Annotated in this window: 46 protein-coding genes; 18 read left to right on the plus strand and 28 right to left on the minus strand. The window is 71.1% G+C overall.

The features are described from left to right. Positions 1–127: 127 nt before the first annotated feature. Positions 128–535 carry a RidA family protein gene (locus ACFXPL_RS23175; protein ID WP_384922647.1) on the minus strand — a complete coding sequence of 136 codons (408 nt, stop codon included), beginning with the start codon at positions 533–535 and terminating at the stop codon, positions 128–130. A gap of 147 nt (positions 536–682) precedes the next feature. On the opposite strand from ACFXPL_RS23175, the gene ACFXPL_RS23180 reads away from it, so the two are divergent. Further along, positions 683–1,063: a winged helix-turn-helix transcriptional regulator gene (locus ACFXPL_RS23180; protein WP_384922650.1), complete on the plus strand. Its 381-nt coding sequence runs from the start codon at positions 683–685 to the stop codon at positions 1,061–1,063. Between the two features lie 35 nt (positions 1,064–1,098). Here ACFXPL_RS23180 and ACFXPL_RS23185 read toward each other — a convergent pair whose 3' ends face one another. The 5 genes from ACFXPL_RS23185 to ACFXPL_RS23205 form a co-directional block, all read right to left on the minus strand. Beyond that, positions 1,099–1,347 (minus strand): hypothetical protein, encoded by a 249-nt coding sequence (locus tag ACFXPL_RS23185; protein ID WP_384922653.1) that lies wholly within the window; start codon positions 1,345–1,347, stop codon positions 1,099–1,101. Positions 1,348–1,461: 114 nt separating this feature from the next. Further along, entirely contained in the window at positions 1,462–2,949 is a 1,488-nt protein-coding gene (locus ACFXPL_RS23190) for a PTS ascorbate transporter subunit IIC (RefSeq protein WP_384922656.1), read from the minus strand. Between the two features lie 347 nt (positions 2,950–3,296). Further along, positions 3,297–3,581 carry a PTS sugar transporter subunit IIB gene (locus tag ACFXPL_RS23195; RefSeq protein WP_384922659.1) on the minus strand — a complete coding sequence of 95 codons (285 nt, stop codon included), beginning with the start codon at positions 3,579–3,581 and terminating at the stop codon, positions 3,297–3,299. Then, the gene (locus ACFXPL_RS23200; protein ID WP_384922662.1) at positions 3,578–4,075 is read right to left on the minus strand and encodes a PTS sugar transporter subunit IIA; all 498 of its coding nucleotides are present in this window, start codon (positions 4,073–4,075) and stop codon (positions 3,578–3,580) included. Before ACFXPL_RS23200 ends, ACFXPL_RS23195 begins: the two co-directional genes overlap by 4 nt. A gap of 28 nt (positions 4,076–4,103) precedes the next feature. After that, positions 4,104–4,832: a GntR family transcriptional regulator gene (locus ACFXPL_RS23205; protein WP_384922665.1), complete on the minus strand. Its 729-nt coding sequence runs from the start codon at positions 4,830–4,832 to the stop codon at positions 4,104–4,106. Positions 4,833–5,044: 212 nt separating this feature from the next. Here ACFXPL_RS23205 and ACFXPL_RS23210 point away from each other — a divergent pair, with 212 nt between their 5' ends. Both ACFXPL_RS23210 and ACFXPL_RS23215 read left to right on the plus strand, forming a co-directional pair. After that, positions 5,045–7,213 carry a transketolase family protein gene (locus ACFXPL_RS23210; protein WP_384922668.1) on the plus strand — a complete coding sequence of 723 codons (2,169 nt, stop codon included), beginning with the start codon at positions 5,045–5,047 and terminating at the stop codon, positions 7,211–7,213. Continuing rightward, positions 7,210–7,878 carry an HAD family hydrolase gene (locus ACFXPL_RS23215; protein WP_384922671.1) on the plus strand — a complete coding sequence of 223 codons (669 nt, stop codon included), beginning with the start codon at positions 7,210–7,212 and terminating at the stop codon, positions 7,876–7,878. The genes ACFXPL_RS23210 and ACFXPL_RS23215 overlap by 4 nt, the downstream gene beginning before the upstream one ends. 337 nt (positions 7,879–8,215) lie before the next feature. Here the strand turns inward: ACFXPL_RS23215 and ACFXPL_RS23220 are convergent, their stop codons facing one another. Next, the gene (locus ACFXPL_RS23220; RefSeq protein WP_384922674.1) at positions 8,216–11,554 is read right to left on the minus strand and encodes a BTAD domain-containing putative transcriptional regulator; all 3,339 of its coding nucleotides are present in this window, start codon (positions 11,552–11,554) and stop codon (positions 8,216–8,218) included. 144 nt (positions 11,555–11,698) lie between these two features. Between ACFXPL_RS23220 and ACFXPL_RS23225 the strand changes: the two genes are divergently transcribed. Continuing rightward, positions 11,699–13,879: an ATP-binding protein gene (locus ACFXPL_RS23225; RefSeq protein WP_384922677.1), complete on the plus strand. Its 2,181-nt coding sequence runs from the start codon at positions 11,699–11,701 to the stop codon at positions 13,877–13,879. Here the strand turns inward: ACFXPL_RS23225 and ACFXPL_RS23230 are convergent. After that, positions 13,851–14,426: a hypothetical protein gene (locus tag ACFXPL_RS23230; RefSeq protein ID WP_384922680.1), complete on the minus strand. Its 576-nt coding sequence runs from the start codon at positions 14,424–14,426 to the stop codon at positions 13,851–13,853. The two genes, ACFXPL_RS23225 and ACFXPL_RS23230, sit on opposite strands and share 29 nt — an antisense overlap. Next, entirely contained in the window at positions 14,423–15,679 is a 1,257-nt protein-coding gene (locus tag ACFXPL_RS23235; protein ID WP_384922682.1) for a hypothetical protein, read from the minus strand. The genes ACFXPL_RS23230 and ACFXPL_RS23235 overlap by 4 nt, the downstream gene beginning before the upstream one ends. A gap of 170 nt (positions 15,680–15,849) precedes the next feature. Between ACFXPL_RS23235 and ACFXPL_RS23240 the strand changes: the two genes are divergently transcribed. The 3 genes from ACFXPL_RS23240 (at position 15,850) to ACFXPL_RS23250 (ending at position 19,253) form a co-directional block, all read left to right on the plus strand. After that, complete coding sequence (locus ACFXPL_RS23240) at positions 15,850–16,917, plus strand: PucR family transcriptional regulator (RefSeq protein WP_384922685.1); 1,068 nt, start codon at positions 15,850–15,852, stop codon at positions 16,915–16,917. A 195-nt stretch (positions 16,918–17,112) separates the two neighbouring features. Beyond that, on the plus strand, positions 17,113–17,628 hold the full coding sequence (locus ACFXPL_RS23245; protein WP_384922688.1) for a hypothetical protein: 516 nt from the start codon (positions 17,113–17,115) through the stop codon (positions 17,626–17,628). Positions 17,629–17,771: 143 nt separating this feature from the next. Continuing rightward, positions 17,772–19,253 (plus strand): flotillin family protein, encoded by a 1,482-nt coding sequence (locus ACFXPL_RS23250; RefSeq protein WP_384922691.1) that lies wholly within the window; start codon positions 17,772–17,774, stop codon positions 19,251–19,253. Between the two features lie 129 nt (positions 19,254–19,382). Here the strand turns inward: ACFXPL_RS23250 and cynS are convergent, their stop codons facing one another. Together cynS and ACFXPL_RS23260 are read right to left on the minus strand one after the other, a co-directional pair. Then, a complete protein-coding gene (cynS, locus tag ACFXPL_RS23255; protein WP_384922694.1) occupies positions 19,383–19,826 on the minus strand; it encodes a cyanase in 444 nt (147 codons plus the stop codon). Positions 19,827–20,006: 180 nt separating this feature from the next. Further along, the gene (locus ACFXPL_RS23260; RefSeq protein WP_384922697.1) at positions 20,007–20,180 is read right to left on the minus strand and encodes a CsbD family protein; all 174 of its coding nucleotides are present in this window, start codon (positions 20,178–20,180) and stop codon (positions 20,007–20,009) included. Positions 20,181–20,440: 260 nt separating this feature from the next. On the opposite strand from ACFXPL_RS23260, the gene ACFXPL_RS23265 reads away from it, so the two are divergent. Beyond that, positions 20,441–21,100 carry a hypothetical protein gene (locus tag ACFXPL_RS23265; RefSeq protein ID WP_384922700.1) on the plus strand — a complete coding sequence of 220 codons (660 nt, stop codon included), beginning with the start codon at positions 20,441–20,443 and terminating at the stop codon, positions 21,098–21,100. 26 nt (positions 21,101–21,126) lie between these two features. Here the strand turns inward: ACFXPL_RS23265 and ACFXPL_RS23270 are convergent, their stop codons facing one another. After that, on the minus strand, positions 21,127–21,987 hold the full coding sequence (locus ACFXPL_RS23270; protein ID WP_384922703.1) for a helix-turn-helix domain-containing protein: 861 nt from the start codon (positions 21,985–21,987) through the stop codon (positions 21,127–21,129). An 89-nt stretch (positions 21,988–22,076) separates the two neighbouring features. Further along, a complete protein-coding gene (locus tag ACFXPL_RS23275) occupies positions 22,077–22,934 on the minus strand; it encodes a class I SAM-dependent methyltransferase (protein ID WP_384922706.1) in 858 nt (285 codons plus the stop codon). 294 nt (positions 22,935–23,228) lie between these two features. On the opposite strand from ACFXPL_RS23275, the gene ACFXPL_RS23280 reads away from it, so the two are divergent. Continuing rightward, positions 23,229–24,068 (plus strand): glycosyltransferase family 2 protein, encoded by an 840-nt coding sequence (locus ACFXPL_RS23280; RefSeq protein WP_384922779.1) that lies wholly within the window; start codon positions 23,229–23,231, stop codon positions 24,066–24,068. 268 nt (positions 24,069–24,336) lie between these two features. On the opposite strand, the gene ACFXPL_RS23285 is transcribed toward ACFXPL_RS23280, so the two are convergent. Together ACFXPL_RS23285 and ACFXPL_RS23290 are read right to left on the minus strand one after the other, a co-directional pair. Beyond that, positions 24,337–24,777, minus strand: coding sequence for a hypothetical protein (locus tag ACFXPL_RS23285; RefSeq protein WP_384922709.1), 441 nt, complete (start codon positions 24,775–24,777; stop codon positions 24,337–24,339). Between the two features lie 278 nt (positions 24,778–25,055). Beyond that, entirely contained in the window at positions 25,056–25,466 is a 411-nt protein-coding gene (locus ACFXPL_RS23290; protein WP_384922712.1) for an SRPBCC family protein, read from the minus strand. 218 nt (positions 25,467–25,684) lie between these two features. Here ACFXPL_RS23290 and ACFXPL_RS23295 point away from each other — a divergent pair, with 218 nt between their 5' ends. Beyond that, complete coding sequence (locus ACFXPL_RS23295) at positions 25,685–26,344, plus strand: NADPH-dependent FMN reductase (RefSeq protein WP_384922714.1); 660 nt, start codon at positions 25,685–25,687, stop codon at positions 26,342–26,344. 51 nt (positions 26,345–26,395) lie between these two features. On the opposite strand, the gene ACFXPL_RS23300 is transcribed toward ACFXPL_RS23295, so the two are convergent. The 5 genes from ACFXPL_RS23300 to ACFXPL_RS23320 form a co-directional block, all read right to left on the minus strand. Then, a complete protein-coding gene (locus tag ACFXPL_RS23300) occupies positions 26,396–26,605 on the minus strand; it encodes a hypothetical protein (protein WP_384922717.1) in 210 nt (69 codons plus the stop codon). A 216-nt stretch (positions 26,606–26,821) separates the two neighbouring features. Further along, positions 26,822–28,033: an RNA-guided endonuclease InsQ/TnpB family protein gene (locus tag ACFXPL_RS23305; protein ID WP_384922720.1), complete on the minus strand. Its 1,212-nt coding sequence runs from the start codon at positions 28,031–28,033 to the stop codon at positions 26,822–26,824. Continuing rightward, positions 28,017–28,463, minus strand: coding sequence for an IS200/IS605 family transposase (tnpA, locus tag ACFXPL_RS23310; protein ID WP_384922782.1), 447 nt, complete (start codon positions 28,461–28,463; stop codon positions 28,017–28,019). The genes ACFXPL_RS23305 and tnpA overlap by 17 nt, the downstream gene beginning before the upstream one ends. A 33-nt stretch (positions 28,464–28,496) precedes the next feature. Further along, the gene (locus tag ACFXPL_RS23315) at positions 28,497–29,117 is read right to left on the minus strand and encodes a GNAT family N-acetyltransferase (RefSeq protein ID WP_384922723.1); all 621 of its coding nucleotides are present in this window, start codon (positions 29,115–29,117) and stop codon (positions 28,497–28,499) included. A gap of 17 nt (positions 29,118–29,134) precedes the next feature. Then, the gene (locus tag ACFXPL_RS23320; RefSeq protein WP_384922726.1) at positions 29,135–30,499 is read right to left on the minus strand and encodes a hypothetical protein; all 1,365 of its coding nucleotides are present in this window, start codon (positions 30,497–30,499) and stop codon (positions 29,135–29,137) included. Positions 30,500–30,806: 307 nt separating this feature from the next. Here ACFXPL_RS23320 and ACFXPL_RS23325 point away from each other — a divergent pair, with 307 nt between their 5' ends. The 3 genes from ACFXPL_RS23325 to ACFXPL_RS23335 all read left to right on the plus strand — a co-directional run bounded on the left by ACFXPL_RS23325 (position 30,807) and on the right by ACFXPL_RS23335 (position 32,492). After that, entirely contained in the window at positions 30,807–31,238 is a 432-nt protein-coding gene (locus tag ACFXPL_RS23325) for an ATP-binding protein (protein WP_384922785.1), read from the plus strand. A gap of 655 nt (positions 31,239–31,893) precedes the next feature. Next, positions 31,894–32,016, plus strand: coding sequence for a hypothetical protein (locus ACFXPL_RS23330; RefSeq protein WP_384922729.1), 123 nt, complete (start codon positions 31,894–31,896; stop codon positions 32,014–32,016). A gap of 68 nt (positions 32,017–32,084) precedes the next feature. Next, positions 32,085–32,492: a hypothetical protein gene (locus ACFXPL_RS23335; protein WP_384922732.1), complete on the plus strand. Its 408-nt coding sequence runs from the start codon at positions 32,085–32,087 to the stop codon at positions 32,490–32,492. Between the two features lie 4 nt (positions 32,493–32,496). On the opposite strand, the gene ACFXPL_RS23340 is transcribed toward ACFXPL_RS23335, so the two are convergent. Continuing rightward, positions 32,497–33,324: a helix-turn-helix domain-containing protein gene (locus tag ACFXPL_RS23340; protein ID WP_384922735.1), complete on the minus strand. Its 828-nt coding sequence runs from the start codon at positions 33,322–33,324 to the stop codon at positions 32,497–32,499. Between the two features lie 208 nt (positions 33,325–33,532). Between ACFXPL_RS23340 and ACFXPL_RS23345 the strand changes: the two genes are divergently transcribed. Together ACFXPL_RS23345 and ACFXPL_RS23350 are read left to right on the plus strand one after the other, a co-directional pair. Beyond that, a complete protein-coding gene (locus ACFXPL_RS23345) occupies positions 33,533–34,258 on the plus strand; it encodes an alpha/beta hydrolase (protein ID WP_384922738.1) in 726 nt (241 codons plus the stop codon). Between the two features lie 94 nt (positions 34,259–34,352). Further along, on the plus strand, positions 34,353–35,342 hold the full coding sequence (locus ACFXPL_RS23350; RefSeq protein ID WP_384922741.1) for an ABC transporter substrate-binding protein: 990 nt from the start codon (positions 34,353–34,355) through the stop codon (positions 35,340–35,342). A gap of 298 nt (positions 35,343–35,640) precedes the next feature. Here the strand turns inward: ACFXPL_RS23350 and ACFXPL_RS23355 are convergent, their stop codons facing one another. The 4 genes from ACFXPL_RS23355 to ACFXPL_RS23370 form a co-directional block, all read right to left on the minus strand. Continuing rightward, complete coding sequence (locus tag ACFXPL_RS23355; protein WP_384922744.1) at positions 35,641–37,128, minus strand: lysine N(6)-hydroxylase/L-ornithine N(5)-oxygenase family protein; 1,488 nt, start codon at positions 37,126–37,128, stop codon at positions 35,641–35,643. An 85-nt stretch (positions 37,129–37,213) separates the two neighbouring features. After that, positions 37,214–38,986 (minus strand): pyridoxal phosphate-dependent decarboxylase family protein, encoded by a 1,773-nt coding sequence (locus tag ACFXPL_RS23360; RefSeq protein ID WP_384922747.1) that lies wholly within the window; start codon positions 38,984–38,986, stop codon positions 37,214–37,216. Further along, positions 38,983–40,518, minus strand: a complete 1,536-nt coding sequence (locus tag ACFXPL_RS23365) for a diaminobutyrate--2-oxoglutarate transaminase family protein (RefSeq protein ID WP_384922750.1) — start codon at positions 40,516–40,518, stop codon at positions 38,983–38,985. Before ACFXPL_RS23365 ends, ACFXPL_RS23360 begins: the two co-directional genes overlap by 4 nt. Positions 40,519–41,089: 571 nt before the next feature. Then, a complete protein-coding gene (locus ACFXPL_RS23370) occupies positions 41,090–42,136 on the minus strand; it encodes an alpha/beta hydrolase (protein ID WP_384922753.1) in 1,047 nt (348 codons plus the stop codon). Between the two features lie 421 nt (positions 42,137–42,557). On the opposite strand from ACFXPL_RS23370, the gene ACFXPL_RS23375 reads away from it, so the two are divergent. The 3 genes from ACFXPL_RS23375 to ACFXPL_RS23385 are packed head-to-tail and all read left to right on the plus strand — an operon-like array spanning position 42,558 to position 47,724. Continuing rightward, positions 42,558–43,640, plus strand: coding sequence for an LLM class flavin-dependent oxidoreductase (locus tag ACFXPL_RS23375; protein WP_384922755.1), 1,083 nt, complete (start codon positions 42,558–42,560; stop codon positions 43,638–43,640). Positions 43,641–43,642: 2 nt separating this feature from the next. Then, positions 43,643–44,395 carry an FMN reductase gene (locus tag ACFXPL_RS23380; RefSeq protein ID WP_384922758.1) on the plus strand — a complete coding sequence of 251 codons (753 nt, stop codon included), beginning with the start codon at positions 43,643–43,645 and terminating at the stop codon, positions 44,393–44,395. A 50-nt stretch (positions 44,396–44,445) separates the two neighbouring features. After that, positions 44,446–47,724: an ATP-binding protein gene (locus ACFXPL_RS23385; RefSeq protein WP_384922761.1), complete on the plus strand. Its 3,279-nt coding sequence runs from the start codon at positions 44,446–44,448 to the stop codon at positions 47,722–47,724. Positions 47,725–47,826: 102 nt separating this feature from the next. Here the strand turns inward: ACFXPL_RS23385 and ACFXPL_RS23390 are convergent, their stop codons facing one another. The 3 genes from ACFXPL_RS23390 to ACFXPL_RS23400 are packed head-to-tail and all read right to left on the minus strand — an operon-like array spanning position 47,827 to position 50,453. Beyond that, positions 47,827–48,696: an ABC transporter permease gene (locus ACFXPL_RS23390; RefSeq protein WP_384922764.1), complete on the minus strand. Its 870-nt coding sequence runs from the start codon at positions 48,694–48,696 to the stop codon at positions 47,827–47,829. Continuing rightward, entirely contained in the window at positions 48,693–49,820 is a 1,128-nt protein-coding gene (locus tag ACFXPL_RS23395; RefSeq protein ID WP_384922767.1) for an ATP-binding cassette domain-containing protein, read from the minus strand. Before ACFXPL_RS23395 ends, ACFXPL_RS23390 begins: the two co-directional genes overlap by 4 nt. Before the next feature lie 21 nt (positions 49,821–49,841). After that, a complete protein-coding gene (locus ACFXPL_RS23400; RefSeq protein ID WP_384922770.1) occupies positions 49,842–50,453 on the minus strand; it encodes an NADPH-dependent FMN reductase in 612 nt (203 codons plus the stop codon). Positions 50,454–50,794 lie beyond the last annotated feature (341 nt).

The following is a 50,794-nucleotide window of genomic DNA, read 5'->3' on the forward strand; positions in this document are numbered from 1 at the left end:
CCCCGACCCGGTTTGTGGGGGCGGCCCGGGAGCACCGGGAGACGCGGTCGCTTTAGTAAGGGCCACAGCTTTGGCGGGCCCGGCGTTACGCTTCGGGCCGGCCCCTCCACAGGTGGAGACCGCCCGCTCAGTCGAGGACCGCCGTGGCCTCGACCTCCACCAGGTGGCCGGGTACGTCCAGGGCCGTGACGCCCAGCAGCGTGCCCGGCGCCATCGGGGTGACCCCCAGCTTCGCCGCCGCCCGCGCGATGCCCTCCAGAATCCGGGGCATCTTGTCAGGGGTCCAGTCGACGACGTACACGGTCAGCTTCGCCACGTCGTCGAAGGAACCGCCGGCCCCGGCCAGGGCGGTGCCGACGTTGAGGTAGCACTGCTCGACCTGCGCGGCGAGGTCGCCTTCGCCGACCGTGACCCCCTCGGCGTCCCAGGCGACCTGCCCGGCGATGAAGACCAGCTTCGAACCGGTCGCGATCGCCACCTGCCGGTAGACGTCGGTCTCCGGCAGTCCTTCGGGGTTCACCAGGGTGATGGCCATGCCGCCCGCCTCCTCGTCCCGGCCAAGGTGTCGCGACCACGAAGGTGTCCCGACCACGACATCCTTGGTCACTTGTGGTTACTCAGGAACCGTAGGAGAGTCTGCGCTGACATGGAAGAACGCACTTTTCGGTAACAGGGGAACCTGATGGTGACCAAGCAGTTCAGCGGCTCGCCCGACGACGCGGACCTCAGGCGCGCGGACTCACTGGCGCGGGAGATCTTCTCCGACATCGCCAACAAGTGGGCGCTCCTGATCATCGAAGCGCTGGGGGAACGCACCCTGCGCTTCAGCGAGGTGCGCGACGAGGTCGAGGGCATCAGCCACAAGATGCTCACCCAGAACCTGCGCATGATGGAGCACAACGGCCTGGTCGAGCGGACGGTGCACCCCACCGTGCCGCCGCGCGTCGAGTACACCCTCACCGAGCCGGGCCGGGCCCTGCGGGCGACGGTCGACGCGATGTGCGACTGGACCCACCGGTACCTCGGGCACATCGAGGCCTCTCGCGGCGAGTCCGAAGCCTGACGGGTGCCGCCGGCCCACTTCCTTTTCTCTTCTTCTCAGATCCTCGCCAGCCGGGCCGCGAGCGCGCGCAGCCCGTCCAGCCGGTGTGCGTCGTACGCGAACGAGAGGCGGTGCCCCTTGCGCGGAATGATCGTCACCCGGGGGCGGACACCGTCGCTGAACTCCAGCCGGGGCTCCTGCCAGATGTGGTAGCGGTGGGTCTCGGAGAGACCGAACACCTCCAGCACACTGCCGTCGAAGACGAGCAAGGCGTTGTCGTTCGCTTGCGCTTCGTACCAGAGCATGGACGGGAGGCTAGACGAGCGGCGGCCGGTCCTGACAAGCGGGGTCCGCCCCTCCCGGGATTCCGGGAGGGGCGGACGCGGGACGGACTCAGGACAGACACACCGACACCGGCATCAACGCACCGGCTGCTGCGCCGCCTCCGTCGTACCGGTACCGGTACCGGTACCGGTACCGGTACCCGTGCCCGTACCCGTGCCCTCGTCCGTGCCCTCGTCCGAATCCGAATCCGAATCCGAATCCGCCTTCGCCGCCTTCGCGGCTTCCCGGCGGCCGGTCAGCGCGCTGCCGACGAAGACCGCCACCAGCGAGGCGAGGATCAGCACGATCACCGCGGCGTGACCCCACCCCACGGCGCTGCCGAGCAGGAAGCCGGAGACGCCGAAGTCCGCGTCGGAGAAGGTGGAGTTGGCCAGGCCGACGTCGCCCAGGAAGGGCAGGACGAGGAGCGGCAGGAAGGTGATCATCAGGCCGTTGGTCATGGCGCCGAGCACCGCGCCGCGCCGGCCGCCGGTCGCGTTGCCGATGACGCCGGAGGCGGCGCCCGTCATGAAGTGCGCGACGATGCCGGGGATGATGATCGTCCCGCCGACCGCGACCAGCACGCCCATGCCGATCAGGCCGCCGACGAAGCTGGCGAGGAAGCCGATCAGCACGGCGTTCGGGGCGAAGGTGAAGACGATCGGGACGTCGAGCGCGGGCTTGGCGTTGGGGACCAGCTTCTCCGAGATGCCCTTGAACGCGGGGATGATCTCGGCGAGTACGACCCGGACACCGGCCAGGATGATGAAGACACCGGCGGAGAACTTCCCGGCCTGCATGACCGCCCAGAGCAGGAACCACTGGCCGCCGCTCAGCTTGTCCTCGACGTACCCGGCGCCCGCGATCAGCGTCACGAGCAGGTAGATGACGCCCATCGACACGGCGATGACGACGGTGGTGTCGCGCAGGAAGCCGAGGTTCTTGGGGATCTTCAGGTCCTCGGTCGACTTCCTGGTGTCACCGAGGTACTTGCCGACCAGACCGCTGGTGGCGATACCGAAGTTACCGGTGTGACCGAGTGCGACGTTGTCCTGCTTGGTGACCCGCCGCATCCACGGCTGCACCAGCGCGGGCGAGAGGGTGGTGACGATGCCTTGGGCGAGGGCGCCCCAGAGCACGGCCTGCCAGGCGCTGAAGCCGTTGGCGATGAGGATCACGGCGATCATCGCGGAGAGGTAGAGCGCGACGTGCCCGGACATGTAGATGAACTTGAACCGGGTGAAGCGCGCCAGCAGGACGTTGACGACCATGCCGAAGAAGAAGATCAGCGCGGCCTGCGAGCCGTAGTCGGTGAGGACCTTGCCGACGATGGCCTCGTTGTTCGGTACGACGCCCTGGACGCCGAAGGCGTGCTGGAACATGTCGCCGAAGGGGGTGAGGGCGTCCGAGACGACACCGGCACCCGCCGCCAGCACGAGGAATCCGACGAACGCCTTGATCGTGCCCTTGAGTGTGTCGGAGAGGGACTTGCGCTGGAGTACGAGCCCCAGCAGAGCGATCAGCCCGATGATGACGGATGGCTCACGGAAGATGTCGAGCAGGGTGTTCAGAACGCTGTTCATGGCGGAAACGCCTCTCCACGGGCACGGCGGAGCCGAGGTCGGTGTGGTGGGTCACTGTGATCGCTGTGGTGGTCCACAAGGGGGGTGGCACACAACGGGGCAGGACGTCGGCGGTGGGTCTCCGCCGCACCGGACGCATGGCGCATGGCGCGTGTCACATGACGTGACGTACATGACGTGACGTGTCGCGCATGGCGCATGGTCCGGTCGAGGACGTTCCTGGGACGGTGGTGCGGTTCGGGGGGGACTTACGGGGTCGTGCGGGGCGTTACGAGGTCGTACGGGCTCGTGCGTTGGGGTTGCGCGGCCGCGCCCGACGGTTCGGAGGGGTCCGGACGCAGGGGCGGTCAGAGCAGCCCGTGCCGCCCGGCCGCGGACTTGACCGCGTCGCGCAGTTCGTCCTTGTCGATGATGCTGTTGAGCACCACGACATCGCCGAGCCCCTGCGCGGCATCCTCCAGGTCCTTCGCGACGAAGAACACATCGGCGCTCTCAGGTCCGGCCGAGCTGATGTCGGTGTGTTCCACCGTGACATCCGGGAGCTGGAGCTCCCGCACGATGTCCTCGATGTTCATCCGCACCATGAAACTGCTGCCGAGCCCGGTGCTGCACATGGCCAGGAACTTCGTCATTTCGAAGCACGCTCCTCGAATCGAGTGATCAGCTTGGTGACATCGGCCGCGGAACGTGCGTCGCGCAGTGCTTCGCGGGTCTCCGTGTCCGACAGGATCCGGGCCAGTGACGCCATGGCCCGGCTGTGCGCGGCGGTGTCGGCCGCCGCGAAACAGAAGTAGAGGTCGACCGCGTGCTCCGGCAGGTCCAGCAGCGGGGCCGGCCGCTCGGTGAGCCGCAGCATCGAGATCGCGGTCCGCACGGCACCGGCCTCGGGCCGGGCGTGGGCCAGGGCGATCCCGTACCCGAGGTTGATGTACGTACCGCCCGCGGCGATCGAGTCGATCATGGCGTCGACATAACCGGGGGTGATGTCACCCGCGGTGAGAAGGGGTTCCGCGACCTGGGTGACGGCCTGGCGCCAGTCCAGGACCTCACTGGAGAAACGTATCTTCTCCTCGGTCAGCAGTTCGCTGAGCATGTGCAGCACACTCCGTACGTTTGACTCGGCCACCCGGCGCCGCGTCCTGGCGCCGGGACGCTCACTCGGCGTCGGCGATGATGTCGAAGGACAGCTCCGCCGTCTCCGGCAGGAACTTCGACGTCCCGTGGATCACGGGTTTCCTGTTGAGGTCGAACACCCGTGAGGTCGCGAGCAGCAGGGGCGACCCGTCCTCGACCTCCAGCAGCTCCGCCTCGCGCCGGTCACACGTGTGCAGCCCGACGACGATCTCGTTGCGCGCGAGCAGTACGTCGTGGTGCGCCCGCAGGTAGGCGTAGAGCGAGGTGGTGGTGAAGTCCGCGGTCAGGACGTCCGCGAACCGTTCCTCCTCCACGTACGACTCCGCGAGGTGGTGCACCACGCCGTTCACCCGGCGCAGCCGCTCCAACCGTACGACCGACGCGGCCGGGCTGATGTCCAGCGCCGCGCCGAGCCGGGCGCCCGCGCGCGCCCGTTTCTGGACGAGCACCTCGGAGGTGACCGTGTGACCCTGCCTGCTCATCTGCGTGAAGAAGCCGGTGACCTCGCTGACGAACCGCTCGCGGTGCTTCAGCGCGTACCGCGGCCGGGTGACGAAGGTGCCCCGGCCGTGCTCACGGATGAGGTGTCCGTCGTTGACCAGTTCCTCGACCGCGCGGCGCAGTGTGATGCGGCTCACCGCGTACTCCTCGCAGAGCGCGGCCTCCGGGGGGAGTTGTCCGCCCACGGGAAGACCGCTCACCCGGCGCAGCAGGTGATCCCGCACCTGCGCGTACTTGTGCTCGGCCATCCGTGGTCTCCTCATCGAGTCCCTCTGTCGTCAAGACGTCATAATGACCAGAACCCCAGAAGACGTCAATAGGCAATTTTCCCGTCACACGCAGGACGTCCGGACGGACCTTGATCAGCTCTGATCAGCTCCGACGGCCCCAGGGGCCCGTCAGCAGGGGTGGGTTACGTTGTCCGAAGTCATCATGACGACATGATCTCCAAGGAGCTGACGTGACCGCCCCCTCCCCCGCCCCCTCCGTACCTTCCCCCGCCGCCCCCGTGTTCGGCGAGGCGGACCGCCGGGCCGTGGCCGTGGCCCGCGCCCTCGCCATGGACGCCGTGGAGGCCGCCGGTTCGGGCCACCCCGGCACCGCGCTCGCCCTCGCGCCCGTCGCGCACCTGCTCTTCCAGCGGCACATACGCCACGACCCGGCGGACGCCGCGTGGGAGGGCCGGGACCGGTTCGTCCTGTCCTGCGGGCACGCGAGCATCCTTCAGTACACGCAGCTCCATCTCACCGGCTACGGACTGGAGTTGGCCGACCTCCGGCGCTTCCGGCAGCTCGGCTCGCTGACCCCGGGCCACCCCGAACTCGGCCACACCACCGGTGTCGAGATGACGACGGGCCCGCTCGGTCAGGGCGTGGCCACCGCCGTGGGCATGGCGATGGCACTCAAGCGCGACGAGTCCCGGCTGACGGGCACGGGCGCCGGCGCGCCGGGGGACGAGGTCGCGGCCGACGAGGTCCCGGACCGCAGGGTCTGGGTCCTGTGCTCCGACGGCGACCTCCAGGAGGGCATCTCGTACGAGGCGGGCGCGCTCGCCGGACGGCACCGCCTGGACAACCTCGTCGTCGTCTGGGACGACAACAGCATCCAGATCGAGGGCACCACCGACCTGGCGACCCGTGAGGACACGGCCGCGCGCTTCGCCGCGCAGGGCTGGTTCGTCCAGCGCGTGGAGCTCGGCGCGGACGGGGACATCGACACCGACGCCCTCGACGCCGCGCTCACCGCCGCCTCGGCCGGCGGGGCGCACGGCGGCCGGCCCAGCCTGATCGTGCTGACGTCGCAGATCGCCTGGCCCGCGCCGCACGCCACCAACACCCCCGCCTCGCACGGCGCCCCGCTCGGCGCCGCCGAAGTCGCCGCCACGAAGGCGCTGTTGGGCGTGGCGCAGGAGCCGTTCACCGTACCGGCGGACGTCCTGGAACACACCAGGGGCGCCCTCGCGCGGGGCGCGGCGCTGCACCACGCCTGGGACAAGGCGCTGGAGCAGTGGGCCCTGGCCCACCCCGAGCGCGCCGCCGCCCGCGCCCACGCGATCCGCCCGCTCGACCCGGCCGACACCGCCGCCGCGCTGCCCGCCTTCACCCCCGGCACCGCGATCGCACCGCGCGACGCGTCCGGCACGGTCATCCAGGCGCTGGCGGAGCGCTTCCCGCGACTCTGGGGCGGCAGCGCCGACCTGGGCGACTCGAACCGTACGACGATCAAGTCCGGCGGCTCCTTCCTCCCCGCGAACGAGCAGGATCAGGAGGGGACTTCGGGCTCCTCCGGGCTCTCCGGGCTCTCCGGGCTCTCCGGGCTCTCCGGGCGCAACATCCACTGGGGTGTACGGGAGCACGCGATGGCCGCCGCGCTGAACGGCATCGCTCTCATCGGCTACGACACCCCCTTCGCCGGAACCTTCCTGGTGTTCAGCGACTACGAACGCCCCTCGCTGCGCCTCGCCTCCCTCATGCGGCTGCCGGTCGTCCACGTCTGGTCGCACGACTCCGTGGCACTCGGCGCCGACGGCCCCACGCACCAGCCGATCGAACACCTCGCCTCGCTGCGCGCCATGCCCGGCCTCTCCGTGGTCCGCCCGGCCGACGCCACCGAGACCGCCGCCGCCTGGCACGCCGCGCTCGGCCGCCGGGGCCCGGTCGGCCTCGTCCTGGCCCGCCAGGGGCTGCCGGTGCTGGACACGGACCCGGCAGCGGTACGGGAGGGCGTCGCACGCGGCGCGTACGTGGTGGCCGACGCGCCCGGTACCCCGGACGTCCTGCTGCTGGCGAGCGGCAGCGAGGTGGCGCTCGCGCTGGAGGCACGGGAGGAGCTGGCCGGCCGGAACATCGGCGCCCGGGTGGTCTCCGTACCGTGCAAGGACTGGTTCACGGAGCAGGACGCCGCGTACCGGGATGCCGTCCTGCCGCCCGCCGTACGCGCCCGCGTGGTGGTCGAGGCGGCGACCGTCTTCGGCTGGCACGACCTGATCGGGGACGCCGGACGGGCCGTCACCATCGAGGGGTTCGGCATTTCGGCGTCCGCGTCGGACGCGATGGCGGCGCTGGGCATGACGCGCGAGGCGGTCGTCACGGCGGCCGTCGAATCCCTCGACGCGGCGGGGTCCCGTTGATCCCGGCGCGGGACACCGGCCTCGTCGTCTTCGACTGTGACGGCGTCCTGGTCGACACCGAGCGCATCGGCCCCGCCATCGTCGCCGAACTGGCGTCGGAGGCGGGGTGGCCGCTCACCGCCGACGAGGTGCGCGACCGCTTCCTGGGCCGCCCCGAACCGTACCTCTACGAACAGATCCGGGCCCACGCCCGTACCCCCCTGGGCCCGGAGTGGCTGGACCTCTACCGCACGCGCGTCCGCGACGCGTTCACGGCCCGCCCGTTCACCATGCCCGGTGTACGGGAGCTGCTGGACGCGCTCGACGCCCGGCAACTCCCCTACTGCGTCGCGTCAAGCGGCGGCCACGACCGCATCGAGCACTCGCTCACGGTCACGGGCCTGTGGAATCGTTTCGCCGGGCGCGTCTTCAGCGCCGACGACGTCCCCCACGGCAAGCCCGCCCCGGACCTCTTCCTCCACGCCGCCCGCACCCTGGCCGTCCCCCCGGCCGCCTGCCTGGTCGTCGAGGACAGCCCGGCCGGCGTCACCGCGGCCCTGGCAGCGGGAATGCCGGTCATCGGCTACGCCGGAGGCCCCACTCCACGCGAGGCTCTGGCCCATGCGAGCCACGGGGTGGTCGACGACCTCCGCGTGCTGGTGAGTGGGGGTGGGAACGACCTGTAGATCGGCCGGTCCGGCCCCCTGGCAGGCGCCGGAGGGCGCGAAGATCATGATGGGGCGCCTGTAGGCAGTGACGGCCGTCGCGGCCGTCACTGCGCCGGGCTTTCCGGCGGTTATCCCGGTGGGCCGTTCGGCTGCCACCGAATCCGTCGCTCCTGCCATTCCGAGTCCCAGCTCGGCGGTGACAACGAGTGCACCCATCGCGACGGTAAAAAGCATGTGCTTCATGCTGGATTTTGCCCTTTTCTTTCGCGTCGACACGTAAGAACAAGGACATGTTACATACAGACGATCATGAAACACAAGCTCGATTTAATGAATCCGGCATCGATCCGATTACTTATTGACCGACCTCTTTGGTCGGCTTTGCATCCAGCAGCCGCTCCACTTCGAGGAGTCGGCCCCGGATTCGGCTCCCGTCCTCAGGATCGACGCCACGGACAGCATTAAGCAAATGCACGAGTTGCGCCCGCGCGTTCGGTCCGTCGCCCGCCGCGAGCCACACCTCCGCCAGGACCTTTCGGGCACCGACTTCTTCATCGAGGTCATGCGTCCTGACGGCCGTGGCGACGGCCTCCTCCAGGCGTTCCGCCGCCGCGCCGAACCGACCGCACGCGAAGTCGACCTGCGCGAGCCGGCGTAGAACCTGCGCTACCTGGTGCGACGCACCGATCGCCCGGGCTGTCTCCAGTGCGTCCAGGTAACACCCGGACGCCTTTTCGCCGTCACCGGCCCTGCGGTACACCTCACCCACACCGATCAGGGTGTCGGCCTGACTTTTCCTGTCACCGAGCGCGATGAATTCCATCAGGGACTCCCGATACAGCGAGAGAGCGCTTTCTGATTCTCCCGACTCCATGAGCAGATCCGCGAGGCTTCCCCGAGCAGTCGCCCGGTCATATCGATTCCCGGTGGATTCCAGCACGGAAATAGCTTCCTCGTAGGATCGACGAGCAGCCCCCCGATCCCCCGTACGTATTTGTAAGTCGCCCAAATTATTCAGGGTCTTGCCGACCGACACGCGATCTCCCGCGGCCGCGAACGACTCAAGAGCATTCTTGAAATGTCCCAGCGCCCGATCATACTGAAGCAGATACAGGAGGGATACGGCAACATTGTTGTACGCGCGCGCTTTGTCCCACATGTCACCCGATACGGACTTGATGGCGAAGGAGTCCTGGAAGTGGACCAAGGCCGCCCGATTCTCCCCCATGTGCCAGCTCAGCACCCCCTGAATCCGAAGAATTTCCGCCTCCGCATCGCGGTCCCCCGTCGCCCGCGCGATGTCCAGTGCCCGCCGACCGGTCTCCCCGGCTTCCGCATAGCCTCCGATGTTGGCCTGGGTGGCACCGAGACAGAGCAGGGCCCGGCAGAGAGCGCGCCGGTCGGTCGTGCCGGTCCAGTGGGCGACAGCGTGCTCAAGAACGGCGGCGGCGTCCTGCCAGTGACACTCGGCGTCCAGGAAACCCGCCATGCTGTAGGCCAGTTGAGCGGCACGTTCCGGATGGCCATGCGTACGCGCACACTTCTCGGCCGCCAGCAGATTGCCACGTTCGGCGGCGAACCAGGACCTCGCCGCGTCCACGTCGGCATGGCCACCCGCTTCGACCGGGGCGCCTGTTCGGCCGGTGGTCCGCAGGCGACGTGGATACAGCAGGCGATCAGCGCGATCAGCAGCTTGCGCATAGAAGTCGATCACACGGCACCGGGCGCTCTCGCAATCCCGCTCGCTGTCCTCGGATATCGCCAGACCGCGGGCATACTCTGCCAATAGATCATGAAACCGATATCTGTCCGGTTCGGGCTCCCTCAGCAAATGGCACGCCAACAGGTCTTCGATCAATCGCTCGGCCACCGCTTCCGGAAGGCCCAGAAGCGCTGCGGCCACATCCACGGTGAGGTCGGCACCCGGATGCAGCCCCAGGCGGCGGAACGCGACGCGCTGCGACCCGGTGAGCGTGCGGTACGAGAGATCGAACGCCAGCCTCAGGCTCTGATCGGCATCCCGGATTTCAGCAAGGCGCCCCGAAGGCCTGGCCAGCCGCTCGGCGAGGGTGGCGAGGGTCCAGGAGGGGCGGGCGCGGTAGCGGTTGGCGACCAGTTCGATCGCGAGAGGCAAATATCCACATATGCCCACAATCCGGTCCACCTGTTCGGGGTCCCGCGTACGGTCCTCCCCGGCGAACCGCCGGAAGAGCGCGATCGCGTCGGCGGCCGGCAGCACGTCCAGGTGGACCGGCAGCGCGTACGGAAGACCCGCGAGATGGCGGCGGCTGGTGATGATCGTCAGGGAGGCCGATCCTCCGGGCAGTAGCGGCCTGACCTGTGCCGCGCTGGCCGCGTCGTCGAGGACGACGACCGCTCGGCGTTCGGCCAGCATGGTCCGCCAGAGCGCCGTGCGGCCCTCCAGTTCCACGGGGATCTCGTCGGCGGGCGCGCCGAGCAGCCGTAGCAGTGTGGCCAGAGCCTCGGCGGGGCTCAACGGCTCCTGGGCCGGGGAGTGGGCCCGTAGATCGAGGTAGAGCTGCGCCGCCGGAAACCGTCCGGCGAGATGGCGCGCCATATGTACGGCGATGGCCGTTTTACCAACCCCCGCCATTCCGCTGACCGTCTCCAGCGTGATGACCGATGCGTCCGTCCCCGCGGTGTCGATCACGGCGCTCAGGGCCCGCAACTCCGGCCCCCGGCCGACCAGCGGTGACTGATGCGGCAGATTCCTGGGCGGCAACGGCTGCGGCTGCGGCTGCGGCAACGGCTGCGACGGCAACGACGACGGCGCCGAGCCCGGGCCGGTCGGAGCGGACGACGTGGACGACGTGGACGACGACGAACGGAGCGTCGAAGGGGCCCGGTCGGTCCGCGCCCCGGTGGGGTGTCCCGAGGTGTGTGCGTTTCCCGGCGCGCCCAGCACGCTCCGTACCAGCTCCCCCGGCGCCACCCGTTCCAGGATCCCCCGGTGGATCCGGTTCAGCTCCACCCCGGGACGCGAGCCGTACTCCGACACCAGGAGCCGCCGGATCCGCTCGTGGACCCGTAACGCCTCCGTGTATCTGCCACAGCCGTACCGCGCCAGCATGAGCTGGGCCGCGATCGCCTCGTCCCCCGGGTGCTGGTCGGCCAGTGCGGGCAGTTCGTCGGCCAGGTCCGTGAAGCGGCCCGTTCTCAGGCCGGCGGCGCTGCGGGAGACCGTTGCCGCGAGGCGGCGCTCCGCCAGGGTTCTCCGCACGCTCACGGCCCACTCGCCCGGCAGCCCGGCCAGCGCCTCGCCCTGCCAGAGCTGTTCCGCGCCGGTGAGCAGGGCCAGCGCCTGTTCGTCGTCCCCATCGGTGACCAACGTGGCGGCTCGCGTGACCAGTTGCTGGAAGCGGAACCAGTCGACGTGCTGGCTATCCACCTCCAGTACGTACGTGTGGGCACGGCTGTCGATGTGCGGAGCGCCCGGCTCGTCGCCCGCCCGGCGCAGATGCCGGCGCAGCCTTGAAACGTACGTATGTGTGTTCGCGCGCGCGTGTACGGGCGGTGTGGTGTCCCACAGCCGCCCCATGAGCGTGTCGATGGAGACGGGACGCCCCACGTCCAGCGCGAGCGCGGCCAGCACCGCCCGTTCCTTGTCCGATCCCAGCTCCAGCCGCTGCCCGTCCAGCCGGAGTCCCACAGGCCCGAGCAAGTGGAAATCCACCAGCGCCCCCCGCTGGTTCGTCCAATTTCACCCGAGCATGGCACGAAGGGAGGTCGCCCGCCAGACAGCCTCCGTGCGCCTTGCATCGATCGGGTGGGGGTCTGGGTAGGAGCAACAGCACGCGAGCGACGGGGGGCGAGCGGGATGGACGCGGCGCGCGAGGAAGGCCGGGGCAACACCATCGGCGGGGATGCGCGGTTGTACGGGCCGACGGTGCAGGCCGGTTCCGTACAGGGCGGGATCCATCTGCATGCGGCAGCCGTGGACGACGTACCTGCGCCGAGGCCCCGGCAACTGCTACCCGTGCCCTCGCACTTCACCGGCCGGAGCGACGACCTGGCCGCCCTCGACGCCCTGCGCGCGGACGACGGGGACCGGCCCCTGATCGTGGTCACCGGGCCGGCGGGGATCGGCAAGACGACCCTGGTGTCGCGCTGGCTCCGCGAACTCCAGCCCGATTTTCCCGACGGCCAGTTGTACGCCGACCTGCGCGGCCACTCGGTCGGTGACCCGGTACGGCCCGGCGAGATCCTGGGGCACTTCCTCCGGGCGCTCGGCGCCAGGTCGGTCCCCGCCGACCTGGCGGAGTTGGCCTCGCTCTGGCGGTCACGCTCCGCCGGGCTGCGGATCGCCGTGGTGCTCGACAACGCGCTGACCGCGGCCCAGGTGAAACCTCTACTCACCGGCGGTCCCGGCACCCTCGTCGTGGTGACCAGCCGCCGCCGGCTGACCGGGCTCCGGCTCGACGGGGCCCGGTTCCATCCGCTCGGGGTGCTCGGGGCGGCGGCGGGCGTGGAGTTGCTGTCGCAGGGCATCGGCGCGGACCGGGTTGCCGACGAACTGCCCTCCGCGCGCCAGGTGGTGGCCCTCTGCGCCGGGCTGCCCCTCGCCCTCTGTCTCGCCTCCGCACGGCTGGCGTCGCGGCCCAGACAGCCGCTGAGGACGCTCGCCCACGCACTCGCCCACGAAGCGGGCCGCCTGGCCGCGATCGACGCCGCAGGAGAAGGGGAAGCCACCGTGCGCAAGGCCCTGGACGTGTCGTACGCGGTGCTGAGCGCGGAGTCCGCGCTGCTCTACCGGCGGCTCGGCGTGCTGCCCGTGCGCACCTTCGACGCCTGGACGGCCGCCGCGGTCTGCGCCGAGTCACTGGAGTGGGCGGAGCGGCGGCTGGACGAACTGATCGAGGCCAATCTCGTCGAGGACATCGGACCGGACACCTGCCGCTTCCACGACCTGGTCCGTATCCATGCCCGGGACCGCGCACTCGCGGACGACACCGGCGCTGCCCGCGAGGAGGCGCTGCGCCGGGTCTGCGACTGGTATCTGCGTACGGCGACGGAGGCCCAGAAGCGGCTGACACCTGCCCAGTTCACCTTGCGGAGCGCCTACGGCCCCGGGCCAGGGCCAGGGCCGGGGCCGGGGCCGGGGCCGGGGCCGGAACGGGAGCCGCTGCCGTACGCCGACGACGTCGGTGCGCTCGGCTGGCTGGACGCCCACCGGATGGATCTCATGGCCGCGGTACGGACCTCGGCGGAGCGTGGCTGGTACGCGACGTCCTGGCAACTGGTCGACGCCCTCTGGCCGTTGTTCCTCCGATTACGCCACTACGACCTGTGGATCGAGGCCCACGAGATCGGCCGGGACGCCGCCCGGCGCGCCGGTGACCGGGACGGCGAGCGGCAGATGCTCAACTCGGGGGCGATCGGTCTGAGCGCCGCCGGGCGGACCGACGACGCGGCCGAGTGGTACACGGCCTCGCTGCGGGCGGCGCGTGAGGCGGGCGACGTACGGGACGAGGGGCAGGCCCTCCTGGGCCTCGGCTCCTGCCACCGGGAGGCGGAACGTCCGGCCGAGGCCGCCTCGTACCTGCATTGCGCCATCGAGGTATGGGAGGGGTGTGGCTATCCGCGTGGCGCGGCGCTGGCGCGGATCGTGCTCGGCGAACTCGCCCTCGCGGACGCCGACCACGCGGGCGCTCTCGCCCTCTTCGGCCAGGCCCGCGAAGGCCTGCTCGCCGTGCACGACCCGCACGACGCTGCCCGCGCCCTCGCCTTCCTGGGGCGCGCCCGCGCCGCCGGAGGCGCGTACGCGGCGGGCGTGGCCGAACTGGACAAGGCGCTCGCCGTGTTCACCTCCTCAGGGGCTGCGCACTGGCAGGCACGCACGCTGGAAATGCTCGGCGACAGCGCCCTGGAGCACGACGTGACCGCAGGCACCGGCGGGACCGGCGATCACCACACCAGAGCGCTCGCGCTGTACGAGACCACCAGCCCTGCCGACGCCCACAGACTCCGGCTCAGCCTCCGTTCACGGGGGACGGGCTGAGTCGCCGCTCACGCAGGTCTCTCAGCTCACGCAGCGAGTGGCCCGCCACCAGCCAGCCGTGCAGGCAGGACGGGACCAGCGACCACCGGGGAGGTGCAGGGCGGGAAGCCGTCCCGTACGGGAGGAGGACGACACACCGCTCGCCGTCGCCCCCGGCCGCCATCCAGCCGCCGCCGGAGAGCGGCGCCGCGATCAACCGGGCGCCGGGGTGGGCGGCCCTGGTCTCCGCGAGCCATCGCAGGGCGCCGGCGAGCGGCCGCGACCGGCCCGTCTGGAGTACGTCGGCGCACTCCAGACGGCGCGGATCCCGGCAGGCGTCGGCGTCGACGGCCAGATGCTCGTCGAGAGGCGCGGCGCACCACCCCTCCCCGGCGCAGGCGGGAGCGATACGGGCGACGAGTGCCCGGTCGGGCAGAGCGAGGACCGTACCGCCCACCGGGCTCCACTGCGCCGTACCTCCCGCCGGCATCGGCATCGGTCCCCAGGGCTCCGTACCGCCCGGTCCGGCCCAGTCGACGGCCACGAAGTGCGCGACGAAGCCCGTCATGCCGACACCTCCCGCCGAACCGTTCCCCAGGCGTCCGGCAGGCTCGGATCCGGCAGCGGGACCGTGACCGGCTCGTGCGCCGGCTGTCCGAGGCCCAGGACCTGGTACATCAGGCGCCGCATGTTCCGGTTGAAGCGGCCGGGCTCCGAGGTGATGCGCGCGGAGATCGCCGCGTGTTCGTCCCGCCGGTACTCGGCCGCCGCGTAGTCGAGCTGGCCGACGAGCGGGTGGGCCGGGGACAGCGCGGGAGCGGTGACCGCGAGCGCGGCGGCCGGGGACGCCGGATTGATCTCCGGCTCGGGCGAGGAGGCCAGCAGCACCGGGGCTCCCGTGAGCGTCGCGTACACGGTCACCGAGCCGTGGTCCCCTATGACGTGATCTGCGGCGATCAGCACGCTGCGCCAGTCCGCCTCGGGCGGCACGAGCCCGATCCCGTGCTGGACGCACCACGCCAGCCACGCCCTGACCTGCCAGGGCCCGTGTCCGGACCAGACGTTGGGGTGGACGAGGACGGCCGTACGGTAGCGCGCGGACGGCAGTTCCGTGATCAGCCGCGGCAGCAGCGTCTCGAACCCGCCGAACGCCGACCGGGGCCCCCACGTCGAGACGGCGACCACCAGCTTCTGCTTCTTGCCGATACCGAGCGCACGGCGGTACGCGGCCCGCAGTGGCAGGCTCGCCGTGATCCGGTCGTGCACGGGGTCGCCCACGACCTGGGCGACCGGCAGCGCCTCGGGGCAGTGCCGGGCCAGTTCGCGCAGGTCGTCGTGGTGCGGTACGACGACGGCGGCCGGCATCACCCCGCCGGGGACCAGGTCGCGCCGCCGGAGCCCGGCCACCCCCGCGTCAGGACCGCCGGTCAGCCGCTTCACGTAATTGGCGCCGTGCGGCAGCGTGATCAGCGGGGCGCGCACCTGCTCCACGCCGCGTGGCCCCGCCGTGAGGGCGAGGTCGAACGTCGTCCTCGTGGCCTCGTCCCACGGCAGCAGCGGGCTCCCGAGCCGTCCGAGGAACTGCGGCACCTCGCCCCCGAAGGCGTGCGGCGGCGCCGTGAAGACCACCTGGACGCGGAAGTCCGACTCCAGCAGCGACAGGACGTCGAGCAGGCGCTTCGCGTACGTGACGGTGTGCGCCACGGCCAGGACCTTCTTGCGCTCGACCAGGGTCAGCCACTGACGGTTCTCCACCGGCACCGGCACCGGCGCGGTCGCCGGTACAGGCAGCGGCGCGGCGGACGTACCCAACACAGACATGATTCCCCCGTAGTACGTGTGAGTGAGTGTGCTCGTGCTCCCCTGTGCGTGTGCTCCCCCTCCATGCCCCGCCCCGCGGACGGAAGCCTTGACGGACCCTTGAGGAATCCTTGCTAGAAAGGCGGGGGCCGGTTCCGGTCCCTCAAGTCGTCGACAGGCCAGGAGCAGGCGTGACAGGGCACGGGATACCCGACGAGTACATGGAGGGGTACGCCCGCATCCTGGTGGCCGTCGCCGCCACCGGACGCAGGCTCAGCCGGGAGGAGTTGCTCGCCCGGCGTGAGCTGGGGGAACAGGCGGCCGAGGCCGGGTTCGCCCTGCGGGCTCTGGTCGGGGCGCATCTGTCGGCGGCGCGGGCGCACTGGCCCGTCGGCGGGGCGGACAGCGGCACCGCGGACCGGGTGCTCGCCGCCGTCGAGCAGGCCGTGGACGCGTTCGCCGAGGGGTACGAGCGGGCGCAGCGCCTCGCCGTACGGCAGGAGGCCGCCGCGCGCCGGGAGTTCATCGACGACCTGCTGTACGGGCGCAGCGATCTGGGACGGCTGGCGGAGCGCGCCGAGCGGTTCGGGCTGCGGCTGTCGTACGAGCACGCCGTGGCGGTCGCGGAGGGGTGGGTCGCGTACGACGAGGAGGACGCCGTTCCGCGCTCCGTGGAGCAGGCCCTGATCGGGCGGTTCGGGGACCGCAGCGTGCTGCTCACGACCAAGGCGGGGCGGCTGGTGTGCATCGCGCCCGGTGACCAGGGCGAGGTGCTGACGTACTTCGCCAAGCAGGCGTTCGCGGCGACGGACGGCGGCCGGGTCGCCGTCGGCCGGCCGCAGCCGGGGGTGGGCGGGGTGGTGCAGTCGTACGAGGAGGCGCTGAGCGTGCTCGACCTCGCCGAACGGCTCGATCTGGACGGTCCCGTGCTGCGCGCCGCCGATCTGCTGGTCTATCCGGTCCTGAACCGCGACCGGCAGGCCATGACGGACCTGGTGCTCCACACGCTCGGCCCGCTGGAGGCGGCGCGCGGCGGCGCCGGGCCGCTCCTCGAAACGCTGTCCGTCTACTTCGACGCGGGGTGTGTGGCGGCGGAGGCGGCGCGGCGGCTGTCGTTGAGCGTACGGGCGCTGACGTACCGCCTGGAGCGGATCCACCGGCTCACCGGCGCCGACCCGGGCGATCCGATGCACCGTTATGCCTTGCAGACGGCCGTGATCGGGGCCAGGCTCATGGACTGGCCGGCCAAAACCTTCTGAGACGGTCCGGGAACCGAACGGTGATCCGCCCGGGACCTTCGTGGCTTCCGCGCGGCCACCGGGATGCCGTCGGCACGGCTACCGGCATCAAGAACGCGTTAAGACTGCCGGAAACCGGCAATGTCGAGTTCCGGTCAAACATGCGACGATAGAGCTCTGGCCGAGGACATCGCGCCAGTGGGGGAGGTTGATCCGATGACCTTGTTTCTTGGTATCGGCATCGCGGGGATCGTGCTGCTCGTCCTGTCTCTCATCTTCGACGGGGTGCTCGAAGGGCTCTTCGACGGGGTCGGGGTCCTGGACGGACTCTTCGACGGTCTGCTGTCCCTGCCCGTGATCGCCGGATTCGTGTCGATGCTCGGCTTCGGCGGCGCACTCGTCCTCGGCACCACTCAACTCGGTACCGGCCCGGCTGTCGCTGTGGGGGCGGCGGCCGGTGTCGGTGCCGGCTGGCTGACCTGGAAGTTCAGCAAGGCGCTGATGCGCGACCAGACGTCCGTCACTCCGCGCGGCGCCGACCTCGTGGGCTCGTCGGGCACGGTGGTCACGGCGATTCCGGCCACCGGGTACGGCGAGGTGCTGCTGCGGCTCGGCGGGCAGCCGGTGAAGTTCTCCGCCAAGTGCGCGGAGCCGGTGGCGTACGGCACGGAGATCTGGGTGGAGGCGACGCTCTCGGCGAGTTCCGTCTCCGTACGCCCGGTCCAACGCTGACCGACGGGGTACGGCGCTGGGCGGCGCCGTACCGGGTCACCGGCACACTCCCCACGCCCATTACATCGCACGGCACATGACGCACCACCGCCGTGCGAACCGTTCCGATCTGCCGTCCCCCGGGAGGCAAGGGAGAGAGCCCCATGAGTCCAGTCGTCATCGCCGTGCTGGGGATCGTCGTACTCGTCGTTCTGCTGGCCCTGGTCGTCATCACGCGCTACAAGGTCGCGGGCCCCAGCGAGGCGTTCATCGTCACCGGCCGGCGCGGCAAGAAGTCGACCGATCCCGACACAGGCCGGATCTCCATCGACAACAGCGGCCAGAAGGTCGTGGTGGGCGGTGGCGTCTTCGTCGTCCCGTTCGTCCAGCAGAAGTTCACCCTCGACCTGTCCAGCCGCCACATCCCGATCGCGGTACGCGGCGCGGTCACCCTGCGCGGGGTGAAGGCCAACCTCGAAGGCGTCGCCATCGTCAAGGTCGGCGGCACGGAGGACTCCATCCGGGCCGCGGCCCAGCGCTTCCTCCAGCAGCAGGGCGGCATCGTCGGCTTCACCCAGGAAGTCCTCTCGGGTGCCCTGCGCTCCATCGTCGGCCGGATGTCGGTCGAGGACATCATCCGCGACCGCGCGGCCTTCGCCGGTCAGGTCGCGGAGGAGGCGGAGGCCAGCCTGTCCGGGCAGGGCCTGGTGCTGGACGCCTTCCAGATCCAGGACATCACGACCGAGGGCTCGTACCTGGAGGACCTCGGCCGCCCCGAGGCCGCCCGCGCCAAGCAGGAGGCCGACATCGCGGAGGCCGTCTCGCGGCGCGCGGCCGAACAGGCGCGGCTGAAGGCCGAGGAAGAGATCGCGATCGCCCAGCGGACCTTCCAGCTCAAGCAGGCCGAGATCAAGGCCGAGACGGACGAGGCCGTGGCGCGGGCCGCGGCGGCGGGCCCGCTGGCCCAGGCCGCGCGCGAGCAGGACGTGCTGATGGAGCAGGAGAAGGTGGCCGAGCGCCAGGCCGCGCTGACCGACCGCGAGCTGGACACGAAGGTCCGTAAGCCCGCCGACGCCGCCCGCTACCAGGCCGAGCAGGAGGCGGAGGCCCGCCGTATCGCCCTGGTCAAGCAGGCCGAGGCGGACGCCGAGCGCTCCCGTCTCACCGGTGAGGGCGAGAAGGCGCACCGCGCCGCGCTCGCCGCCGCCGTACGGATCGAGGGTGAGTCGGAGGCCGCCGCGATCGCCGCGAAGGGGTCGGCCGAGGCGGAGGCCATGCACAAGAAGGCGGACGCGTTCGCGCGGTACGGCGACGCGGCCGTCCTCCAGATGCTCGTCGAGGTGCTGCCGACGGTGGTGGCGAAGGCGTCCGAGCCGCTGAGCGCGGTGGACAAGATGACGGTCATCTCCACCGACGGCGCGGGCCAGCTCGCCCGTACGGTCGCGGACAACGTCGCCCAGGGCGTCGAACTCCTCAGCTCCACCACGGGCGTCGACCTCGCGGAGCTGCTGAAGGGCATGACGGCCGGCAAGTCCCTGACGACGGCCCCGGCGGCGACCACGTCCGGCGCTGCCGCGTCCGGCACGGCCGCGGGCGCGGAGGCCAACGGGACGGCGCAGGGCGGCCGTATCGAGGTCACGGACTGACCTTCCGTCCTTCTCCACCGAGTTCCACCCAGCTCCACCGGGGAAGGGGCCCGGTCGGCACACAGCCGACCGGGCCCCTTTCCTTTCGTCTGTCGCGTGTCGCCCGTCGCCTGCCGGCTCGCCTGCCACTCACCACTGGTAGGGCAGGTACTTCCCGTCGAGCGTGATGACCACCCGGTCACCCGCCGGGTCGGGCACGCGCTTCACGTCCAGCCGGAAGTTGATGGCGCTCATGATGCCGTCACCGCACTCCTCGTGGATCAGCTCCTTGATGGTCGGCCCGTACACCTGGATGACCTCGTAGAGCCGGTAGACGGTCGGATCGACCGGTACCGCCGAGTCGAGCGCGCCACGCGTCGGCTGGAGCCGGAACGCCTGCACGGCGTCCTTGCCGAGATCGAGGAGCGACGCGGCGGCCTCGGCCTGCTCCGTACTCATCGGGTGCTGCCCGAGCAGCGCGGCGGTGGTCCAGGCCACGGGCCGGCCGACCGCTTCGGCGAGCTGCGCCCAGGTCAGACCGAGTTCGGCCTTGGCGCCACGGACTGCTTCCGCTGCTTGCTGTTTGGTGAGCATGGGGAGAAACGTAGGAGTGCGTACGTGCGCACGCAACGGGGCCGGAGGCCCGCCAAGGCCTGAACTGCCTGAAAGGGCGATGGCCCGGCCGTACAGGTCACCGGAGTGCCGTACGGCCGGGCCACCGCCCGAGGTCTCTGCACACACGGCCGCCTCTGCCGGAGGGGCCGGGCCACGCGCTCATCGCTTGAACGCGTCCTTGGTCTTCTCGCCCGCTTCGCGGACGTCGCCCTTGGCGCGCTCGGCCCTGCCCTCGGCGGTCAGCCGCTCGTTGCCGACCGCTCGACCGACGGTTTCCTTGATCGCACCCTTGACCTGATCGGTCTTCGCGGAGGTCTTCTTGCCGGCGGTCATGTCGCGCTCCCTGAAGTGTCGAAATCGCTGACGCCAGCCCGTCTGCCCGAGCACTTCGGGGACAAACCCGCCTCTCGTCCACGATCATCCGTTCGAGCGAGCTGCCATCTCTGCGTGCCACCTCTTCGTGCCACCTCTTCATGCCACCTCTTCGCGCTCTTCGTGCTCTTCGTGACCGAACGCGTTTACGCCCTCCCGTCTCGGTAACAATCCGTAGCAATGAGGCTGGTAGCTCAGCAGCTCTGCGAAAGGCGGGACCCATGTCTGTGACCACACTCGCTCTCCTGGTGGTGCCGGTGGCGATCATCACCGCGCTGCTGCTCGCCCGCCCGGTGTCGAACCGGGCGGCCGGCGAGGGCGGCCTCCAGAAGGACTTACGACACCGCTTCGGCCCCGAGTACGACCGGGTGACCGCACACCACCACGGCGACCCGAAGGCGGCCGAGCGGGAACTGGCGGCGCGGCTGCGGCACTTCCACGCGCTGCGCCTCAAGGAGCTTCCCGAGCCGGAGCGCGCGCAGTACCGGGCGCAGTGGGCCGGCCTCCAGGAGCAGTTCGTCGACTGCCCCGGCGCGGTCGCGGCGAAGGCGAACCTCCTGCTGAACCGGCTCGCGGTCGACCGGGGTTTCCCCGCCGAGTCCCGCGCCCGCCAGTTCGAGGCGCTGTCCGTGCACCACCCGGAGCAGGTGGAGGGCGCGCGACTACTGGACGCCGCGGCGCGACAGGCCGGCACGGGTACAGGCGCGGGTACGGATCCCGGTACGAGCCCGGGTATGAGCCCGGGTTCGGGTACGGAGGCGGGGGACGCCGAGACGATGCGGCACGCCATGATCGCGGGCCGCGCCCTCTTCGACGTACTGATCGCGCCCCAGGCGCACCCGTCCCCGTCACCGCACGCCGCGCACCGTACGTCCTTCTGAACGCGTGGTGAGCCGGCCCCGCCGGCTCACAGCTCCTTGCGGAAGTCGGAGAGGATCCGCATGGTCCGCCGCGCCGGTTCCGCGTGCGCGGCCATGCGGTCCATCGCCTCCTTGTGCTCAGACACCTCGCGGCGGCCGTCGAGGTAGAGGGCGCCCGTCAGGTACTCGACGTAGACCATGTCGGGCATCTCGGGGACGGCGAAGCGGAAGACGACGAAGGGGCTGTACGTGCCGGGGTGGTGTCCGGCGGCGAACTCGGCCAACTGGATTGTCACGTTCGGCAGTTCGGCCGCCTCCAGCAGCCGGTCGATCTGTGCCCGCATCGCGGCGGGCGACCCGACGCGGCGCCGTAGCACCGTCTCGTCCAGAATCGCCCAGAAGACGGGCGCGCCGGGCCTGGTCAGCAGCGTCTGTCTCTCCATGCGGAGCGCGACATGGCGGTCGATCCGGTTCGGATCGCTCCGCCCGACCTCGCCGTTGGTCAGGATCGTCCGGGCGTACTCCTCGGTCTGGAGCAGGCCCGGTACGAAGTGCGGCTCGTAGCACCGGATGGTCCTGGCGGCCTCTTCGAGGCTGACGTGGCCGCCGAACCAGCCCGGCAGTATGTCGTGGAAGCGCTGCCACCAGCCCGGCCGGTTGGCCTCCTCGGCGAGGTGGAGGAAGGTCGCCACCTCCTCGTCGGACACGCCGTACGCCGACAGCAGGATCTGCACGTACGGGATCTTGAGCCCGACCTCGGCCATCTCCATCCGGCGGATGGTGGCCGGCGCGACGCGCAGCAGCCTGGCGGCCTGGTCCCGGCCCAGACCGGCTCGCTCGCGGAGCGCCTGGAGCTGCTTGCTGAGGACGAGTTGTCCGATCGTCGGGGCGGACCGCGGCTCGCTCATGCCCCACCCCCCAGCTCCGACATGCGGGCAGTGTGCCACAGGAAAGTGATCGCGGACACAGTCGCACCGGATATGACACCGGTCTGTGGTCAGCCCGTGGAAACGGTGAATTTCCCGGGGTCTTCGGGCTGATCCCGGGGCTGGACCGGGGACTGATCTCCGGGCCGCTTGCGGGCAGCGATCAGCTCGTGGAGGTACGTCTTGGTGACGCGCCCGCCGTACCGGCCGTCGATCAGGGCACGGAGCTCCGACAGCAGCCCCTCGCGCGCGCCGGGCTCCAGGGCACGGTGCCCCGAGTAGGTCAGCAGCACGTCGACGTACGCGTCGGCGGAGTATGTGATCTCCCGCGTCCAGCGCGCCACGGACACCGGCCCGAACAGGTCGGAGCCGGCCAGCTCACCCGTGTCGGTCGTGACCAGCGCCGAGCGGCGCAGCCGCAGGCCGGGCGGGGTCGCCGGGTCCCAGCGCTCGTAGCACTGCTGGGCGTCCGCGAAGAAGGCGTCGTCGCTCCGGGTGGTCTCCGAGGCGACGTGGTGGGTGGTGACCAGCGCCAGCAGGCCGCCGGCGCGCAGCGCGTCCGCCGCCCTGGCCAGCCGTACCGCGGGGTCGAGCCAGTGGAAGGCGGTCGCGACGACCATCAGGTCGTACGGCTCCGGGGGCGGCGCCCACGTCTCGAACGGTGCGACCACGACCTCGGTGTCCGGGAACGGCCGCAGGTTGCGCGACGCCACTGCCGCGAGGGACGCGCCCACCTCCACGGCGGTGATCCGGCAGCCGTACCGGGCCAGCGGAACGGTCAACTGCCCGGTGCCCGGCCCCACTTCCAGGACCCGCCGGCCGGGCCCGAGGCGCGCCCGCGCGGCCAGCTCCTCGACCAGCGGGGCCGGGTAGGCGGGACGCGCCCGGTCGTACAGTTCGGCGTCCTCGTCGAATGTGTCCCGTAACACAGCGCCTCGTCTCCTGCTCGATGCCACCAGGTACGACGCCGTGCGGTGCGGCGCGGGGCGTCAAGGTGAACCTTCGGGGTCCGCAGGAATATCTTCGGGTGTCCAGGGGATGGAGACCGCCGGTTAGCATCGACGGACTGCCTTTCCGCTGTCTGTCGCCGCCTGTTGCTGTCTGCCGCTGTTCTTTGCCGTTCCCCGCTGTTCCCGCTGTCTTCCGCTGTTTTCCGCTGCCCTTCGAGTTGCTGGAGTGATCTGGACGTGTCCCGACCGCGTGTGGGTGTGGCCGTACTGACCATGGGCACCCGGCCCGTCGAGCTGCGTGCTCTGCTGGACTCCGTGGCCAAGCAGCAGGAGGCCGCCACCCGGATCGTCGTCGTCGGCAACGGCTCCCCGCTGCCCGAGCTGCCCGAGGGCGTCATCGGGGTCGAGCTGCCGGAGAACCTCGGCGTCTCCGGCGGGCGCAATGTCGCCATGGAGAAGCTTCGCGAGGCCGGTGACGTGGACATCCTCGTCGACCTGGACGACGACGGGCTGCTCATCGAGGCCGATGTGATCACCCGCATCGCCGACCTGTACGAGGCACGGCCCCGGCTCGGCATCGTCAGCTTCCGGATCGCGGACGAGACCGGCTTCACCGCGCGGCGGCACATCCCCCGGCTGCGCGCGAAGGACCCGATGCGCGGCGGCGAGGTGACCACCTTCCTCGGCGGCGGGCACGCGCTGTCCATGGCGATGCTGGCGGAGACCGGCGGCTGGCCTGACGCGTTCTTCTTCACCCACGAGGAGACCGACCTCGCGTGGCGCGCGCTGGACGCGGGCTGGACGATCCTCTACGAGCCGGAACTGGTCCTCCAGCACCCGCGTACCTCCCCCGCCCGGCACGCCGAGTACTACCGGATGACCGCCCGCAACCGCGTCTGGCTGGCCCGCCGCCACCTCCCCGCGATCCTCGTCCCGCTCTACCTCGGTACGTGGATCCTGCTCACGGTGGCGCGTACGCGGTCGGTGAGCGGACTGCGCGCCTGGTTCGGCGGATTCTCCGAGGGCGTACGCACGGCGTGCGGGACGCGCCGGCCGATCCGATGGCGAACGGTACGGCGCATGACGGCGCTGGGCCGCCCGCCGGTGATCTGACCCTCGACTCACGCACGGTGACGACGGAGGAGTTCCCTCGGGTGTCCCTGGCTCCCTACCGGCCGCGGACTCCCGGCCTCGTCCGGGACGCCCCCGTACGGGCCGGCCGGCCGGGCAGCCCCGGCCGCCGGCACACCGCGTACGGTCTCGGCCACACCGGCGGCGTCGACGGCCCGCCCCGGTCGCACCCGGCCGAAGACTCACCGCCTCGAAGACTCACCGCTCCGGTCACATGCGGCCGAAGACTCACCGCTCCGGAGACTCGCTGCTACTGGACGGGCGGGCAGATGCCGGTCTTGTCGCCGATGGTGTTGATCTCGGCGTTGGACCGCGAGTCACCCGCGTAGTCGAGCTGGTCCGTGCAGCTCTCCCCGTCGTTCTTCTGCGTACCCGAGGCCGCGCCGCCCTCCTCCGGGTCCGGGCAGTTGCCGGTGTCCTCACCGACGGAGTTGATCTCGGCGTTCGACCGCGAGTCACCCGCGTAATCGAACTGGTCCGTGCACTTCACACCGTCCTTCTTCGGCGTACCCGCCGCCGCGCCGTCGGTGGAGCCGTTCGACGACTGGGTGGAGTTCTTGGCGCTGTCCGGTGACACGGTGCTGGAGACGGAGGTGCCGGAGTCCGATCCGCCTGCGGGGTTGCAGGCGGTGAGCGACAGGCCGACGGCCACAGCGGCAAGGGTGAGCACCGAGATCTTCCGAACGCGCATAACTTCCTCCGAATGTGCCCCTGCTCCTGGTGAGCGGGCGTCCTGTCCTTCCGGACGTGAGCACCGCCCGTTCCCGTTGCACACCAAGAGGCCTTAAGACACGCCTGTGACACAGAAGCAAACAGGCCGTGATCTACGGCCCGCCACTCGGGCAGGTCGCGGGGAGACTGGACGACCAGGCCATCTGCCTGCGCAAAGGCACCCGCGCGGGCGGCCCACCGACCTCGTCCACCGTGCTCTCCCGCCCGGTGCCTGTCCGGAATGCAAACGGTGCCGGGCTAACCGGACTCCATCAGATCCTTGAGCCGCGTCAGGTCGGCGGCGACCATGTCGGCGTCACGCTCGAACTCGGCTTCGCTCACCTCGGGCTGCCGGCGCAGGGTGAACACCACCTCGCTCCCCGCCCCGTCGGCGATCACGCGGACCGGGTTGTGAACGGTCTCCCCGGAGGGCAGCGTGACGTCGTGGTCGAGCACACCCAGCTCGTTACGGGGCACGAAGGCCACCACCACCCGCCCCATGGGGGAGGATTCCGCGACCCATTGATCGTCGATCTTCTCGATGGAGCCGCCCAGCCCCCGGGCCCACGCGGGCAGGTTGGCCGGGTCCGACGCGTAGGCGTAGACCTCGTCAACGGTGCGGTCGATGTGGACGCCGAGGTGGCGTGATTCCTTACCGGTGCTGATCATGGCGGCGATGGTAGTGGGCCACCGCCACCGCCCTCTTGAACGAATCGGACACGCCTGCCCCCGGACCGAGCGTGCCGGGACCGAGCGTGCCCCGACCCGCCGACGGGCCTCGGCCCCGGTCGTACCGCTCGGACGCCGCAGAGTGTCGTCCGGTGCGGCGGGCCGGGCTGGGGAAAACTGGCTGCCGGGGACAACCGCACGGCGAAAGAGACCACAGCATGACCAAGGACGCTCAGCCGGCTCCCGTTCGGGTCCTGGTGTTCGGCGCCGCGCTGCGCGCCGGGTCCACCAACGCGCAGCTCGCCTCCCTGGTGTCGAACCTGATCACCGAGACCGGTGCCGAGGTCGACCTGGCCAGGATGCGGGACTTCGACATGCCGCTGTACGACGGGGATGTGGAGGAATCCGAAGGGCTGCCCGCCGGCGCCCTGGCCCTGTGCGAAAGGATCAAACACTGCGACGCGTTCGTGATCTCGTCGCCCGAGTACAACGCCTCCGTTCCAGGACTGCTGAAGAACGCCATCGACTGGGTCTCCCGAGTACGGCCGCAGCCGTTCAAGACCAAGCACGCACTGCTGGTCTCGTCCTCCCCGTCGATGATCGGCGGCAACCGCGGTCTGTGGGCCCTGCGGGTTCCGCTGGAACACCTCGGGACACGGGTCTACCCCGACATGTTCAGCCTGCCCCGCGCCTACGAGGCCTTCACCGAGGAAGGCCTCCTCGCCCACCCCGGCTCCCACGAACGGCTCGCCGACACCATCTGCGGGTTCATGCGGCTGGTACAGGCCGACGTGGAGTTCGTGTGCCTCCAGCGCCGCTGGTACGAGTTCCCCGGCGACCGCACCGACGCCCAGGTCACCCACCGGAGCGAGGACTGACCCACGTTCACCGGCCGCCCTTCGGAGCTGACACGGCCCGGGGCCCCACCCTCACTCGGTGAGGGCGTCGGCCATGGTGTCGAGGTCGGCGAGCAGGGCGGCGAGGCGCCACTGGGGAATGGCTTCGATCATGCGTTCCTCGATGGCGTACACGGCCGTGCGGGCCGCGTGCAGGCGCCGCTGTCCGGCGGGCGTGAGGAGTACGGGCAGGGCGCGGCCGTGGTCGGTGGCGTCCGCCCGGGTGATGAGGCCGGCCTCCACACGGACCCCGGGATCACCGCGGCGCGCCGGGTGGAGCGCGGCGGAACACCGGCCGCACGCTCCCGGATCGTCCGGGGCAGCCCTTGGCCGCAGCCCCCGCCCAGTCGTGACGGAGACCCGGCTACGCGTGAGTGGCGGCCGGCCACTCCTCGCGGAGGATCCCGTACGTGGTGACTCCTCCCCCCGGATAAATCCGGGGGGCTTCTCCTGTCGTGGCTAGGCCACGTCGGGAAGGACCAGCCCGGCCCTGACAGCGACGTTGAGTGCGCCGACCTGATCGGCGTTGGCGGTGTGACCGCACTGGGTGCACTCGAACTTCTCTTGTGTGGTGCGGTTCTCGCCGGACACGTGCCCGCAGGTGGGGCAGGTGCGGGAGGTGTTGCGGGGGTCCACCGGGATCAGCTTGCGACCGGCGCTTTCAGCCTTGTGCGCGAGGATGCCCAGGAACACCCCCCAACCCGCGTCGTGGATGCTCTTGTTCAGGCCGGCCTTCGCGGCGGCTCCATTCGGGAGGAACGCGCCGGGATTCCCGGTGTCAGGTTTGGGTTTGGGGGCGCGGACCATGTTCGCGATGCTCAGGCGCTCGTGAGCGATGACGTCGTAGGTGCGGACCATCGCCAGCGCGGTCTTGTGCGCGTGGTCGGTGCGCCGGCGGCGTACCTTGCGGTGCAGAGCGGCGACCTTCTCGACCGCCCGGCGGTGCCGGGCGGTGCGGTTCTCCCGCTTGCGGCGCGGGAACGCCTTGAGTGCGCGCTGAGCGTCGGCGAGGGCTTCGGCATGGTGCCGTCCGTGCCTCGGACTGGGCTGGTGCTCACCCTCGGAGGTGGTGAGAAAGTGGGCTACGCCCATGTCGATGCCGGTCACGGCGCCGGTCGCCGGGAGCGGTTCGGCGGGGACTTCGTCGCAGGCGAGGATGACATACCACTGCCGCCCCTCGCGCTTGACCGCGACGGTCTTGACCCGGCCACGCACCGGCCGATGCCGGTGGACGCGGACGTGCCCGACACCTTGCAGCCGGACGCGGGTGACCGGGGCGTGCGGGGTGGAGTCCCAGCGGCAGCCATCCCCGTCCTTGGGGAAGTCGACCGTGTCGAACCAGTTCACCCCGCGAAAACGCGGATAACCGGGATTTTCCCCGGCCTTGACCCGCCGGAAGAAGGCCTGCATCGCCTTGTCCAGGCGGCGCAGGGTGGCCTGCTGCGAGGAGAACGACCAGCGGCCCTGACGCTCCGGGTCAAACGCCCGGATCTCCTTGAGCTGTGCGGACTGGCCGCCGTACCTGATGCTCGTCTTCGAGCTGTGCCGGTAGGCGTCGCGGCGTTCCTGTAAGGCTGCGTTGTAGAGAGAGCAGTGATCCCGCAGCATCTCGGACAGGGCCTGTGCCTGGCGGACGGTGGGGCGCAGGAGGAACTTATACGCGCGGTGCACGCTCGGCTTCCTCCTTCTGCTTCTTCGTCCAGGGGCGTTCCCACTGGGTGTTGATGTACTTCTCCACCGTGTCCGCGCTGACCGCGCCGACCGAGGCGACGAAGAACGACGACGACCACAGGGTGGGCATCTGAGACTTCAGGTGCGGGAACTCGGAACGCAGCACGCGTGAGGTGAAGCCCTTGAACTGGTTCGCGACGTAGGACGCGGACGCCTTGGGCTCGTGCTTGACGAACAGGTGCACGTGGTCGGGCATCACCTCAAGAGCGATGATCTCCCAGCCCTTTTCTGCGGCCTTGGCCTCGATCAGCTCGCGCAGCCGGACCGCGACCCGGCCGCCGAGAACCCGGCGGCGGTACTTGGGGCACCACACCACGTGCAGCCCCAAGTCGTACACGCCACCGGAATACCGGCGAACCTTCCGCGTCACAGTCACGACGATCACTATACACGTGACGAGCATCTAGTCGGCGAGGGTCAACAGTGCGGATCCGTGCACGCAGTTGATGTCAGAGCAGCCCTGAGAAGCGATTCCCCCCACGCGTAAACGCGCGGGTCCCCTCGCTAGATAGCTGATGGAGTCCCGCCAGGCGCCCCGTACGTGAACATGCCCGCGAATGCGGCCTTCCTCGGTCATCCCTGAGGCCAGGAGCGTCTTCGCCGCGGCATCATTGAGCGGGGACCGGGCCGCCCAGACCCGGTGGAGGTCCAGATCGGTGAACGCAAGGGCGAGCAGCAGTTGTACGGCTTCCCTCCCGTAACCGCGTCTCCAGACATCGGTGCGCAGAGCGCCACCGATCGTGGCCGCGCGCTGCTGGTGCGGATCGAGGGCCAAGCGGACGAACCCGACCAGTTCGCCGTCGCCCTTATCCGTGAGAGCCAGGGCGTATTCGTCACGCGGCACGGTGGTCGCCGACGCCATGGACCGGGCGACGATGCCGTCGACCTCGTCACGTGAGCGCGGGCTGAAGCTCAGGTGGGTGGTGGCTTCGGAGCTGCCGTAGATGGAATGGACGGCGTCCACGTCTTCGGCAGTGAGTTCGCGGAGCGCCAAGCGGGAGCTGTGACGATCGACCGGATACATACTCGGGACCCTCTCCGTCAGCGAGGTAGAAAAAGCGGTCGGTGGCGACTGAATGCTGCAATCCTCTCGCATAGTTCGCGAGCCGTGACCGCATTGCGCAACGGCCCCTTGTGGAGTGAGGTCCCAAGACGCTGGAGAGAACCGACGATGCCTGCGTTGCGCTGGTTCGGCGGAAGATCGAGTACGGGGCGGACGGCTTCTGCTGCCCCTTCCAGGTCTCCCGCGTACAGGCGGGCAAGGGCCAGGTTGGACTGGCATCCGGCCTCGGCGGCAAACGCCCAGTGCGGATTGTTGGTGTCGCTCAGTTCTCGTACCGCGTCCTCTGCACTCCTGACGAGGCCTGCGTCGCTGTCGGAAAGCACGAGACTCGCCTCGATACCGAAGAACGTCTGCCTGACCTGCGGGAAGAAGAAGTTTCCACCGAGATCGTCCAGGTCGTCCGGCCGTGTGCCTTGCCGCATCGCCTCGGCACGGCGAATTGCCGCGTGAACGGTCTCAGCATCGCCCAACAGAGCAGCAGCGCGTGCTTCCTGGGCAGCGAGCCACACGATGACGCTACCGCGCAGGTCGCCGCTGATCTCAATGCCCTGACGCGCATAGTGCAGCGCGTCCCCCGGCCGGTTCGCCCAGTACGAGATGGAGGACTGGAGTCCCTTTACCCAAGCCCTCATGGTTTGATGTTCGGCCTGGTCCGCGCATACGGAAGCAGTACGAGCCTGCATCATGGCCGACTGCGGGTCACCGAGGTCATGGCTGGCCTTGGCCAGCATGCCGGACTGAAGTGCGGCGAGGAAGTACAGGTCTCGTGTCTGCGACGGCTTGGCGCGACCGCTTTCCAGCAGCCGGAACGTCGTATCTTGGATGTAGGTCAAATCATCCAGGACTGTTCCCACTGGAACACGCAGGTGAATCATGGCGATACGGCGCACCTCCTCCTGGACATAGTCCAGAGTCTCCTCACCCACCGTTTGCCGCTCCGCTCTCATGGCAAATTCGATTGCGCGCCGTGCAGCCATGACCGCATGCCTTCCCGTCTCGTGTAAATCTGCGCCAGAATCGGCGTTGACACCAGTGTCAGAAACGCTGGAATCACTACCCATAACGGCCCCTACGGGAGCAGATTCCTCGGCAGACGCTTCAGAGAGAAGCTCTCGGATCGGCCTCATGAAGAGGTGGGCCAGGATTCGACGCGCCTCGTTCTGAGGAGTCACTCGTCCCGAATACCAGCGCTCGAAGGTTCTGTCCGAAACCGTATGCGTCGCGAGAGAAGGATCTCGAACCTGTTCTGCCAGACACTGCGCAGCCCGTTGGTATTGGTCAATGAAGGTGCGGTAGTCCTTCCAGCCCATTTCGTCGATCAAAGACCGGAGGAGCGTGGTCACCGAGTCCCCCTCTGCTGTCCAATGTGATGTAACGACGCTACGCCCAAGCGGCCCGCAACTGGGGCGGTTAACTCGACCCTTGGCGACTTTGTCGGAGATCTGTCGTCACTCTGTCGAGAGTTTGGCCGATATGCCGTAAGCCCGCGCGGAAATGACGTGCATCTGACGGTAGATCTGCCCTTGCCGTGTCGTCACGATCAGAGCCACGCCACTCTGCGCACCCAACAGGATACGCAACGTGACGCACCTGTCTTGCGCGGCAGTGGCGTCCAGGACCCATATCTATGAGGGGATTTGCATGGTGACCATGCTCCCGAAGCGGTACGAACCGGTTGGCTGTCGTCCCCCGGCAGGGCCTCCACCGCAGCTCTTACTCGTCGGCGCGCCGGAGTCGGTCCGGGCGGCCCGTCGCTACGTGCGTGAGTTCGTGGCGTACCACCTGCCGGATACGGGTGAGACGTGTGTGGACGATCTCCAGCTCGTGGTCTCGGAGTTGGTGACGAACGCCGTGCGGTACGGGACCGAGCCCGGGGACTCGGTGCTGGTGGTGCTCGCGGTCACGGACACGTGCGTGCGGGTGGAGGTGCGGGATCCGGTGCGGCGGCGGCCTCGGTTCCGGGTCGCGTCCCAGGAGCGTGACCGGGGCCGGGGCCTGTTGATCGTGGAGGCGTTGGCGGAGTGCTGGGGTGTGGCCGATCGGCCGTTCGGGAAGGCCGTGTGGGCCGAGGTGGCCCGGTGAACGGGCCGGTCGGCGGCCAACCGGGCGCCGCCGGTGCGGGGTTCGGGGCGGGGGGTGTCGTGTCGGCGTGGCCCGGCCGCGCGTCCGTCGGCCCGGTGGCGTGGCTGACGGTCGGGCACTCCGCGCCGCAGCGCCCCGGGGAGGCTTCCGGGGGCGACGCCTCCGTGCCCGTGCCGTATGCCGGTGCCCGTGACCGGCTGCCGGTGACCGGCCGGTGGTTCGGGGTGTGGTGGTCGTGTTCGGGGGCCGGCCTCCCCGGTGTCCTCCGGCCCTGCGTACCCAATGGCCCGCCCTGCGGGACTCCTGGCACACACCTCCCACCCGGGACGCCGTCGACACGGGCATACGGCGCGGTGTCGTCGGCGGGCGGGGTCGTGGGCCGCGCCACCGGCATGCGGGGCGCCTGGTGACGTGCCGGCGCCGGCGTTCTCCGCTGCCGCTCCTACTCGGGTCCGCCGCGCTGGTCGTGTTCGTGCTGAGCCTGGTCGGCGATCACTTCGACCGGTAGCCCCGGCCCGGCCCGCATGCCTTCCGCTGTGCCCCTCGAACCCCCGTTCCGGCCGGTACTCCCGGCGAAGGAACAACCGGCCGGAACGGGACAGGGCCCGGACAAGCCGGGCCCGGCAGCTGCACCCAACGGCACAGGAGGCCCACCGTGCGACACCCCACCGGCCCGGTCAAGCACGGCGGAGACGACACCGACAACGGCGGCGACGACAACCAGGGCGGCACCCCCTCCGGCGGCTGCGGCGACGGCGACGGCTGCGGACGCCGGTAACAGGAGAACCGGCACGACACGGCGGCCCCGGACCCACCCCGGCCGGGGCCGCCCCCAAGGAGCCCCCCATGCCACCCCACCACCACGCCTACCTCTGGCTCGGCCACGGCGACGTCCTCGTCAAGCCCGGCGACGCCCACCGGCGTCCCGGCCACCCCGAATTCCCCACCGCCCCCGTCATGCCCCTCGAAACCGCCGACTGGCTCCTCAAGGCGTCCGCCCATGTCCGGGCGACCTTTGCCCGGCCCGCCGAAGCAGCCACCTGGTACGTCGATCAGCTTCAGCGGCACATCGGCATCCTCGCGGGCACGTACGCGCCCACACCCCACCCCGGCGAGATCACCCGGCGGCTCACCGCCCGCGAAGACCTCGTCGGCGGCTGGTGGGCCACCGGCGGGCGCTTCCTCCACCTCGGCCTCATCGCCTGCGGACCGCACCCGCTCCGCCCCCGCCACCCCTGCCCCGCGCCGGGGTGAGCGATTACGGGCGACGGAGCGCGGCGGAGGCGAGGAGCGCCAGCTTTTCGGCCGTGTCGCTGCCGGGGTCCGGGTGGTAGATGACGAGGACCTGGCCTGCCGTACCGCCGATGGCCAGCCGTTCCCGGTTCAGGCTCAGGGCGCCGGCCTGGGGGTGGGCGAGGTGTTTGGGGGCGCCTTCGCACGCCTCTACGTCGTGGCGGGCCCAGAGCCGGCGGAAGCGGGGGCTGGCCAGGGAGAGTTCGCCGACGAGTTCGAGGAAACGGGGGTCGTCCGTGGCGGTGCCGACGGATTCGCGGAAGCCGGCGACCATGCCCGCCGCAGCGCTCTCCCAGTCCGGGTAGAGGGCCTGCTCGGCGGGGTCGAGGAAGACGTCCCGCAGCCGGTTGGCCCCCGCCGCGAGGCGCGGTGACAGCGCGGTCGCCAGGGCATTGGCGGCGAGGACGTCGAAGTGGCGGCCCTCGACCAGGGCGGGCAGCGGGAGCGCGGTGAGAAGTTGGGCGATGCCCGGAGGGACGGTCTCCGGCCGGGGCCGGCCCCGGTGGCGTCGGGGCCGTCCGGCGCCGAGGCGGAGCAGGTGCGCCGTCGCGTCGTCGTCGAGGCGCAGCGCGCGGGCGAGGGATTCGAGGACCTGTACGGAGGGGTTGCGGTCGCGGCCCTGTTCCAGGCGCAGGTAGTAGTCGGCGCTGATGCCCGCGAGCAGCGCGACCTCTTCCCGCCGCAGGCCGGGCACGCGCCGTACCCCCACGGCGTGGAGGCCGGCCTGCTCGGGCGTGACGAGTTCGCGGCGTGCCCGCACGTACTCACCCAGCGGGTTCGGTCCGTCGGTCATCGCTCCACGGTAGTCCGCCCGCCGCGCGCGTGCCTGGTCCTGTCACCCCCAGGATCGCGGGGGCTCTGGCCGGCCCGGAGCCCCGGGGGCAGCGTGGCCGGTGGCCCACCAAGGCCGGAACCTTCCGCCCCCGTCCGACTCGGACCGGCGCGGACGAGTACAGCGAGCACAGCGAGTACAGCGAGCACAGCACGTAAGGAGCGGAACCATGTCGACGTATCTGCTGGTACACGGTGCCTGGCACAGCGGGGAGTGCTGGGAGCGGGTGGTCCCGTCGCTGGAGTCGGCCGGGCACCGGGTCTTCGCGCCGTCCCTCACCGGTTACGGGGACAAGGCGCACCTGGCCGGCCGCGAGACCGGGCTCTACACGCACGTCGACGACATCGTCGGGCTGATCACCGGGGAAGACCTCACCGAGGTGGTGCTGGTGGGTCACAGCTACGCCGGGCTGGTCATCTCGTCCGTGGCGAACCAGGTCCCGGACCGGATCGCGCGGCTGGTCCACCTCGACGCGATGGTCCCGGAGGACGGCGAGAGCGCGGCCGATGTCCAACCCATGACCCGGACCCTGATCGACCTCGCCCTACGGTCCGAAAGCGGCTGGCGGATTCCGCCGCCGCCGGAAATGCCGCCGCCCTCGGGGCTGTTCGGGGTCACGGACCCGGCGGACATCGCCTGGCTGCGTACGATGCTGTCGGATCAGCCGGTGCGCTGCCTCCAGCAGCCGGTCCGCCTGGACAACCCGGCGATGAACGCGATCCCACGGGCGCACATCCACTGCACGGTCGGCGTCCCTGAGGGCATCGTCCGCCGCCCCGTCCCCGCGATTCAGCCCAACGGCACCCCGGCCCAGGTGTGGGAGCTGGCGACCGGTCACGACTGCATGATCACCGTGCCGGCCGAACTCGCGGACCTCCTGCTCAAGCTCGGCTGATCCGGAACCCGGGCCACCGGCCATGACCGTACGTTAGGTTTGCCTTACTCGGTCCGGGGCAGGATCCGGGCTGCCGTCAGGGAGGCCCGCCGCCGTGTCCAGAATCCTCACCCGCCGTATCACCGTGGCCGCCGCCGTCACCGCGCTCGCCGTCACGCTCACCTCCTGCGGCGGCGACGAGCCGGCCGGCCGGGACAAGGGCCAGGGCGCGGGCAGCGCGTCCGGCGGCGCCACGCACACCGTCCCGACCGTCATGGGCGACGTGAAGGTGAAGGACGCGCCCCAGCGGGTCGTCGTGCTGGACACCGACGCGCTCGACTCGGCCGTCACCCTCGGGGTGACCCCGGTCGGGGCCACCACCGTCGTCGACAAGGCGCCCTTCTCCACCTACCTGCCCGCCGGCCGGCTCAAGGACGTCAAGCCCGTCGGGCTGATCGCGCAGCCCAACCTCGAAGCGATCAACGCCCTGAAGCCGGACCTGATCCTGAGCAGCAAGGTCCGCGACGAGAAGAACTACCAGGCGCTCTCCGCGATCGCCCCCACCGTCTTCTCCGACACCACCGGCCCCTCCTGGCGGAAGAACTTCGAGCTGCACGCCGACGCGCTCGGCAAGAAGAACGAGGCGAAGAAGGTCGTCTCGGAGTACGAGGAACACGTCACCCGGGTGACCGAGGCGCTCGGCGGGCCCGCGAAGGCCAAGCGGCTCAAGGTCGGTTTCGTACGGTTCGTCGAGGGCGCGGACACCCGGCTCTACCTCAACGACACCTTCGTCGGCTCCCTCTTCAAGGACCTCCAGGTCGGCCGCCCCGCCAACCAGGACAAGGACGGCTTCTCCCTCGACGTCAGCCCGGAGCAGATCGACAAGGCCAACGCGGACGTCATCTTCTACTCCGCCTACGGGGACGCGAAGAAGTCCAAGGAGACCGACACCACGGCGGGGCCGCTCTGGAAGAACCTGGTCGCGGTGAAGAAGGGGACGGCCTTCAAGGTCGACGACAACGTGTGGATGCTCGGCATCGGTTACACCGGCGCCGGACGGATCCTGGACGCCGTCGAGAAGAGTTACGGGTCCGCCGCCCGGTAGGCCGCCTGGTAGGCCGCCCCGGTAGAGGGAGACGGACGTCAGCCCGCGTCCCGCGCCGTGACCGGCGGGTTGACGACCGTGCCGTGGAAGCCGGGGCCCCGAGCCGTTCGCGGTTGAGGGCGGCCCGTCCGAACGACGGGGCGGGCGGCCCGAACGTCGCGAAACGCTCGGCCAGTTCGGGGAGGCGCGCCTGGTAGCGCTCAGCCTCCGGCACGGGGACGGGGGCGGGTACGAACAGCTCCTCGTACGCGAACTCCTCCACGGCGTTGGACGGCAGCCGCCGCCCCGCCCGCGCCGGTCAGGGGCTCCCCTCGGGGGCGGGGGCCGGCGCCTCCGGGGCGCCGAAGGTCGTCCACGCCGCACGCTCCGGGACCCGTAGCACCGTCCGCCCCGCCACCGCGTTGAGGATCGTCGCCGCCCGCCACGCGCCCAGGGTCAGATCGGGGGCGCCGACGCCGTGCGTGTGCAGTTCGGCGTTCTGGACGTACAGCGCACCGGAGATCCGCCGGTCCAGTGCGACGCGGTAGTCGCCGTCGACGCGGTAGCGGCCCCGCTCGTCCCAGTCCACCAGCTTGGCCAGGCCGTCCAGGAATCCGGGGCGCGCCGCCGCGTACCCGGTGGCCGAGACGACCGCCGACGTGCGCACCTCGAACAGCTCGTCCTGCTCGGTGTGGCGGCACGTCAGTACGTAGGCGTCGCCCCGGCGCTCCATCCCCTCGACCGCCACGCCCGGATGGAGCGCGGCGCGCGGCTCCGTGCCGCCGATCGTCCGCTCGTACAGCTCGTCGTGTATCTCGCCCAGCGTCTCCTCGCTGACGCCCTTGTAGAGCTGCCACTGCTCCCGTACGAGCCGCTCGCGGCGCGCTTCGGGCAGGGCGCGGAAGTAGCGGATGTAGTCGGGCGTGAAGTGCTCCAGGCCGATCTTGGAGTACTCCATGGGCGCGAACGCGGGCGTACGCGCCAGCCAGCGCACGTACGGGCCGCCCGCGCCGCCGCCGTCCTGGTGGCGCAGCAGGTCGAGGACGACCTCGGCGCCGGACTGGCCCGCCCCGAGGACCGTGACGTCGTCGAGGCCGGCCAGCCGGGTCCGGTGGGTGCGGTAGTCCGCGCTGTGCAGCACCCGGCGGTCCCTGCTGTGGCCGTCGCCGCCGCTGTCCCTGTCACGGTCACGGTCGCTGTCGCTGTCGCTGTCGCTGTCGCTGTCGAGGTACGGGCGCAGGGGGTCCGGGACGACCGGGTCCGTCCCGACCCCCAGGACGACCTGCCGCGCCCGTACGGACGAGACGGTGCCGTCGGCCGAGCGGTGGGTCACGAGGAAGGCGTCGGCGCTCTCGTCCCAGGTCAGGTCGGTGACGCGGGCGTCGAAGCGGCAGGACGGCAGGTTCTCGGTGACCCAGCGGCAGTAGTGGTCGTACTCGCGGCGGGGTATGTGGAAGCGCTCCGAGAAGAAGAACGGGAACATCCGGTCGTGTTCGCGGAGGTAGTTGAGGTACGACCAGCGGCTGGTCGGATCCGCCATGGTCACCAGGTCGGCGAGGAAGGGAACCTGAAGGATCGTTCCTTCCAGCAGCAGCCCCGGGTGCCAGGAGAACGCGGGTTTGGCGTCGAGGAAGAGCGTGCGCGGACCGTCCCCGGGGACACCGTCCGCGAGGGCGGCCAGCGAGAGGTTGAACGGGCCGATCCCGACCCCGACGAGGTCGTACACATCGCCGTGCGCCTCACCGGGCACGTCGCCGGGCACGCCGTCGGCGTCGCTGATGCCGTGGCCGTCGTGGGGGATCGTCACTGCTGGGCCTCCGCAAGGGGGTGAGGGGGAACGGGAGTTACGGACGGGACGCGGACCGGCGCCTCGCCGGCCCCCGGTGATGGCCTCACCTCATCACACCCGCCTCACCCGTCCCTTCCGTCACTTTCATCGCTTCCATCCCCTCCGCCTCTTCCTCATCTCCTGCCTCTTCCGCCTGTCCGGCGGCCACGACCGCCGCCAGCAGCCGGGCCACGTCGTCGGCCGTGGCGTACGGGTTGAGCAGGGTGAGCTTGAGGCGTACGCGTCCTGGCCCCTCGCCCGGCAGCTCCGTACGGCCGACGACGGCGCGGCCCTCGCGGAGCAGCCTGCGCCGCAGCCGGGCGTTGATGTCGTCGCTCCTGGCCCCGCCCGCTGCCCCGTCCCCGGGCGCGCCCCGCGGCACGTAGCGGAACAGGAAGGCGGTGAGCACCGGTTCGGAGTGCAGCTCCAGCCGAGGGTGTTCCCGTACGCCGCGCGCGCCCGCGACCGCCAGGTCCCGGCAGGCGTCGACCAGTCGGCCGAGCCCGTCCCGGCCCAGGGTCCGCAGGGTGACCGCGATCTTGAAGGCGTCGGCGCGCCGGGTCGTACGGAGCGACAGGCCGAGCAGGCTCGGGTATCCGGCCTCCTCGTCGTCCACCGGGTTGAGATAGACCGCCCGGCGCGCGAGCGAGGCGTACGTCTCCGACGCGCGGACCAGGAAGATCCCGGCCGCGGCCGGCTGCCAGCCGAGCTTGTGCCAGTCCAGGGAGACGGAGTCGGCGAGCGCGAGGCCGTCCAGCAGCGGCGCGAGCCGGTCGGAGAGCAGGGCGCCGCCGCCGTACGCCGCGTCGACATGCAGCCAGGCACCGTGCGCGGCGGCGAGGGCGGCGCAGGCGCGCAGCGGATCCACGGCGCCGGTGTCGGTGGTGCCGGCGGTGGCCACGACGGCGACGGGGAGTTCGCCGCGCCCCGCACATCCGTCGAGGACTTCGGCCAACGCCTGTGGATCCATGCGGAGTTCGTGGTCGACGGGGACGGAGAGCACCGCGTCCTCGCCGAGCCCGAGGAGGGCGGCGGCGCGCTGTACGGAGAAGTGCGCGGCGGCGGAGGCGAGGATGCGCGGCCGGCCCGCGGGGCCGCTCGCGGCCACACCGGAGAGTTCGACCTGCCGGCCGGTCGCGGCGCCGAGGACCCGGTCCCTGGCGAGCATCAGGCCCATCAGATTCGACTCCGTACCGCCGGAGGTGAGCACCCCCGCGGCGCGCGTGTCGTCGTACCCGACGAGCCGGGCCATCTCCTGGAGGAGCAGGGTCTCCAGGGTGGTCGCGGCGGGCGCCTGGTCCCAGGAGTCCTGGGAGGGGTTGAGCGCGGAGACGGCGAGGTCGGCGGCGACGGCGACCGCGAGGGGCGGGCAGTGCAGATGCGCGGCGCAGGCGGGGTCGGCGGGGTCGGCGCTGCCGTGGGCGAGGAGTTCGGTGAGCCGGGCGAGCACGGTGGCGGCGCCGACGGATTCGGAGACGCCGCCGGGGCCGGAGATGCTGCCGGGGCCGGTGGCGCTGCCCGTACCCGTGCCTGTACCCGTACTGGTGCCGGTGCCCCTTCCCGTACCGCTCGCGAGTGCTTCCGCGACCGAGGCGGCGATGTCCTCGGGGCGGCCGGGGGCGACGGGGCCGTCGCGGCGTTTGGCGCCCTCGGTGAGCGCGGCGAGGACGGTCGCGACCAGCGGCTCCAGGGCGTGGGGGCCACCGGCACCGCCGGAGAGCGGCGCCGGGACGTCCTCCACGTTCGCGGGGCCGCCCTCCGCATCCGCAGGGGCGGCCGGCGGCCGGGCCTGCCGCGGGATCGGCGCCACGCCTTGTGTCCGGGTTTCCGTCGTCATGCCTGCCGTCCCTGAGCCTCGTGCCGTCCTTGAGCCGTCCGCCGTCCCTGAGCCTCGTGCCGTCCCTGAGCCGCGTCCTTCGAAACCTCCGCGATCGCGTCCGCCAGCCGGTCCACCACCGCCTCCGCCTGCTCGTCCGTGACGATCAGTGGCGGCAGCAACCGTACGGTCGCGTCGAACCGCCCGCCCAGCTCCACGATCAGCCCCCGGTCGAGACAGGCCGCCCGTACCCGCACGGCCAGTTCCGCGTCGACGGGACGGGCCCCGCAGGAGTCCGAGGGGCCCTCCGGGTCGACGAGTTCGACGCCGATCATCAGGCCGCGCCCCCGCACGTCGCCGATCGCCGGGAGTTCCGCGCGCAGACCGTCGAGCCGCGCCGTCATCCGGGCGCCGACGGTCGCCGCGCGCTCGCTCAGGCCCTCGGCGCTCACGAACCGCAGCGTCGCCGCGCCCGCCGCCATGGCCAGGGTGTTGCCGCGGAAGGTGCCGGTGTGGGCGCCGGGCAGCCAGCCGTCGTACTTCTCGTCGTACACGATCACGGCCATCGGCAGCCCGCCGCCGATCGCCTTCGACAGGACCAGCACGTCCGGGGTGATCCCGCTGTGCTCGACGGCCCAGAAGGCCCCCGTACGCCCGACGCCCGTCTGCACCTCGTCCACGATCAGCGGAATCTCGCGCTCCCGCGTGAGCCGCCGCATCGCGCGCAGCCAGGAGTCCGGCGCCGGCACCGCGCCGCCCTCCCCCTGCACCACCTCGACGATCATCGCGGCGGGCGGCACGACACCGCCCGCCGGATCGTCGAGCAGCCGCTGCGCGTACGTGACGGCGAGTGCGGCCCCGCGCTCGCCGCCGACACCGAACGGGCAGCGGTACGCGTACGGGTACGGCAGCCGCGTCACCTCGGCCCCGCCGCCCGCGACCCGCTCCTTGACGGCGACGCTGCCGGTCACGCCCAGGGCACCCGCCGTCATGCCGTGGTACGCGCCGGTGAACGCGAGCAGTCCGCTCCGCCCGGTCGCGGTCTGCGTCAGTTTCAGGGCCGCCTCGACCGCGTCCGTACCGGCGGGTCCGCAGAAGTGGACCCGGGCGCGGTCCGCGAAGCCGCTCGGCAGGGTGGCGAAGAGCGCGTCCGTGAAGTCGTCCTTCTCCGGGGTCGCCAGGTCGAGGACGTGCAGCGGCGCCCCGCTGTCCATCGTGCGGCGGACGGCCTCCAGCGTGACGGGGTGGTTGTGGCCGAGGGCGAGCGTGCCCGCGCCGGAGAGGCAGTCGAGGTAACGGCGGCCGTCCGTCCCCTCGATGGTCATGCCCGAGGCGCGCGCGGGGACGATCGGGAACGAGCGGGCGTAGGTGCGCGCCGAGGACTCCCGGGCGCGCTGGCGCCGCAGAATGCCGTCGGCCGCCGCGGTCGCGCCTGCGGCGGCGGCCTGGACGGGCAGGGTGGCAGAGGGCGCCGTGGAAGGGGGCGTGGCGGAGGGGGTCGTGGCGGAGGGGGGCACGGCGGGAGCGGGCACGATGGAGGGGGGCACAGTCATGACACGACTCCGGAGATGCGAGGAAGGACGAACTCCCGGTCGTACGAGCCCGCGTAGGGGAGAACGATCAAACCCCGTGCGCGTACCCGGTCGTTCAGGACATCACGCGGAAGGGTGTCGCCGGGAGGGGGTCGGAGCGGGACGGGCACGGCTGGCACTACCTCGGGGTGGGGGGTGCTGCGGAAGGGGCGCATGCCCAACAGCTTGCACCGCAAAGGTTTTGCTGAGGAGTCGTCAGGGACGCGACTTCCACCGGGTGGTTAGGCGAGCCTAACCTAATACCACCCTTCGGGGAGACGCCAATCGGCGCCGAACACGTCGGCACCCGGGCCGCGTACCGACCCGGGCATGGCGCCACGCCACCTCCGACGTCCACTCCTCGGCGATGCGCCGGGTGACGCGCCGTCCTGGCACACAGGACCCCCAGCCCGGACCTCCGTCACGGGCGAAGGCGACCCAGGCCGCGTGCCGGCAGGGCGGTGACGGGCCTGGCGTCCGGGACTGGTGTCGGTGCTGGCCCTGACCCTGGTGCTGGTGTCGGTGCTGGCCCTGGTGCTGGTGTCGGTCCTGGTCAGGGGGCGGGGACCGGTCCTCGCATATGTGCGCTGATCCACTGGATCAGACCGGCGTCGACCATGTTCGGCACGTACGTGCGCGCGTTGTGACCACCACCCTGGATCACGCTGAGCCGGGTCCTGATCGGCCCTCGGGTGTACGTCCGGACGAAGTCCTCGACCTTCGGCCTGGTCCGGGCGTCCGAGCCGACCGTCCCCACCTGGAACGCGATATAGACGTCAGGGCCCTTCGCCCTGATCAGCTCCGGGGCGAGGACCGTCGGGTCGTTCTCCCTCTCCTGCTGTTCGTGCCCGGCCCACAGCCGGGAGTCCGGCACGAGGTCCGGGCCCGAGACGAGGGCCGCCTTGAACTGGTGCGGTTTCTGGAGGACGGACTTCAGCCCGGCGAATCCACCCGTGGACGAGCCCATGATCGCCCAGCCGTCGCGTGACTTCAGGGTGCGGAAGTTCGCCCTGACCAGGTCGGGGACGTCCTCGGTCAGCCACGTTCCCATCTTCGGCTGCCCGGGGATGTCGCTGGCGTCCCAGTAGAGCCCACCGGCGTCGGGGCGGGGGTTGAGCACCGGCATGGCCAGGATGAAGGGCAGACTCCTGCCCTCCTTGGACCACGCGGCGATGCTCGCCTCCAGCTTCAGATCCGTACCCATCCAGTAGTTGACGGGGTAACCGGCACCCCCGGGCAGCGCGATCATGACCGGGAACCCGCTCTTCGCGTACCGCGGCTCCCGGTACTGCGGCGGCGCCCAGACCCAGACCCGCCCCGTGAATCCGGATTTCTTCCCCTTCAGCGTGGTGACGGCGATCTTGGACCCGTCCTCGGGAACGGTGGCGGCCACGGTGAACGCGGCGGCCGGCCCGGTCGGCATCAGCACCTCGGACGCCCCGGCGGCCACCGGCTGCCGCCCACCGTCACCCCCGGTGGCGGGTGTGGGGGGCGCGTCCCCGCCCTGGGCGAAGCCGATCGGGTCGCCGGTGTCGGAGGAGTCCCCGAGGCCACCGAACACAGGACAGACGCCCGCCCCCAGCACAAGGGCCACCGCCACCCCGAGGACCCACCTCTTACGAGGCCCCGGCCTGCCGGGCCCCCTCTTACCGGGCGCTTCCCTGCCGGGCGCTTCCCTGCCGGGCTCTTTCCTGCCGGGCTCTTTCCTACCGGGCCCCTTCTTACGGGGCTCCTCCCCTGTCCCCTCCTTGTGGCGGGCGTGCGGCATCGGCGTTCTCCTAGGGGCGTGCCTGGCTGTTCCACCCATGGGGAGGGGCATCACCGATCCCAAGGTTCCAGATTGGTACGACAAATCTACTTAAAGTGACTTCACGCGGCAGGGCGAAGGCTCCCGCCGCGAGTCCGGAATAGATTCCGCGCCCGGTGCCGTTGTACGCTTCAGTGGGCGAAGTTGAAGCTTCAACCATTTCGATGGAGCCGGATCAGAGGCCAGTCCACCCAAGAGGCGAGAGGTGAGCTCGATGCAGTTCGGGATCTTCACAGTCGGCGATGTCACGACCGACCCGACGACCGGACGTACGCCGACCGAGCACGAGCGGATCAAGGCGATGGTCACCATCGCGCGGAAGGCCGAGGAGGTGGGGCTGGACGTCTTCGCGACGGGCGAGCACCACAACCCGCCGTTCGTGCCCTCCTCGCCCACCACGATGCTCGGCTACATCGCGGCCACCACCGAGCGCCTCATCCTCTCCACCTCCACCACCCTCATCACCACCAACGACCCGGTGAAGATCGCCGAGGACTTCGCGATGCTCCAGCACCTGGCCGGCGGGCGCGTCGACCTGATGATGGGGCGGGGGAACACCGGGCCCGTCTATCCCTGGTTCGGGGAGGACATCCGGCAGGGCATCCCGCTCGCCGTCGAGAAGTACGCCCTGCTCCACAAGTTGTGGCGCGAGGACGTCGTGGACTGGGAGGGCAAGTTCCGTACACCGCTCCAGGGCTTCACCTCGACGCCCCGGCCGCTGGACGGGGTTCCGCCGTTCGTCTGGCACGGGTCGATCCGGTCGCCCGAGATCGCCGAGCAGGCCGCCTTCTACGGAGACGGCTTCTTCGCCAACAACATCTTCTGGCCCAAGGGGCACTTCCAGAAGCTGATCAACCTGTACCGCAAGCGGTACGCGCACTACGGCCACGGCACCCCCGAGCAGGCGATCGTCGGCCTCGGCGGCCAGGTGTTCATGCGGAAGAACTCGCAGGACGCGGTACGGGAGTTCCGCCCGTACTTCGACAACGCGCCGGTGTACGGGCACGGGCCCTCCCTGGAGGAGTTCACCGAGCAGACCCCGCTGACCGTGGGCAGCCCGCAGGAGGTCATCGAGAAGACGCTGTCCTTCCGCGAGACCTTCGGTGACTACCAGCGCCAGCTCTTCCTGATGGACCACGCGGGGCTGCCGCTGAAGACGGTGCTGGAGCAGCTCGACCTGCTGGGCGAGGAGGTCGTCCCCGTACTGCGCAAGGAGTTCGCGAACCGGCGGCCGGCCGGGGTCCCGGCGGGGCCGCTCCACCCGGCCGTCGCCGCGACCGGGAAGAAGGAGGTCTGACCATGGTCACCGTGCCGTCCGTCAACGCCGTCCCCTCGGCCGGCTCCGCCGGCTCCGTGGAACCGCTGAAGCTGGTCGTCGTGTCGGCCGGTCTCGGCAAGCCGTCGTCGACGCGCCTGCTGGCCGACCGGCTGGCGGAGGCGTCCGTGAAGGCGCTCGCCGCCGAGGACCGCAAGGCGGAGGTCGAGATCGTCGAGCTGCGCGAGTTGGCCGCCGACATCGCGAACCACCTGGTCACCGGCTTCCCTTCGGCCACGCTCGGCGCGGCGCTGGCGGCGGTCGGCGGGGCGGACGGGGTGATCGCGGTGACGCCGGTGTTCGCCGGTTCGTACAGCGGGCTGTTCAAGTCGTTCTTCGACCTGGTCGACCCCGACGCGCTCACCGGGACGCCCGTACTCCTCGCGGCCACCGGTGGGACCGCCCGCCACTCCCTCGTGGTGGAACACGCGATGCGCCCGCTGTTCTCGTACCTCCACGCGCTGACCCTCCCGACCGCCGTGTTCGCCGCGACGGACGACTGGGGCGCGCGGGCCGATACGCACGCGGGCGGACTGCCGGCCCGGATCGAGCGGGCGGGCGGGGAGTTCGGCCGGCTGCTCCAGGGGCGGACGGCACGCGAGGGGACCTCGGGGAACGGCAGGAACGGGAAGGGACGCGAGAAGGGACGCCAGGAGAACGGCGAAGGCGCGAACGGATCCGACGACTTCGATGACGTCGTGCCTTTCGAGCAGCTTCTCGCGAACGTCACGCCTTGATCTGATTGCGACGAAGGTCCGTTGTCAGTGGGGTCTCCTATGGTTTGACCATGACCCCAGCTCTCATCGGGCGTGAGCACCCCATGGGTGTCCTCCGGGCGGAGATCGCCCGGACGACGGACAGCCATGGGGGCCTCGCGCTGGTCACGGGCGAGGCGGGCATCGGCAAGACCGCGCTCGTCACGCGGGCGGCGCACGAGGCGCGGCGGCGCGGGGTGCTCGTGCTGGGCGGCTCGTGCTGGGACTCGGACAGCGCGCCGGGGTACTGGCCGTGGGTGCAGGTCCTGCGGGGGCTGCGGCGCGCGGTCGGGGAGGAGCGCTGGGCGGAGGTCGAGAGGGCGGCGGGCGGGCGGCTCGCGGTGCTGCTGGGCGAGCCGGGGCAGGTACGGTCCCCGGACCGCGCGAACTCCTCGCCGGCCGCTTTCGCGTTGTGCGACGCGGTGACCACGGCCCTGGTCACCGTCTCGCAGGACCGCCCCGTCGTGGTCGTCCTCGACGATCTGCACTGGGCGGACACCGCCTCCCTCCGGCTCCTCGAATTCGCCGCGCAGCACGCCTGGTTCGAGCGTCTGCTGCTCGTCGGGGCGTACCGCGACGTCGAGGCGGAGGCGCCGGACCATCCGCTCCAGCGGCTGATCCTCCCGCTGGTCGCGCGGGCGACGACGACGCTGACGCTGACGGGGCTCGACCGCGACGAGGTGGGCGCGCTGCTCGCACTCACCGCCGGGCGGGAGCCGGAGGCGGCCGTCATGGACGAGGTCCACCGGCGGACCGGCGGCAATCCGTTCTTCGTCGAGCAGACGGCCCGGCTCTGGCACAGCGGCAGCCCGCTCTCCGCGGTGGCACCCGGGGTGAGCGAGGCCGTGCGGAGCAGGATCGACCAACTCCCCTCAGCCGTATCCGCGTTGCTGACGTCGGCCGCCGTGCTGGGCCGGGAGTTCCACCGCCGGGTGCTGGCGGGCGTCACGGCCGAGCCCGTACCGCACGTGGACCGGTTGCTGGAGCGCGCGGTGGCGGCCCGGGTGGTGGTGGGCGGGCGGGCCGGGCGGTTCGCCTTCGCGCACGATCTCGTACGGGAGGCGCTGTACGCATCGCTCCCCGAGCCGGACGTACGGCACCGGCACGCCGCGGTCGTCCGCGCCCTGGACGGCGACCCGGCGCTCAACGATCAGCTCCTCCCCGCCGAGTTGGCCCGGCACGCCTATCTGGCCGGCGACGCGCTGGAGCGTGACCGCAGGCTGGACGTGCTGCTGGCGGCGGCGCGCGATGCCTCCGGCAGGCTGGCCGGCGAGGAGACCCTGGGCCACTACCGGCGGGCGCTGGAGATCGCCGAGGGGACAGCGGAGCGGACAGCGGACCGGCGGCCGGAGGCGGACGCGGGGACGGGGACGGGCGCGGGGACGGGCGCGGGGACGGGGACGGAGAGGCGGGAGAGCGGGGCCGGTGATCCGCGCAGGGCCGTGCTGATCGCGCTGGACCTCGGCGGCGAGTTACGGAACTACGGCGAGGAGGAGGAAGCCTGGCGGTACTTCGAACGGGCCGCCGCCCCCGCCCGTGAGCTGCGGGACGCCGAGCTGCTGGCCCGGGTGGCGATCACCCTGCACCGCCGGGGCGGTGTCCCTGGCCGCGAGGCGCAGACCGCCGGGCTGCTCCGGGAGGCCCACCGCACCCTGATCGACGGCGCCGCCGATCCGCAGCAGCTCGATCCGGCCCAGCTCGCGCAGGAACTGACCGTACGGTCCACGGCGTTGGCGCGCCGCGAGGAGGACGACGACGCGCTCGCCTTCTCGCTCTGGGCACGGCACGACACGATCTGGGGGCTGGGCACGGCGGCCGAACGGCTCACGCTCACGGATGAGACGGCCGCCATCGCCCGCCGCACGGGCGACCGCGACATGGAGACGCACGCGACGGCGATGCGCTGGGTCACGCTGCTGGAGCAGGGCGATCCGCGCTTCCGCGCGGAGCTGCACGCGTATGTCACCCTGGCCGGGCGGACGGGCAAACGCCTCTTCCAGCTCGGCAGCGCCATCGACCTGTCCGTGGCCGCGTCCCTCGCGGGCCGCTTCGACGAGGCGGAGGAGCTGCTGGCCGAAGCGCTGGGGCCATGGCGCGAGCACGCGCCGTACGCCTTCATCAGCGCGCACCTGGACTGGGCGCTCAAGCTGCTCCGGGGCCGGTTCGACGCGGCGGGGGCGGTGGCCGGCACGCTGGACGGGCTGGGCTATCCGTATCCCCGGCTGCCGGTGGCCCTCACGGCGCTGGAGCGCGGCGACACGGCGGGCGCGGTCCGGTATCTCCGAGAGGTGGAGGCCGGGGCCGACCCTCCGTTCCCCCGCGTCTACGCCCCGCTGTGGCTGCGCTTCCGCGCCCAGACGGCCGCCGCGTCGGGCGACGAGGCGCTGATCGTCCGCGCGCGGGCGGCGCTCGCGCCGTACGCGGGCCAGTGGATGGTCTCCCTGTACGGCTGTGACATCAGCGGCCCGGTCGACCTCTGGCTCGGCACGCTGGACGCGGCGAGCGGCCGGTGGGACGAGGCGGTGGCGGCGCTGACGGCGGCCCGCGACGCGGCGGACCGGCTCGGAGCGGCCCCGTGGTCGCACCGCGCGGCCAGGGCCCTGACGGAGGCCCTGCGCCACCACTCCCCCACCCCCTCCCGCACCCCGGCCCGGTCCTCACCCGCGCCCTCACCCGTGCCCGTGCCCGTGCCCGTGCCCTCGCCCTCGTCTGCCATCGAACCTGCCGCGCCGACCTCCCCGGCCCATGTCCAGCAGGCCGAGTTCCGGCGGGACGGCACGGTCTGGGCGCTGGCCTTCGCGGGGCGGTCGGTCCATGTGCCCGACGCCAAGGGGTTACGGGACCTGCACACGCTCCTCGGCCACCCGGGCGCCGACCTGCCCGCCGGGGAACTCCTCGCCCCCGAAGGCGGGCGCGTCGTGGCCGCGACCCGGTCACTGGGTGGCGACCCCGTGCTGGACGAGCGCGCCAAGGCCGCCTACAAGCGCCGGCTGGAGGAGCTGGACGAGGAGATCGCTCGCGCGGGCACGCGCGGGGACGTGGCCCGCACCGCCGAGGGCGAGCGGGAGCGGCGGGCCCTGCTGGACGAGCTGCGCCGGGCGGCGGGGCTCGGCGGACGGACCCGGCGCCTCGGCGACGAGGCGGAACGGGCCCGTAAGACGGTCACCGCCCGCATCCGCGACACCCTGCGCAAGCTCGACACCCTCCACCCCGAACTCGCGGCCCACCTCAGGGCATCGGTATACACCGGCTCCACCTGCGCCTACCGCCCCGCCCCCGCCACACCCCCCGTCAACTGGCGTCTCGGATGAACCGTGCGAAGCCGCTCCATCAGTCGCTCCGCCGGTGGTGAGTGGCGCGCAACACCGTTCACGGGAGGCGGATACCGGCGGGCCCCGGGGGCCGGGACGGCGTCATCTGCGGTTGTACAGGCGCATCGTGACCGTGCCGAAGCCGATCAGCAGGACCGCCGACCAGCCGAGGGACCAGGCGAGGGCCTCCGCCGGCCAGTGGCCTGCCATCAGCTCTCGCACCGCTGTCGCCACATGGCTGACCGGGCTGTTGTTGACGAGCGCCTGGAGCCAGCCCGGCATCGTCTTCGGGTCGACGAAGACGTTGCTCAGGAAGGTGAGCGGGAAGATCACCATCATGCTGACGCCGATCACGGACTTCTCGCTGCGCAGCATCAGGCCGAACATCGTCCAGACCCACGAGAACGAGAACGAGAAGACGAGCAGCAGCGCCACCCCCGCCACGACCCCGGGCAGGCCGCCCTGCGGCCGGTAGCCGATGAGGGTGCCGACGGCGAGCATGACGGCCGAGGCGATCACATAGCGGACGACGTCGCCGAGGAGGTAGCCGACCATCGGGGCCGGGCGCCAGATGGGGAGGGTGCGGAAGCGGTCGAAGACGCCCTTCTCGATGTCGGTGTTGACCGCGACGCCCGTGTACATCGTGACCATGACGACGCTCATCACCAGGATCCCCGGCAGCAGGAACTGGATGTACTCCGACACGGAACCGGCCAGGGCGCCCCCGAAGAGGTACGAGTACAGCAGCACCATCATGATCGGGAACGCTGTGACGTCGAAGAGCTGTTCCGGCACATGCTTGATCTTGAGCATGGTCCGCCAGCCGAAGGCGAGCGAGGCGGTGAGCCCGCTGGGCCGGGGCGGCCGGTCCTGGCCGGCCAGCAGAGCCTCCAGATCCTCCGCCGTGGGAGAGGTCAGCGCGGGGTCCGCGGGATCGTGCGCGTTCTTCGTCTTCGTGACCGCGGTACTCATGCCGCCGCCTCCTCCGTCGTCGGGGTGGTCGCCCCGCTGCCGCCCGGCCCGTCGTCAAGGCTGCTGTGCGGGCTGTTGTCCGGGGTGTTGTCCGGGGTGTGGCCAGGGGTGTGGCCAGGGCTGCTGTGCAGCTTGTTGTCAGGGGTGCTGTGCGAGGTACCGTCCGGATTTCTTTCGGTGAGGGCGAGGAAGACCTCGTCCAGACTCGGCTGGCCCAGCGAGAAGTTGTCCACCGTGATCCCCGCGCGGGCCAGCTCCGCCAGCGCACGCGCGGCCTGTTCCGCCGCGCCCCGCTCCGTGCCGTGGCCGTTGACCGTCGCGGTCAGCGCCACCGGGTCGGGGTCGAGCTGCACGCCCGCGCCGAGCGCGCGCGCCAGCACCTGCTCGGCCTCCGTCCGCTGCGCCGCGTCCCGCAGCCGCAGATGGACCGCCCCAGCGCCGACCGACGCCTTCAGCTCACCCTTCGTTCCCTCGGCGATCATCCGGCCACGGTCGATCACCGCGATACGGGAGGCCAACTGGTCCGCCTCGTCCAGATACTGCGTCGTCAGCAGCACCGTCGTGCCGTGCGCGACGACGGCCCGCACGATGTCCCAGACCTGGTTGCGGCTGCGCGGGTCGAGCCCGGTCGTCGGCTCGTCCAGGAAGAGCAGGTCCGGCGTGTTGAGGATGGACGCGGCGATGTCGATACGGCGCCGCATCCCGCCCGAGTAGTTCTTGACCTGCCGCCCCGCCGCCTCCGCGAGACCGAACGCCGCCAGCAGCCGCGCCGCCCGCTCCCGGGACGCCCGTTTCGAGTGGCCGAGGAGCCGTGCCAGCAGCACCAGGTTCTCCGTACCCGTCAGATCCTCGTCGACCGACGCGTACTGCCCGGTGAGGCTCACCCGGCCGCGCACCGCGTCCGCTTCCTTCCGTACGTCCTTGCCGAAGACCCGCGCCTCGCCGCCGTCCGGCCGGAGCAGCGTCGCCAGTATCCTGACGAGGGTCGTCTTGCCCGCGCCGTTCGGCCCGAGGAGCCCGTAGACCGTGCCCGCCGGAACGGCGAGATCGACCCCGTCGACGGCCCGGTTCTCGCCGAAGACCTTCACCAGCCCTCTGGTCTCGATCGCCAGATCAGTGCTCATTGCTGTTCCCTTGTCCGTGGGTCAGGAGAGGTACGGGCGTGCCTCACGGGCCTCGCGCAGCGCCAGGCCCCACCAGCCGAGCTGGTCGAGCATCAGCCCCGCCGCCCGGTCACCGGCGCCGGAGGCACCAGCGGCACCGGAGAGGCCGGCGGAGCCGACCGGCCAGTCCTCGAAGAGGTTGATGTTCACGCCGTTGCGCAGTGTCACCGTGTGCAGCTCGGTGAAGACCGATCTCAACTGCTCCACCGCGTAGAGCCCGGCGCCCGCGCCATGGCCGTAGCTGACGAACGCGACCGGCTTTGTCCGCCACTCGTCGTACGCGAAGTCGATGGCCTGCTTCAGGGAGGCCGGGAACGAGCGGTTGTACTCGGGAGTGACCACCACGAACGCGTCCGCCCGCTCGACCTCCGCCGCGAACGCGGACATCTGGTGAGTGGGACGGTCCGGGTAATGCGCGGGGAAGTCGAAGTCGATCAGATCGACGACCGCCAGTTCCAGGTCGTCCCGCCCGGCCGCCCGTTCCGCGAACCAGCGGCCGATGACATCACCGACGCGCCCCTCACGCGTACTGCCGATGATGACCGCGACACGCAACGGCCGTGCCGCCGGTGGTGGCCGCGACGGCCGCGACACCCGCGACGGATCCGACGGCTCCGGTGGTGGCCGCGGTGGCCCCGACGCCCGCGCCACCCGCGATGGATCCGGTGGCGGCGGTAACGACTGCCTCTGTTGCGGTGGTTGCTCCATGGGTCCCCCGTACTTCCCGTACTTCCCGTGCTTCCGTGCTTCCTGTGCTTCCGCGCTTCCCGTACTTCCCGTGCGCTCCGTACTCCCCGCACTGCCTCACCTCTCAGGCGCGAGACGCGACCGCGCGGCCCCCCCGATACGATCTGGGGGGCCCCCCGGCCGCTCAGCGGGATCGCGGTACCCCGCCGGCCGCAGGGGTAACGCCCGGTGGCGTATAAAAAACAGAC

Origin of the sequence: Streptomyces sp. NPDC059092 (assembly GCF_042756365.1) — a bacterium.
GTDB lineage: Bacteria > Actinomycetota > Actinomycetes > Streptomycetales > Streptomycetaceae > Streptomyces.

Coding starts and splice junctions, on each gene's coding strand:
- ACFXPL_RS23235 (WP_384922682.1), bottom strand. CDS start 15,679: ATGTCTGTGTTGGGTACGTCCGCCGCGCCGCTGCCTGTACCGGCGACC.
- ACFXPL_RS23230 (WP_384922680.1), bottom strand. CDS start 14,426: ATGACGGGCTTCGTCGCGCACTTCGTGGCCGTCGACTGGGCCGGACCG.
- ACFXPL_RS23195 (WP_384922659.1), bottom strand. CDS start 3,581: ATGACGAAGTTCCTGGCCATGTGCAGCACCGGGCTCGGCAGCAGTTTC.
- ACFXPL_RS23390 (WP_384922764.1), bottom strand. CDS start 48,696: ATGAGTACCGCGGTCACGAAGACGAAGAACGCGCACGATCCCGCGGAC.
- ACFXPL_RS23285 (WP_384922709.1), bottom strand. CDS start 24,777: ATGCGCGTTCGGAAGATCTCGGTGCTCACCCTTGCCGCTGTGGCCGTC.
- ACFXPL_RS23335 (WP_384922732.1), top strand. CDS start 32,085: ATGCCACCCCACCACCACGCCTACCTCTGGCTCGGCCACGGCGACGTC.
- ACFXPL_RS23380 (WP_384922758.1), top strand. CDS start 43,643: ATGGTCACCGTGCCGTCCGTCAACGCCGTCCCCTCGGCCGGCTCCGCC.
- ACFXPL_RS23315 (WP_384922723.1), bottom strand. CDS start 29,117: ATGTATCCGGTCGATCGTCACAGCTCCCGCTTGGCGCTCCGCGAACTC.
- ACFXPL_RS23270 (WP_384922703.1), bottom strand. CDS start 21,987: ATGAGCGAGCCGCGGTCCGCCCCGACGATCGGACAACTCGTCCTCAGC.
- ACFXPL_RS23245 (WP_384922688.1), top strand. CDS start 17,113: ATGACCTTGTTTCTTGGTATCGGCATCGCGGGGATCGTGCTGCTCGTC.
- cynS (WP_384922694.1), bottom strand. CDS start 19,826: ATGCTCACCAAACAGCAAGCAGCGGAAGCAGTCCGTGGCGCCAAGGCC.
- ACFXPL_RS23290 (WP_384922712.1), bottom strand. CDS start 25,466: ATGATCAGCACCGGTAAGGAATCACGCCACCTCGGCGTCCACATCGAC.
- ACFXPL_RS23340 (WP_384922735.1), bottom strand. CDS start 33,324: ATGACCGACGGACCGAACCCGCTGGGTGAGTACGTGCGGGCACGCCGC.
- ACFXPL_RS23385 (WP_384922761.1), top strand. CDS start 44,446: ATGACCCCAGCTCTCATCGGGCGTGAGCACCCCATGGGTGTCCTCCGG.
- ACFXPL_RS23325 (WP_384922785.1), top strand. CDS start 30,807: ATGCTCCCGAAGCGGTACGAACCGGTTGGCTGTCGTCCCCCGGCAGGG.
- ACFXPL_RS23365 (WP_384922750.1), bottom strand. CDS start 40,518: ATGACTGTGCCCCCCTCCATCGTGCCCGCTCCCGCCGTGCCCCCCTCC.
- ACFXPL_RS23360 (WP_384922747.1), bottom strand. CDS start 38,986: ATGACGACGGAAACCCGGACACAAGGCGTGGCGCCGATCCCGCGGCAG.
- ACFXPL_RS23265 (WP_384922700.1), top strand. CDS start 20,441: ATGTCTGTGACCACACTCGCTCTCCTGGTGGTGCCGGTGGCGATCATC.
- ACFXPL_RS23395 (WP_384922767.1), bottom strand. CDS start 49,820: ATGAGCACTGATCTGGCGATCGAGACCAGAGGGCTGGTGAAGGTCTTC.
- ACFXPL_RS23375 (WP_384922755.1), top strand. CDS start 42,558: ATGCAGTTCGGGATCTTCACAGTCGGCGATGTCACGACCGACCCGACG.
- ACFXPL_RS23180 (WP_384922650.1), top strand. CDS start 683: ATGGTGACCAAGCAGTTCAGCGGCTCGCCCGACGACGCGGACCTCAGG.
- ACFXPL_RS23205 (WP_384922665.1), bottom strand. CDS start 4,832: ATGGCCGAGCACAAGTACGCGCAGGTGCGGGATCACCTGCTGCGCCGG.
- ACFXPL_RS23280 (WP_384922779.1), top strand. CDS start 23,229: ATGGGCACCCGGCCCGTCGAGCTGCGTGCTCTGCTGGACTCCGTGGCC.
- ACFXPL_RS23175 (WP_384922647.1), bottom strand. CDS start 535: ATGGCCATCACCCTGGTGAACCCCGAAGGACTGCCGGAGACCGACGTC.
- ACFXPL_RS23295 (WP_384922714.1), top strand. CDS start 25,685: ATGACCAAGGACGCTCAGCCGGCTCCCGTTCGGGTCCTGGTGTTCGGC.
- ACFXPL_RS23225 (WP_384922677.1), top strand. CDS start 11,699: ATGGACGCGGCGCGCGAGGAAGGCCGGGGCAACACCATCGGCGGGGAT.
- ACFXPL_RS23185 (WP_384922653.1), bottom strand. CDS start 1,347: ATGCTCTGGTACGAAGCGCAAGCGAACGACAACGCCTTGCTCGTCTTC.
- ACFXPL_RS23250 (WP_384922691.1), top strand. CDS start 17,772: ATGAGTCCAGTCGTCATCGCCGTGCTGGGGATCGTCGTACTCGTCGTT.
- ACFXPL_RS23345 (WP_384922738.1), top strand. CDS start 33,533: ATGTCGACGTATCTGCTGGTACACGGTGCCTGGCACAGCGGGGAGTGC.
- ACFXPL_RS23260 (WP_384922697.1), bottom strand. CDS start 20,180: ATGACCGCCGGCAAGAAGACCTCCGCGAAGACCGATCAGGTCAAGGGT.
- ACFXPL_RS23190 (WP_384922656.1), bottom strand. CDS start 2,949: ATGAACAGCGTTCTGAACACCCTGCTCGACATCTTCCGTGAGCCATCC.